This is a genomic window from Rhodococcus sp. B10 (genome assembly GCF_011770055.1).
GTDB lineage: Bacteria > Actinomycetota > Actinomycetes > Mycobacteriales > Mycobacteriaceae > Rhodococcoides > Rhodococcoides kyotonensis_B.
The window spans coordinates 57121-114791 of sequence record NZ_JAAFYV010000008.1 but is presented as its reverse complement, the minus strand read 5'-3'; the positions used below and the strand labels follow the sequence as shown (position 1 = coordinate 114791).

At 66.5% G+C, this 57671-nt stretch carries 50 protein-coding genes (2 of these 50 only partly in view); 33 read left to right on the top strand and 17 right to left on the bottom strand.

All coding sequences use genetic code 11. The annotated features are described in order from the left end of the window. The 5 genes from mtrB to secA all read left to right on the top strand — a co-directional run. On the top strand, positions 1–1388 hold the 3' portion of the coding sequence (gene mtrB / locus RhoFasB10_RS07695) for an MtrAB system histidine kinase MtrB (RefSeq protein ID WP_068421510.1). Its footprint begins 376 nt before the window's first position; the window shows 1388 of its 1764 coding nt (coding positions 377–1764); its start codon lies beyond the left edge, outside the window; its stop codon occupies positions 1386–1388. A gap of 23 nt (positions 1389–1411) precedes the next feature. Continuing rightward, entirely contained in the window at positions 1412–3160 is a 1749-nt protein-coding gene (lpqB, locus tag RhoFasB10_RS07690; RefSeq protein ID WP_068421638.1) for an MtrAB system accessory lipoprotein LpqB, read from the top strand. Positions 3161–3198: 38 nt separating this feature from the next. After that, positions 3199–3879: a ComF family protein gene (locus tag RhoFasB10_RS07685; RefSeq protein WP_068421507.1), complete on the top strand. Its 681-nt coding sequence runs from the start codon at positions 3199–3201 to the stop codon at positions 3877–3879. Between the two features lie 251 nt (positions 3880–4130). Continuing rightward, a complete protein-coding gene (gene raiA, locus RhoFasB10_RS07680; RefSeq protein WP_174551352.1) occupies positions 4131–4775 on the top strand; it encodes a ribosome-associated translation inhibitor RaiA in 645 nt (214 codons plus the stop codon). A gap of 222 nt (positions 4776–4997) precedes the next feature. Then, positions 4998–7940, top strand: coding sequence for a preprotein translocase subunit SecA (secA, locus tag RhoFasB10_RS07675; protein WP_068421501.1), 2943 nt, complete (start codon positions 4998–5000; stop codon positions 7938–7940). A 3-nt stretch (positions 7941–7943) separates the two neighbouring features. Here secA and RhoFasB10_RS07670 read toward each other — a convergent pair whose 3' ends face one another. Next, positions 7944–8510, bottom strand: a complete 567-nt coding sequence (locus RhoFasB10_RS07670; RefSeq protein WP_068421498.1) for an Rv3235 family protein — start codon at positions 8508–8510, stop codon at positions 7944–7946. A gap of 200 nt (positions 8511–8710) precedes the next feature. Here RhoFasB10_RS07670 and RhoFasB10_RS07665 point away from each other — a divergent pair, with 200 nt between their 5' ends. The 5 genes from RhoFasB10_RS07665 (at position 8711) to RhoFasB10_RS07645 (ending at position 14731) form a co-directional block, all read left to right on the top strand. Beyond that, positions 8711–10183, top strand: a complete 1473-nt coding sequence (locus tag RhoFasB10_RS07665) for a wax ester/triacylglycerol synthase family O-acyltransferase (RefSeq protein WP_068421495.1) — start codon at positions 8711–8713, stop codon at positions 10181–10183. A 41-nt stretch (positions 10184–10224) separates the two neighbouring features. Further along, complete coding sequence (locus RhoFasB10_RS07660; RefSeq protein WP_174551351.1) at positions 10225–10719, top strand: hypothetical protein; 495 nt, start codon at positions 10225–10227, stop codon at positions 10717–10719. Positions 10720–10840: 121 nt separating this feature from the next. Beyond that, on the top strand, positions 10841–11956 hold the full coding sequence (locus RhoFasB10_RS07655) for a ferredoxin reductase (protein ID WP_167675849.1): 1116 nt from the start codon (positions 10841–10843) through the stop codon (positions 11954–11956). A 107-nt stretch (positions 11957–12063) separates the two neighbouring features. Continuing rightward, positions 12064–13392 carry an acyl-CoA desaturase gene (locus RhoFasB10_RS07650; protein ID WP_167675847.1) on the top strand — a complete coding sequence of 443 codons (1329 nt, stop codon included), beginning with the start codon at positions 12064–12066 and terminating at the stop codon, positions 13390–13392. A gap of 85 nt (positions 13393–13477) precedes the next feature. Further along, positions 13478–14731, top strand: a complete 1254-nt coding sequence (locus tag RhoFasB10_RS07645; RefSeq protein WP_068421486.1) for a fatty acid desaturase — start codon at positions 13478–13480, stop codon at positions 14729–14731. A gap of 61 nt (positions 14732–14792) precedes the next feature. Here RhoFasB10_RS07645 and rsgA read toward each other — a convergent pair whose 3' ends face one another. From rsgA to ybaK, 3 genes are read right to left on the bottom strand one after another with little or no spacing between them, the layout of a single operon-like run. Further along, positions 14793–15782 (bottom strand): ribosome small subunit-dependent GTPase A, encoded by a 990-nt coding sequence (gene rsgA, locus RhoFasB10_RS07640; RefSeq protein ID WP_167675878.1) that lies wholly within the window; start codon positions 15780–15782, stop codon positions 14793–14795. Further along, positions 15779–17098, bottom strand: a complete 1320-nt coding sequence (gene aroA, locus RhoFasB10_RS07635) for a 3-phosphoshikimate 1-carboxyvinyltransferase (protein WP_167675845.1) — start codon at positions 17096–17098, stop codon at positions 15779–15781. Before aroA ends, rsgA begins: the two co-directional genes overlap by 4 nt. A 6-nt stretch (positions 17099–17104) precedes the next feature. Further along, the gene (gene ybaK / locus RhoFasB10_RS07630; RefSeq protein WP_167675843.1) at positions 17105–17599 is read right to left on the bottom strand and encodes a Cys-tRNA(Pro) deacylase; all 495 of its coding nucleotides are present in this window, start codon (positions 17597–17599) and stop codon (positions 17105–17107) included. A gap of 204 nt (positions 17600–17803) precedes the next feature. Between ybaK and RhoFasB10_RS07625 the strand changes: the two genes are divergently transcribed. From RhoFasB10_RS07625 to RhoFasB10_RS07610, 4 genes are all read left to right on the top strand, one after another. Then, positions 17804–18463: a sigma-70 family RNA polymerase sigma factor gene (locus RhoFasB10_RS07625; protein ID WP_068421633.1), complete on the top strand. Its 660-nt coding sequence runs from the start codon at positions 17804–17806 to the stop codon at positions 18461–18463. Beyond that, entirely contained in the window at positions 18460–18771 is a 312-nt protein-coding gene (rsrA, locus tag RhoFasB10_RS07620) for a mycothiol system anti-sigma-R factor (protein ID WP_114331574.1), read from the top strand. Before RhoFasB10_RS07625 ends, rsrA begins: the two co-directional genes overlap by 4 nt. Before the next feature lie 239 nt (positions 18772–19010). Beyond that, positions 19011–19226, top strand: coding sequence for a biotin/lipoyl-binding carrier protein (locus RhoFasB10_RS07615; RefSeq protein ID WP_167675841.1), 216 nt, complete (start codon positions 19011–19013; stop codon positions 19224–19226). Positions 19227–19245: 19 nt separating this feature from the next. Continuing rightward, positions 19246–20724: a PAS domain-containing sensor histidine kinase gene (locus RhoFasB10_RS07610; RefSeq protein WP_068421630.1), complete on the top strand. Its 1479-nt coding sequence runs from the start codon at positions 19246–19248 to the stop codon at positions 20722–20724. Between the two features lie 133 nt (positions 20725–20857). Here RhoFasB10_RS07610 and RhoFasB10_RS07605 read toward each other — a convergent pair whose 3' ends face one another. Then, positions 20858–21112 (bottom strand): WhiB family transcriptional regulator, encoded by a 255-nt coding sequence (locus RhoFasB10_RS07605; RefSeq protein ID WP_026347946.1) that lies wholly within the window; start codon positions 21110–21112, stop codon positions 20858–20860. Positions 21113–21399: 287 nt separating this feature from the next. Further along, entirely contained in the window at positions 21400–22356 is a 957-nt protein-coding gene (locus RhoFasB10_RS07600) for a diacylglycerol kinase family protein (RefSeq protein ID WP_114331617.1), read from the bottom strand. A gap of 183 nt (positions 22357–22539) precedes the next feature. Here RhoFasB10_RS07600 and RhoFasB10_RS07595 point away from each other — a divergent pair, with 183 nt between their 5' ends. Next, the gene (locus RhoFasB10_RS07595; RefSeq protein WP_068421469.1) at positions 22540–22962 is read left to right on the top strand and encodes a hypothetical protein; all 423 of its coding nucleotides are present in this window, start codon (positions 22540–22542) and stop codon (positions 22960–22962) included. Here the strand turns inward: RhoFasB10_RS07595 and RhoFasB10_RS07590 are convergent. Then, positions 22959–23585 (bottom strand): acid phosphatase, encoded by a 627-nt coding sequence (locus tag RhoFasB10_RS07590; protein ID WP_068421629.1) that lies wholly within the window; start codon positions 23583–23585, stop codon positions 22959–22961. The two genes, RhoFasB10_RS07595 and RhoFasB10_RS07590, sit on opposite strands and share 4 nt — an antisense overlap. 328 nt (positions 23586–23913) lie before the next feature. Here RhoFasB10_RS07590 and RhoFasB10_RS07585 point away from each other — a divergent pair, with 328 nt between their 5' ends. Beyond that, positions 23914–25395: a DHA2 family efflux MFS transporter permease subunit gene (locus tag RhoFasB10_RS07585; RefSeq protein ID WP_068421628.1), complete on the top strand. Its 1482-nt coding sequence runs from the start codon at positions 23914–23916 to the stop codon at positions 25393–25395. Between the two features lie 115 nt (positions 25396–25510). Then, the gene (locus tag RhoFasB10_RS07580; RefSeq protein ID WP_068421465.1) at positions 25511–26308 is read left to right on the top strand and encodes a ParA family protein; all 798 of its coding nucleotides are present in this window, start codon (positions 25511–25513) and stop codon (positions 26306–26308) included. Here the strand turns inward: RhoFasB10_RS07580 and RhoFasB10_RS07575 are convergent. After that, positions 26284–27552 (bottom strand): hypothetical protein, encoded by a 1269-nt coding sequence (locus tag RhoFasB10_RS07575; RefSeq protein WP_068421462.1) that lies wholly within the window; start codon positions 27550–27552, stop codon positions 26284–26286. The genes RhoFasB10_RS07580 and RhoFasB10_RS07575 overlap by 25 nt on opposite strands. Positions 27553–27563: 11 nt before the next feature. Continuing rightward, positions 27564–29195: a DEAD/DEAH box helicase gene (locus RhoFasB10_RS07570; RefSeq protein WP_346764364.1), complete on the bottom strand. Its 1632-nt coding sequence runs from the start codon at positions 29193–29195 to the stop codon at positions 27564–27566. A 345-nt stretch (positions 29196–29540) separates the two neighbouring features. Between RhoFasB10_RS07570 and RhoFasB10_RS07565 the strand changes: the two genes are divergently transcribed. Together RhoFasB10_RS07565 and RhoFasB10_RS07560 are read left to right on the top strand one after the other, a co-directional pair. Further along, positions 29541–30260, top strand: coding sequence for a ferritin-like fold-containing protein (locus RhoFasB10_RS07565; RefSeq protein WP_068421460.1), 720 nt, complete (start codon positions 29541–29543; stop codon positions 30258–30260). A 126-nt stretch (positions 30261–30386) separates the two neighbouring features. Continuing rightward, entirely contained in the window at positions 30387–30611 is a 225-nt protein-coding gene (locus RhoFasB10_RS07560; RefSeq protein WP_068421457.1) for a DUF3107 domain-containing protein, read from the top strand. Between the two features lie 79 nt (positions 30612–30690). Here the strand turns inward: RhoFasB10_RS07560 and RhoFasB10_RS07555 are convergent, their stop codons facing one another. Then, positions 30691–31344, bottom strand: a complete 654-nt coding sequence (locus tag RhoFasB10_RS07555) for a TetR/AcrR family transcriptional regulator (protein ID WP_068421454.1) — start codon at positions 31342–31344, stop codon at positions 30691–30693. A 277-nt stretch (positions 31345–31621) separates the two neighbouring features. Between RhoFasB10_RS07555 and RhoFasB10_RS07550 the strand changes: the two genes are divergently transcribed. The 3 genes from RhoFasB10_RS07550 (at position 31622) to RhoFasB10_RS07540 (ending at position 34941) form a co-directional block, all read left to right on the top strand. Next, complete coding sequence (locus tag RhoFasB10_RS07550; RefSeq protein ID WP_068421626.1) at positions 31622–32794, top strand: DUF3152 domain-containing protein; 1173 nt, start codon at positions 31622–31624, stop codon at positions 32792–32794. A 38-nt stretch (positions 32795–32832) separates the two neighbouring features. Beyond that, complete coding sequence (moeZ, locus tag RhoFasB10_RS07545) at positions 32833–34008, top strand: adenylyltransferase/sulfurtransferase MoeZ (RefSeq protein WP_068421448.1); 1176 nt, start codon at positions 32833–32835, stop codon at positions 34006–34008. A gap of 78 nt (positions 34009–34086) precedes the next feature. Continuing rightward, complete coding sequence (locus RhoFasB10_RS07540; protein WP_068421623.1) at positions 34087–34941, top strand: TIGR02569 family protein; 855 nt, start codon at positions 34087–34089, stop codon at positions 34939–34941. A gap of 16 nt (positions 34942–34957) precedes the next feature. On the opposite strand, the gene RhoFasB10_RS07535 is transcribed toward RhoFasB10_RS07540, so the two are convergent. Further along, positions 34958–35620 carry a FadR/GntR family transcriptional regulator gene (locus RhoFasB10_RS07535; protein ID WP_068421445.1) on the bottom strand — a complete coding sequence of 221 codons (663 nt, stop codon included), beginning with the start codon at positions 35618–35620 and terminating at the stop codon, positions 34958–34960. A gap of 99 nt (positions 35621–35719) precedes the next feature. Between RhoFasB10_RS07535 and RhoFasB10_RS07530 the strand changes: the two genes are divergently transcribed. The 6 genes from RhoFasB10_RS07530 (at position 35720) to RhoFasB10_RS07505 (ending at position 43541) form a co-directional block, all read left to right on the top strand. Then, the gene (locus RhoFasB10_RS07530; RefSeq protein WP_167675838.1) at positions 35720–36970 is read left to right on the top strand and encodes an MFS transporter; all 1251 of its coding nucleotides are present in this window, start codon (positions 35720–35722) and stop codon (positions 36968–36970) included. Positions 36971–37167: 197 nt separating this feature from the next. Beyond that, a complete protein-coding gene (locus tag RhoFasB10_RS07525; RefSeq protein ID WP_068421442.1) occupies positions 37168–38592 on the top strand; it encodes a nitrate/nitrite transporter in 1425 nt (474 codons plus the stop codon). Continuing rightward, positions 38589–41120: a nitrite reductase large subunit NirB gene (gene nirB / locus RhoFasB10_RS07520; protein ID WP_167675836.1), complete on the top strand. Its 2532-nt coding sequence runs from the start codon at positions 38589–38591 to the stop codon at positions 41118–41120. The genes RhoFasB10_RS07525 and nirB overlap by 4 nt, the downstream gene beginning before the upstream one ends. A 79-nt stretch (positions 41121–41199) precedes the next feature. Further along, positions 41200–41595: a nitrite reductase small subunit NirD gene (gene nirD / locus RhoFasB10_RS07515; protein ID WP_068421438.1), complete on the top strand. Its 396-nt coding sequence runs from the start codon at positions 41200–41202 to the stop codon at positions 41593–41595. Next, positions 41592–42800, top strand: a complete 1209-nt coding sequence (locus tag RhoFasB10_RS07510; RefSeq protein WP_068421437.1) for a uroporphyrinogen-III synthase — start codon at positions 41592–41594, stop codon at positions 42798–42800. Before nirD ends, RhoFasB10_RS07510 begins: the two co-directional genes overlap by 4 nt. Continuing rightward, complete coding sequence (locus RhoFasB10_RS07505; RefSeq protein WP_084423541.1) at positions 42801–43541, top strand: sirohydrochlorin chelatase; 741 nt, start codon at positions 42801–42803, stop codon at positions 43539–43541. It abuts the gene before it with no gap. On the opposite strand, the gene RhoFasB10_RS07500 is transcribed toward RhoFasB10_RS07505, so the two are convergent. From RhoFasB10_RS07500 to RhoFasB10_RS07485, 4 genes are read right to left on the bottom strand one after another with little or no spacing between them, the layout of a single operon-like run. Then, entirely contained in the window at positions 43498–45237 is a 1740-nt protein-coding gene (locus tag RhoFasB10_RS07500; protein WP_261768736.1) for an NTP transferase domain-containing protein, read from the bottom strand. The genes RhoFasB10_RS07505 and RhoFasB10_RS07500 overlap by 44 nt on opposite strands. A 56-nt stretch (positions 45238–45293) precedes the next feature. Continuing rightward, positions 45294–45728, bottom strand: a complete 435-nt coding sequence (locus tag RhoFasB10_RS07495; protein ID WP_068421436.1) for a PaaI family thioesterase — start codon at positions 45726–45728, stop codon at positions 45294–45296. An 11-nt stretch (positions 45729–45739) separates the two neighbouring features. Then, the gene (locus tag RhoFasB10_RS07490; protein WP_068421435.1) at positions 45740–46042 is read right to left on the bottom strand and encodes an MGMT family protein; all 303 of its coding nucleotides are present in this window, start codon (positions 46040–46042) and stop codon (positions 45740–45742) included. Then, positions 46043–46819, bottom strand: a complete 777-nt coding sequence (locus RhoFasB10_RS07485) for an alpha/beta hydrolase (protein ID WP_068421432.1) — start codon at positions 46817–46819, stop codon at positions 46043–46045. A gap of 95 nt (positions 46820–46914) precedes the next feature. Between RhoFasB10_RS07485 and RhoFasB10_RS07480 the strand changes: the two genes are divergently transcribed. Next, positions 46915–50289 (top strand): ATP-dependent DNA helicase, encoded by a 3375-nt coding sequence (locus tag RhoFasB10_RS07480; RefSeq protein ID WP_167675834.1) that lies wholly within the window; start codon positions 46915–46917, stop codon positions 50287–50289. Continuing rightward, positions 50286–53729: an ATP-dependent DNA helicase gene (locus RhoFasB10_RS07475; RefSeq protein WP_206030613.1), complete on the top strand. Its 3444-nt coding sequence runs from the start codon at positions 50286–50288 to the stop codon at positions 53727–53729. The genes RhoFasB10_RS07480 and RhoFasB10_RS07475 overlap by 4 nt, the downstream gene beginning before the upstream one ends. Before the next feature lie 4 nt (positions 53730–53733). Here RhoFasB10_RS07475 and RhoFasB10_RS07470 read toward each other — a convergent pair whose 3' ends face one another. Further along, on the bottom strand, positions 53734–54120 hold the full coding sequence (locus tag RhoFasB10_RS07470) for a hypothetical protein (protein ID WP_068421426.1): 387 nt from the start codon (positions 54118–54120) through the stop codon (positions 53734–53736). Positions 54121–54248: 128 nt separating this feature from the next. Between RhoFasB10_RS07470 and RhoFasB10_RS07465 the strand changes: the two genes are divergently transcribed. Next, entirely contained in the window at positions 54249–55316 is a 1068-nt protein-coding gene (locus tag RhoFasB10_RS07465) for a potassium channel family protein (RefSeq protein ID WP_068421423.1), read from the top strand. 47 nt (positions 55317–55363) lie between these two features. After that, entirely contained in the window at positions 55364–56266 is a 903-nt protein-coding gene (nudC, locus tag RhoFasB10_RS07460) for an NAD(+) diphosphatase (protein ID WP_068421612.1), read from the top strand. Positions 56267–56294: 28 nt separating this feature from the next. On the opposite strand, the gene RhoFasB10_RS07455 is transcribed toward nudC, so the two are convergent. Further along, a complete protein-coding gene (locus RhoFasB10_RS07455; RefSeq protein ID WP_167675872.1) occupies positions 56295–56519 on the bottom strand; it encodes a mycoredoxin in 225 nt (74 codons plus the stop codon). 124 nt (positions 56520–56643) lie between these two features. Here RhoFasB10_RS07455 and RhoFasB10_RS07450 point away from each other — a divergent pair, with 124 nt between their 5' ends. After that, positions 56644–57671, top strand: partial view of an ATP-dependent DNA helicase UvrD2 gene (locus RhoFasB10_RS07450; protein ID WP_068421420.1) — the beginning only. The gene runs 1099 nt beyond the window's last position; 1028 of the gene's 2127 nt are visible here — the first part of the coding sequence; it begins with the start codon at positions 56644–56646; the stop codon falls past the right edge of the window.

Below are 57671 nucleotides of genomic sequence, written 5' to 3'. Positions count from 1 at the left end.
GAACGTTCGACCCGGTCCTCGTCGTCGAAGGCGACAGCGTGCGCGCCGACGCGTCCGTCGGACCCGCGGATCAGATTCCGCAGAGCCTGCGCAACTTCGTCACGAGCGGCCAGATCAGCTATCAGTTCGCGACGGTCACCGACCCCGAGCAGGGTGGATATTCCGGCCCGGCGCTCATCCTCGGGACTCCCACGGCGTCCGACATCTCCACACTGGAGCTCTACCTCGTGTTTCCACTCGGCAGCGAGGAACGCACGTTGTCGCTCGTGCGTGGCACGCTGCTGATCGGCGCCGTCGTTCTGTTGGTTCTGCTCGCCGCGATCGCGATGCTCGTCGCGCGGCAGGTGGTCATTCCCATTCGGTCGGCGTCGCGCATCGCAGTGCGCTTCGCGGACGGCAGGCTGAAGGAACGAATGCCGGTGCGCGGCGAGGACGACATGGCGCGGCTCGCGATGTCGTTCAACGAGATGGCGGAGAGTCTGTCCAAGCAGATCACCCAACTCGAAGAGTTCGGTAATCTGCAGCGCCGCTTCACATCCGACGTCAGTCACGAGCTGCGCACACCGCTGACGACGGTGCGCATGGCCGCCGACCTCATCCACGACGGCAGCGCCGACATGGATCCGGCGCTGAGGAGGTCGTCGGAACTTCTCGTCAACGAACTCGATCGGTTCGAGACACTGCTCGGCGACTTGCTCGAGATCAGCCGTCACGACGCCGGTGTCGCCGAGCTCGCCGCCGAACAACTCGACCTCAGGATGTGTGCGAGGGCCGCGGTGTCGACCGTTCGCCATCTGGCGAAGGAGAGCGGAACCGAGTTGATCGTCGACATGCCGGACGAGGCCGTCATCGCCGAGGTCGACCCGAGGCGTGTGGAGCGCATTTTGCGCAATCTGCTGGCGAACGCAGTGGACCACGGCGAGGGAAAGCCGGTTCTGTTGCGGCTGCGAGCCAATTCGGACGCTGCCGCATTCGTCGTTCGTGATCAGGGCATCGGGCTCAGGCCGGGCGAGGAGAAGCTGGTCTTCAACCGGTTCTGGCGTTCGGACCCGTCGCGCGTGCGTCGTTCGGGAGGCACCGGTCTCGGTCTCGCCATCAGTGTCGAGGACGCCCGGTTGCACGATGGCAAGCTGGAGGCATGGGGCGCGCTCGGCGAAGGAGCATGCTTCCGGCTGACCTTGCCGCTCGTCCGAGGACACAAGGTCATCGGGAGCCCGCTCCCGCTCAAACCGAGCACGAAGCCGTACAGCCAGGGACAGCCGCTGCCGCAGGAACAGATCACCCGCGCAGTGGCAGTCCCCAAGGTGGACAGTGCGACGAAAGCGTTGACCGTGCCCCGCGCGTCGGACTCCTCGCCCGATGCGCACGGCAACGAAGGAGATGCGTGAATCGTCGTGGAATAGCACCGGTCATGGTGCTGTGCAGCGTCCTTGCCCTCGTCGTCGGATGCGCGAGTCTTCCCGAATCGTCCACTCCGCAGGCGATCGGGTCGCTCAGCGCGGCCGGTGCCGAGACGACGACGCCACCGCCTCCTGCCGCAGGCCGGGAACCGGACCGTCTCGTACGTGACTTCATCGCTGCGAGTGCAAGTTCCGCGAACCGACATCAGGCGGCGCGCCAATTCCTGACCTCGAATGCGTCGAACGGTTGGGACGACGGCGCGAAAACCGTTGTCGCGGACAAGATCGACCTCCTCTACGGTCCTCGTACCGACGACGAAGCCGAGTACACGCTTCGGTCGAACACGGTCGGTCTGTTGGCTCCAGGCGGTGATTATCAAGCCGGCGCGGGGACGGTCGACTCGACGATCAAGATGGTCAAGGTCGACGGCGAGTGGCGCATCGACGAGCTGCCACCCGGTGTGCTCATCGACAGGTCCCAGTTCTTCAGTGCGTACCAACGGAAGTCGCTGTACTTCGTCGATCCGCTCGGCTCGGAGCTGGTTCCCGACGTGCGATGGCTGACCGGGTCGTCCGATCAGACGGCCAATCAGCTCGTGCAGCTGTTGATCGACGGGCCCAAGTCGACGCTGGAGCCTGCCGTGTCCAACGAGCTGGCCGACGAGGTCGGCGTGCGCGGCCCGATCACCAAGGCCGACGGTCGAACCGGCCAGGTCGGCGTCGGATCCGGCGGTGTGCGTATCGATTTCGGCGGTCTTCAGGCGATGGACGCGAAGAACCGTGAACTGCTTGCCGCACAGGTCATCTGGACTCTCGCCTCGGCCGAGATCTCCGGTCCGTACGTGCTGCTGGCGGACGGTCAGCCGCTCGACAATTCCAAGCCCGACGGGTGGACGACCCTCGACGTCGCCGATTTCGATCCGCTCGGTGCGCCCGAGGACGAGGTCGGACTGCACGCCGTCGTCGGTGGGCGACTGGTGTCGGTGGAAGACACCGGAACGACGCCCGTGCCAGGCTATTTCGGATCGGTGGTGAATCTGCGGACGGTCGCCTTGTCCACCGACGGGACGTTGGTCGCGGGTGTCGCCGACACCGGGCGCCCGGCGCCGGAGCCTTCGTCGGCCTTGATGATCGGTGGGTACGACAGTGGCGCGTTCCCCGTGGCGGAGGGGCAGTCGATCACACGACCGACGTGGGGTGCCGACAACAACGCCGTGTGGGCTGTCATCGACGGGACGAATGTCATTCGCGCAGCTCGTGATCCGGCCACCGGGCAGGTATCTGTCGTTCCGGTGGACGCGGGAGCGGTCACCGCGCTCGGCTCCCGCATCACGGATCTGAGACTGTCGCGTGACGGCGTCCGCGCCGCGATGATCGTCGACGGGTTGGTGTACGTCGCGACCGTCGTCCGGCAGGAGAACGGTCTGTACTCCCTGACGTCACCGCGCGCCGTGGCCAACGGTCTCGGCAGCGACGCACTCGCTCTCGACTGGAGCACCGGCGACGCGATCGTCATCGTGCGCATCGCGACGGACGTCCCCGTCGTGCAGGTGACGACCGACGGATCCAGACTCGACGCCCTGCCGAGCCGCAACCTCACGGCACCGGTGCTGTCGGTCGACGCGTCGCCGTCGAACGAGTTCGTCGCGGACTCTCGTGCGGTGTTCGAGCTGGACAACAACGACCCGGCGGGAGATCGGTACTGGCGTGAAGTCTCCGGTCTCGCCGGCGTGAAGGCGACGCCGATCCTTCCTGGCTGACCCGATCCTGTCGGACCCGGCGGTCATACTCCGCGGCCATGCGAACTCTTCTGGATCTGGTGTTGCCGAACGAGTGCGGAGGCTGTGACGTCGCTGGTGAGGCGTGGTGCGCTCGGTGTGAAGGCGCGGTGACGCGTCCGCCTGTCTCGGTACGGCCGCGTGTCGACGTCGGAGTGCCGTGCTGGGCGCTCGGCCCGTATGCGGGCCCGTTTCGCGGTGCCGTTCTGGCGTTGAAGGAACGCAATCGGCACGACCTCGCACAGCCACTGGGGCGGGCGACGGCACGCGCGGTGTCCCATCTGCGGATGCTGGGTGAGTTGGACCCGCCCGAGTTCGCGGCGCTTGCACTCGTGCCCGCCCCGTCGCGGTCGCGGGCCGCGCGAATGCGCGGCGGCGATCACGTCGAGCGGTTCGCACGAGTTGCCGCGACGATGCTGGAACCCGAGCCGGTGTCGGTTCCGCGTACGTTGCGGATGGGCAGGGGAGTGCGCGATTCGGTGGGGCTCGGTGCTGCCGAGAGGCAGGCCAACGTGGCGGGCCGAATCTTGATGGTGCCTCCAGCGTCGACGCGCCGGACGTTCGAGGCCGCGTCGCGTGACGTCACGGTCCTCGTCGTCGACGATGTCCTGACAACTGGTTCGACGGCCGCCGAATCGGTCTGTGTCCTACACGATTTCGGTGTCCGAGTCGACGGTGTGCTGGTGGTGGCCGCGGTGTGACACGGCGCGATAACGCGCGGTTTCGCGACACGCACCGCTACCCAAATTCGGTGAACAGTGGCACACGAGCGGATGACCGACTAGCGTCGTGGACACGCCCTTCGAAGGCGGATGCGACTTCTCTCGTGTGGAGGTGATGCGGCAGAAAATGGTGCCGGTTGGTTCCCCAGTCGGCATGAGCACTTGCCGCGTCGCACCGGCGGCGCGACCGATATCGGGAGGTACGCGTGACGACCCCTTCACAAGCTTCTGTGTTCTTCGACGAGGAGCCTTCGGACGAGTCCAGCACCAACAATGCCGACGTCGTGGTCAAAGGCCGCAACGTCGAGATCCCGGATCACTTCCGGGTCTACGTCTCCGAGAAACTCGCCCGGCTCGAACGCTTCGACCCCTCTATCTACCTGTTCGACGTCGAACTCCAGCACGAACGTAACCGCCGCCAACGTAAGGCCTGTCAGCGCGTGGAAATCACCGCGAAGGGCAAGGGGCCGGTAGTCCGTGCAGAAGCCTGTGCCGACAGTTTCTATGCCGCACTGGAATCGGTGACGTCCAAACTCGAAAGTCGCCTGCGCCGGACCAAGGACCGTCGCAAAGTTCACTACGGTGAGAAGACTCCGGTCTCGGTTGCCGAGGCCACCGCAGAACTCGCCGAGGACGACTCACTGGCGATCGATCCGAACATTCCCCTCGATTCGTTCGAGGACGAGCCGAGCGGTCCCGGTCAGATCGTCAGGACCAAGGTGCACTCCGCCGCCCCCATGTCCGTCGACGACGCTCTCTACGAAATGGAATTGGTGGGTCACGACTTCTTCCTGTTCCACGACAGTGCCACCGACCGACCGTCGGTCGTGTACCGCAGGCATGCGTTCGATTACGGATTGATCAGGCTGACCTGAGGTTCGTAACCACTGCTCACAACGGGTCCGACCTGGGAGAAATCCCAGGTCGGACCCGTTTCGTCCCGGTGGGTCTTCTACGCTCACCGCGGCAGCGCCTACCATGGACGCGTCGGGTCGCGGTCGACTCGCGCTGTCGGCGTGAGTACGGTCGTGCTCCCGACGCCTGTGACGCCCTGACAACCGATATCCGTTAACCGAGGATCGAGGACGAGAAAGCCCGTGCCTTCGCTGTCGTTTTCCAAGCTGCTCCGTGTTGGTGAAGGTCGCATGGTCAAGCGACTCAAGAACATCGCTGATCACGTGTCCACCCTGTCCCCGGACGTCGAGGGCTTGTCCGACGACGAACTGCGCGCCAAGACCGACGAGTTCAAGAAGCGGTACGCGGGCGGCGAGTCGCTCGACGAGCTGCTCCCCGAGGCCTTCGCCGTCGCGCGTGAGGCGTCGTGGCGCGTGCTGTCGCAGCGGCACTTCGACGTACAGGTCATGGGCGGTGCAGCGCTGCACTTCGGCAACGTCGCGGAAATGAAGACCGGTGAGGGAAAGACACTCACCTGTGTCCTGCCGGCTTACCTCAACGCACTCGCCGGTGACGGCGTACACGTCGTCACGGTCAACGACTACCTCGCCAAGCGTGACTCCGAGTGGATGGGACGCGTCCACCGCTTCCTCGGCCTGCAGACCGACGTGATCCTGTCCGGAATGACCCCGGCCGAGCGTCGCACCGCCTACGCCGCGGACATCACGTACGGAACGAACAACGAGTTCGGCTTCGACTACCTGCGCGACAACATGACGCACTCGCTCGACGACCTGGTGCAGCGCGGTCACAACTTCGCCATCGTCGACGAGGTCGACTCGATCCTCATCGACGAGGCGCGCACGCCGCTCATCATCTCGGGCCCGGCCGACGCGTCGTCGAAGTGGTACAGCGAGTTCGCGCGTATCGCGCCGCTGCTGAAGAAGGACGTCCACTACGAGGTGGACATCAAGAAGCGCACGGTCGGTGTGCACGAGTCGGGCGTGGAGCTCGTCGAGGACCAGCTCGGCATCGACAACCTCTACGAGGCCGCCAATTCTCCGCTCGTCAGCTACCTGAACAACGCCATCAAGGCGAAGGAGCTGTACACGAAGGACAAGGACTACATCGTCCGCGACGGCGAGGTCATCATCGTCGACGAGTTCACCGGTCGTATTCTCGTCGGTCGCCGCTACAACGAGGGCATGCACCAGGCCATCGAGGCCAAGGAGAAGGTGGAGATCAAGGCCGAGAACCAGACTCTCGCCACGATCACACTGCAGAACTACTTCCGTCTGTACGACAAGCTCTCGGGAATGACCGGTACGGCACAGACCGAAGCCGCCGAGCTGCACCAGACCTACGGACTGGGCGTCATCCCGATTCCGACCAACCGGCCCATGGTTCGTGTCGACAACGGTGACCTCATCTACAAGACCGAGGAAGCGAAGTTCGACGCGGTCGTGTCCGACGTCGTCGAGCGTCACGAGAAGGGCCAGCCGGTCCTGATCGGTACGACGAGCGTCGAGCGTTCGGAGTATCTGTCGAAGCAGTTCACCAAGCGCGGCGTCGTGCACAGCGTTCTGAACGCGAAGTTCCACGAGCAGGAAGCGACCATCGTCGCCGAGGCCGGTCGTCTCGGGGCAGTGACCGTGGCCACCAACATGGCAGGCCGCGGTACGGACGTCGTGCTCGGTGGAAACCCCGACATCATCACCGACATCCAACTGCGTAAGCAGGGCCTCGACCCGGTGGAGAACCCGGAGGAGTACCAGGCCGCGTGGGATGCCGCGCTGGAGAACGTGAAGACGCAGGTCAAGGAAGACGCCGAAACCGTTCGCGAGGCAGGCGGCCTCTACGTGCTCGGCACCGAGCGGCACGACTCGCGCCGCATCGACAATCAGCTCCGCGGTCGTTCCGGTCGTCAGGGAGACCCGGGCGAGTCCCGCTTCTACCTGTCGCTCGGCGACGAGTTGATGCGACGGTTCAACGGTGCTGCGCTCGAGTCGATCATGACGCGACTCAACCTGCCCGACGACGTCCCGATCGAGGCCAAGATGGTCTCCAAGGCCATCAAGAGCGCGCAGACCCAGGTCGAGCAGCAGAACTTCGAGATCCGCAAGAACGTCCTCAAGTACGACGAGGTCATGAACCAGCAGCGCACCGTCATCTACGACGAGCGCCGCCGCATCCTCGAAGGTGCGGACATGGAGGGCCAGGTCGAAGGCATGATCACCGACGTGATCACGGCCTACGTGAACGGCGCCACCGCCGAGGGGTACGTCGAGGACTGGGATCTCGAACAGCTGTGGACGGCGTTGAAGACGCTGTACCCGGTCGGCGTCGACCACAAGGAACTGACGCACGAGAACGAATTCGGCGAGAAGAGCGACCTGACTCGCGAGGAGCTGCTCGACGCGTTGCTCACCGACGCCCGCGCTGCGTACACCAAGCGTGAGGCCGAGATCGAGGAGATCGCGGGCGAGAACGGGATGCGCGAGCTCGAGCGCCGCGTCCTGCTGTCGGTCCTGGACCGTAAGTGGCGCGAGCACCTCTACGAGATGGATTACCTCAAGGAGGGCATCGGACTCCGCGCGATGGCTCAGCGCGATCCGCTCGTCGAGTACCAGCGCGAGGGCTACGACATGTTCCAGGGCATGTTGGAGGGACTGAAGGAGGAGTCGGTCGGCTTCCTGTTCAACCTGCAGGTGGAAGCCACTCCTGCTCCGGCGGGACCGCCCGCGAGCGCTGGGCTCGCAGTGGCGCCCGGCCTGGCGTCGCCGATCGGGTCCGGCGCGCAGCAACAGCCCACCGCCCAGCAGCCTGCCGTCACCACCCGTAAGGCGGAGGCGCCGAAGCCGTTGCCGACGCAGGAGCGGGCTGCGCAGCCTGCGGGCGCGCCCGCGCCGACCGCGCTACGTGCGAAGGGGCTGGAGGATCGGCCCTCGGGAGGGTTGACCTACACCGGTCCGGACGAGGGCGGCGGCACAGAGGTGCGTCGGTCGAGCGCGACGGACGGTAACGGGAGTGCTGCACGCGGCGGCAAGGCCGACGAGACGGCGCAAGGTACGCGTCGTGAGCGCCGTGAGGCTGCGCGCGCGCAGGCCAAGACGTCCAAGCCTGCTCGGTCGAAGAAGAAACGCTGACACCTAGCAGACCCGCAACGACGTCACCGTCGGTGTGTCTCCTCGCGGCCCGGATCGAACGTCGATCCGGGCCGCGAGCGCGAATACGCGAGGCCCACGCGCGTACGTCGCGAAGATCTCCACGGAGTTCTCGGACGCCGGACGGGAATGAACGGTCCGGAGCGATGCGATACCGAGACCGTGCCCGGGAGGCCCGTTCCTGACGATCGTTCTTATCGATTCGATGACGGCCGGCGCGAACAGACTGCGCAACTGGTCGGCGGTTCTGCGTCGATCGAGTACCTCCAACAGCAGTCGCAATGCATGATCGACACCTCGGCGGATGTCGTCGGGGACGTCGCGAGCGGGGTTGGGGGCTACCGTCGTGGGTGCGGCCGCGGGATGTGCTCCGAGGCTGCGGGGGAACGGGTGACGTCGCTTCACGGCCGAGCTCGACCGAATGGTGTTGCGCCGCAATTCGACTCGACACGGCGCGGCCGGCGTTGCCGTGCTGCGCTCGACGGCGGGCGGTTCGTACGGCTGCGCCGGGCGCACCAATCTGCTCTGTCGCCTGGCTTCGGTCGCCTCCATACGCCACGTCCTTCGCTCCTACGGTCTTGCCCGTCGAAGATGTATGACGAAACCGATACACGCTCGGTTCCCCACGCCTCACGCGTCGCGCGCATGAATGGCTGTAGCGTTCTGCTTCATCTAAGTTCGAGGGGACGGATCGCAGGCTCGGATCGAGTCGCGTGACGGAGCGAGCAGGAACGGGGAGACCGGGGTACGCGATGGCGACAAGGCTGACCACGCAGGATGCGTCGTTCTATTTTCTCGAAGCGAGCAGTACCCCGATGCATCTCGGATCGCTGGCGGTGTTCCGAACGCCGCGTTCGGGGTTCAGTTACGAGAGCTTGCTGTCGCTCGTCGAGCAGCGGTTGATTCTGGTGCCGCGCTACCGACAGAAGGTGCGCGAAGTGGCATTCGGACTCGCGCGCCCGGTGTGGGTGGACGATCCGGATTTCGACATCACCTATCACATCCGCCGCTCTGCACTGCCCAAACCGGGATCCGACGAACAGCTTCACGACCTGGTCGCACGGCTGACGTCGCGCCCGTTGGATCGGACACGGCCGCTGTGGGAGATGTATCTGGTCGAAGGGTTGTCGAAGAATCGGTTCGCCATCTTCACGAAGTCGCATTCGGCTCTCGTCGACGGCGAGAAGGCGCTCGAGATCGGGCAGGTCATTCTCGACGCGAGCAAGAGTCCGCCCCCGATGGCCGAGGAGCTGTGGATGCCCGCGAGCGAGCCGAAGGAATCGGCGCTCGTGTTGGACGCGATCACCGAGATGATCGTGCGGCCCAGCGAAGGCATCGAGATGATCAAGGGTGTCGCGCGTGGGTTCGCAGGCGTCGCGAGCGAGGCTGTCCAGGCGACGGGCAAGGTCCTGTCGGCCGTGCGTACCGCGGCGCAGGTCGCACCGTCGAGTCCACTGAACGCGCCCATCTCGCGCAACCGTCGCTTCGCCGTCGCCAAGACGGAACTGTCGGACTACCGCAAGATCCACACGAGGTTCGACTGCTCCATCAACGACGTGGTGCTCGCCGTCGTGACCGGCGCATTGCGTAACTGGCTGCTCTCGCGCGGGGAACCGGTCACCGCGTCGTCGACGGTGCGTGCCATGGTCCCGATGTCGGTGTACGTGTCGGCTGCGCGGGCAGCGTACGACGAGTACACCGACGGACCGACCGGTGAACACGAGTCGGACGCCGTGCTGTCCGCTGTGGAATCGCAGCGCAGCGAGGTGTCGTCGTTCCTGGTGGATCTGCCGGTGGGGGAGCCCAACGCCGTCGTCCGGCTGTCGCACATCGCGCATGCGACGGAAGCTCACGAGAAGCAGTCGCCCGGCGTCACGGCTCACACCCTGATGCGCATTTCCGGCTTCGCTCCGGCCAGTCTGCACGCGATGGGTGCACGCGCGGGCAGCAGGTTGTCGCAGCGCTTGTTCAACCTGATCATCACCAATGCGCCGGGACCGCAGTTCCCGCTGTACGTCGGCGGCGCGCGGATGCTCGAAATGTTCCCGGTGTCACCGCTGTTCGAGAATCAGGCGCTGAGCATCGGGCTGACGTCCTACGACGGCAACGTCTTCTACGGGCTGAACGCCGACCGCGGGGCGATGCCCGACGTCGACGTCGTGACGGCTCTGATTCTGGAGTCGCTCGAAGAGTTGATCGATGCAAGCAACGAGTCGAGAGTGTGAGGAAAGAACGCGTGAGGGTGTATGTACCGGCGACGGTCTCGATGTTGAGGACGCTCGTCGCCGACGAGGAGTTCCATCCGGTGAGCCGAACGGCGTTCGCGGTGACTCCGACACTGCGCGAGGCGTATTCGTCGGGTGACGACGAGGAACTGGCCGAGGTCGCCATGAACGAGGCGGCACGGGCGTCGCTGCGCTTGATCGCCGCGTCGCGCGACGACGAGGCCGAGGATGGCGTCGTCGACGGGGGTGTCGTGCACCGCCGAGCCGTCATCGCTGCCGACGTGGACGATCCCACGCTGCGCCCCGATCTGGACGACGCCGTCGTGCGCTTGAAAGAGCCGCTGCGGCTGAACCAGGTCGCGTCGGTGCACATGGATCTCGAGGCCGCAGAGCCCGCCGTCGAGAAGGCAGTCGGAGTGATCGATGCTGCCGACATGGGTGATCCCGACGCGGAGTTCGTGCTCGGAGACGCCGAGGACCACAGCCTGGCGTGGTACGCGACCCAGGAGTTGCCGTTCCTGCTCGAACTGCTGTGACCTCGAACAGCTGTGACACAGTCGTCTACCTCCAGGTAACCTACGGTAGCGTAACCTGTACGACGGCAGGGCGGCGTGCGCGATCTGCCGCATCGTCGCGATCGAGGAGATGAACCCCCGGATGAACCTCAAGAAGTGGCTGGAAGCTCCGGCTGCGGACGTGTCCGCACCGAAGCGGCCGAAGCTGAACATGCTGCGTGGCGCGTTCACCAGGATCACCACCCCGTTGCTTCCCGACGACTACCTGCATTTGGCGAACCCGCTGTGGTCGGCCCGCGAGTTGCGCGGACGCGTCGTCGAGGTCAAGCAGGAAACCGCGACCGCGGTGACGCTCGTGATCCAGCCCGGATGGGGCTTCAACTTCGACTACCAGCCGGGGCAGTACATCGGCATCGGCCTGCATCTCGACGGACGGTGGCACTGGCGTTCGTATTCGCTGACGTCGCCTCCCAACTGGGAAGAGAAGCTGATCTCGATCACGGTCAAGGCGATGCCCGAGGGCTTTCTGTCGAGCCATCTCGTCGGCGGGGTACCGCAGGGGACGATCGTTCGATTGGCCGCTCCCAAGGGCAATTTCGCGCTCCCGACGCCGCCGCCCGAGAAGATCCTGTTTCTCACCGCAGGTAGCGGAATCACCCCGATCATGTCGATGCTGCGGTCGATGGACCGGCACGGCGACATGCCGGACACCGTCCACATCCATTCCGCGCCCACCGAGGACGAGGTCATGTTCGGGAGCGAACTCGCGAGCATCGCCGACGGTCACCCACAGTTCGTCTCGCACGTGCAGTTGACCCGGTCGGACGGCAAGTTCGCCCTGGCGTCGCTCGACGAGTTGTACCCGGATTGGCGTTCGCGCGAGACGTGGGCGTGTGGCCCGTCGGCGCTGCTGGAGGAGATCGAGCGCGTCTGGAAGCAGGAGGGGATCGAGGACAAGCTGCACCTGGAGCGGTTCGAGATCGCCCGCGCCGACACCTCGGGCAAGGGTGGAACCGTCACGTTCTCCAAGTCCGATCGTTCGGCCGAGGTCGACGGTGCCACCACCCTGCTGGAGGCAGGCGAGAAGCTCGGCGTCCAGATGCCGTTCGGCTGCCGCATGGGCATCTGCCAGACCTGTGTGGTTCCGCTGGTCGAGGGACACGTCATCGATCTACGGTCCGGCAAGGAACACGGTGAAGGCGACCGGATCCAGACGTGCATCTCGGCTGCGGCGGGGGACTGCACGCTCGAGCTCTAGCGTGTGACTTCACACACCGACTTCTCAGCATCGTCGGTTAGGCTTGCGGTCGGCGCTTGTCGCGAATCTGTACTTCGGGCACCGCCCATGACTTTCGGAGGACCACGATGGCCATCACGGACATCAAGGAATTCGCCCACCTGACAGAGGAAGATCTCGAAGCCTTCGGTCGCGAACTCGACGCGGTACGCCGTGACATCGAGGACAGCCGGGGTGAGCGGGACGCGTCGTACATTCGGCGGACCATCAAACTGCAGCGCTGCCTCGAGCTCGGCGGGCGAATCGTGTTGTTGGGCAGCAAGTATCGGCCGGCGTGGCTCGTCGGCACGGCGATGCTCAGCGTCGCGAAGATCGTCGAGAACATGGAACTCGGCCACAACGTGATGCACGGGCAGTGGGACTGGATGAACGACCCGGAGATTCATTCGGTGTCGTGGGAGTGGGATCAGACCGGTCCGTCCGAACAGTGGAAGCGTGCGCACAACTACTCGCACCACACGTACACCAACATCGTCGGAATGGACGACGACATCGGCTTCGGCATCCTGCGCATGACGCGCGACGAGGCCTGGCGGCCGATCAACCTTCTGCAGCCGTTCGCCAACATCGTGCTGGCAGCCACCTTCGAGTGGGGCATCGCCATCCACGACTGCAGCCAGCAGAAGGAGATGGACGGCGAAATGGCGCTGCCGTACTGGCAGTCGCCGTCGAACCGAGCGTTCTGGGCGAAGATCATTCGTCAGGTCGGCAAGGATTTCGTGCTGTTTCCCGCTCTGTCGGGGCCCGCGTGGAAGAGCACGCTGACGGCCAACACCACCGCCAACCTCGTGCGCAACCTGTGGGCGTACGCGGTCATCTTCTGCGGTCACTTTCCCGACGGCGCCGAGAAGTTCACGATGGGTCAGTTCGAGTCCGAGACACGCGCCGAGTTCTATTTGCGTCAGATGCTCGGCAGCGCCAACTTCGACGCGGGCAAGATCATGGCGTTCATGAGTGGCAACCTCTGCTACCAGATCGAGCACCACATGTTCCCCGACCTGCCGAGCAATCGCTACGCAGAGATCGCCGAGAAGGTGCACGCGCTGTGCGAGAAGTACGACCTTCCGTACACGACGGGGTCGCTGGGCAAGCAGTACCTGCTCGCGTTGCGCACCATCCACAAGCTGTCGTTGCCGGACTCCTGGCTGCGGGCGACGTCGGACAATGCGCCCGAGACGAGCTCGGAACGGCGCTTCCGCACCGGTGATACTCCTGTCGTCCACGCGCTGACGATCGATCCGCTGACAGGGAAGCGGCGTGGCCTGCGGTCGGCGATCGCCGAGGCGCGTGTGCAGCTGCGGCACGCGAAGAAGGAAGCGAAGCGACAGGCACGCGCTTTGCGTCGTGCGTCCAAGGGTGGGCGGCCGGTGAGCTCACTCACACCTACGCACTCGTAACCTACGGAGCCGTAAGTTACGGTACGGTAGTCGAAAGAAACGTGCACGACGTGCACCCCGACGACTGCCAGGAGGGCCGTAACCCGTGGCGATTTCGGATATCAAGGAATACGCCCATCTGACCGATGCCGACGTCGAAGCTCTCGGCGTCGAGCTCGACGCGATCCGGCGTGACATCGAGGCATCGCGCGGCGAGAAGGATGCGCGGTACATCCGCAACACCATTCGTCTGCAGCGGACGCTCGAAATCGGCGGTCGCGCTGTGCTTTTCGCCAGCCGTAAGCGTCCCGCCTGGTTGCTGGGCACGGGCATGCTCGGGGTCGCGAAGATCATCGAGAACATGGAACTCGGCCACAACGTGATGCACGGGCAGTGGGACTGGATGAACGATCCGGAGATCCACTCGACCTCGTGGGAGTGGGACAACACCGGTCCGTCCGCGCACTGGAAGCAGACGCACAACTACATCCACCACAAGTACACGAACGTTCTCGGCATGGACGACGACGTGGGCTACGGTCTGCTGCGCGTCACCCGTGACCAGCGGTGGAAGCCGTTCAACCTGGGCAACCCGGTGTACAACCTGCTGCTGCAGCTGTTCTTCGAGTACGGCGTCGCCGCTCAGCACCTCGAACTCGGGAAAGTCGCCAAGGGGCGCGTTCCCCGCGAGGAGTTCGAGCGGAAGCGTAGCGAGGTGCTGGCGAAGATCGGTCGCCAGATCGCCAAGGATTACGTCATCTACCCGGCAGTGACAGGCCCGGCCTGGAAGAGCACGCTGACGGCCAACATCGTCGCGAACATGATTCGCAACGTGTGGACCAACACCGTCATCTTCTGCGGGCATTTCCCCGACGGTGCCGAGAAGTTCACCAAGAAGGACATGGAGAACGAAACGCAGGGGCAGTGGTACCTGCGTCAGATGCTCGGCAGCGCCAACTTCGAAGCAGGGCCCGTCATGGAGTTCATGAGCGGAAACCTCTGCTACCAGATCGAGCACCACCTGTTCCCCGACCTGCCGAGCAACCGGCTGCGCGAGATCAAGTTCCGTGTTCTCGAACTGGCCGAGAAGTACGACTTGCCGTACACCACAGGGTCTCTCGGTAAGCAGTACCTGCTGTCGTGGCGCACCATCGCGAAGCTCTCGCTGCCGAACAAGTACCTCAAGGCGACGGCCGACGACGCACCGGAAACCGCGTCGGAGAAGAAGTTCGCGGGCGCGACCGGCGGTCTGCTGACCGTCGACCCCGAGACCGGCAAGCGTCGCGGACTGCGTACCGCGATCCAGGAATCGAAGAAGAACAAGGGGATTCGCGGTCTGATCGCGAAACTCTCGAAGTAGGCGCCTTCGGCGCACGTGCGCGCGAATGTACAGCCCGCTGCACATTCGCGCGCACGTGCGTCTACCAGGCGTCGTTGGTCCGGACGGCTTCGAGCAGCGATCGGACGGCGCGGACGCGTCGGGCAGCGTCGCCGGTCAACGTGTCGAGCGCGCACTCGGGATCCGCGGGCGGGCCGAGGTGAGTGCATCCGCGTGGGCAGTCGTCGATGGTGTCCGCGAGGTCGGAGAACGCCGCCACGACGTCCTCCGGCGCGATGTGAGCAAGGCCGAAGGACCGGATACCGGGCGTGTCGATGACCCAGCCGCCACCGGGTAGTGGCAACGCGACCGACTGCGTCGACGTGTGACGGCCCTTGCCGACGCCGGACACGACACCGGTGGCGCGATGCGCGTCGGGCACGAGCCTGTTGACCATCGTCGATTTGCCGACGCCGGAGTGCCCGATCAACGCCGTGACCGTGCCGGCGAGAACGCCGGTCAGTTCGCCGAGGTCTTCGCTCTGGCCGGCCAGTACCACCGGGACGTCGAGATCGGCGAATGCCGCCGCGAACTCGGTCGGATCGGCCAGATCGCTCTTGGTCAGGCAGAGGATCGGATTCAGTCCGCCGACGTAGGCGGCCACGAGCGCCCGTTCGACGAACCCGGTACGCGGGGGCGGGTCGGCCAACGCCGAGACGATGAGCAGTTGTTCGGCGTTCGCGACGACCACGCGCTCGTACGGGTCGGTGTCGTCGGCGGTGCGGCGCAACACCGTTCGCCGTTCGGACACCCGCACGATGCGTGCCAAGGTGTCGACCTTGCCGGACAGATCTCCGACGATGTCGACGTCGTCGCCGACGACGATAGGAGTGCGGCCCAGTTCACGCGCCCGCATCGTCACGACGGGCCTGTCCGGATCGCCGCCGAGTACGCAGCCCCATCGGCCACGGTCGACCGAGACCACCATCGCCGATTCCGCGTCGGCGTGCTCGGGTCGCGTCTTCGTCCTGGGCCGTGAACTCTTGCCAGGACGAATCCGCACATCCGACTCGTCGTACCGACGGCGACTCAGGACGACGACCCAACGCGTCCGGGCGTGCCCGCGAGCATCTCGTCCCACAGGAGTGCGAAGCCGGGGAGCGTCTTCGACGTCGTATCGATGTCGTCCACCTCGACACCGTCGACCACGAGGCCGAGAATGGCTCCCGCCGTTGCCATTCGGTGATCGGCGTAGGCGCGCCACACTCCCTGGTGCAGCGGCGCGGGCGTGATCTCCAGGCCGTCGTCGGTCTCGACTGCAGTGCCGCCGAGACGATTGATCTCCGTCACCAAGGCGGCGAGACGATCGGTCTCGTGGCCGCGCAGGTGCGCGATTCCGCGTAGGAAGGAGCGGCCGTCCGCCAGTGCGGCCAGCGCTGCGACGGTCGGGGTCAATTCGCCGACGTCGTGCAGATCGACGTCGATCCCGCGCAACGTCCGTGGCCCACGAACCACCAGGGTGCCGTCGTCCAGCGTGACCTCGGCGCCCATCGACGTGAGAATGTCGCGGATCGCATCACCCGGCTGGGTCGTCGACGACGGCCAATGCGGCACGCGCACTTCGCCTCCCGTCACGGCGGCTGCGGCGAGGAACGGGGTGGCGTTCGACAGATCGGGTTCGACAACCCAGTCGACCGCTCGAATCGGTCCAGGATGCACTCGCCAGGTGTCGGCGTCGCCGCTGTCGGCGGGAGTGTCCACCCGGACACCCGCGCGCTGCAGCATCTCGACGGTCATGTCGATGTGCGGCATCGACGGAACCGGCTTGCCGACGTGATTGATGGTGACGCCGTCGTCGAACGCGGCAGCGGACAGCATCAGGCCCGAGACGAACTGCGAGGAGCCCGACGCGTCGATCTCGACGGGACCGCCTGCGAGGCGTCCGTTGCCTGTCACGGTGAAGGGGAGCGCGTTGCCGTCCACCTGGGCGCCCAGTGTCTGCAGTGCGCCCAGGATCGTGTCCAGGGGCCTGGAACGGGCTTGCTCGTCACCGTCGAACGCGACGGTGCCCGTGGCGAGCGCGGCAAGCGGCGGAACGAAGCGCATGACCGTACCTGCGAGGCCGCAGTCGATGGTCGCGGCGTGCAGGGGAGCGGGCGTGACCGTCAGCGACGTCGGGTCGTCGGCATCGATGTCGATGCCGACCCCGAGGTCGCGCAACGCGGCGATCATCAGGTCGGTGTCGCGGCTGCGTAGCGTGCCCGTCACCGACGAGGAACCCTCGGCCAGAGCCGAGATGATCAAAGCGCGGTTGGTGATGGACTTGGATCCGGGCAGGGTGACGGTCGCGTGGACTGGGGTGGTCGCGGTCGGCGCTGTCCAATTGCTCACCTGCCCATCTTTGCGCATCGAGCTTCAGCCCGCCCCGATGGGCGCCGTCACGGCGCGGGTGAGTCGCACCAGGTCGTGCGGATCGAGCTCGATCTCGAGTCCACGACGCCCGCCGCTGCAGAGCACCCGGTCCCACCCGAGCGCGGACTCGTCGACGACGGTCGCCAGCGCTCGCTTCTGGCCGAGGGGCGAGATTCCACCGAACACGTAGCCGGTGGAACGCTCTGCTTCGGCGCGTTCGGCCATCGCGGCCTTGCGTGCGCCGAGAGCGGCGGCGGCGGCTTTCAGGGAAAGAGTCGTCGTTACGGGGAGGACGGCGACAGCCAGGGCTCCGTCGTACTTTCTGATCACCAGGGTCTTGAAGATCTGGGACTTGTCGACGCCCAGCCGGGCGCCGAGGACGTCGGCGGCCTCGGTTCCGTACGACTCCGATCGAGGGTCGTGATCGTAGGTGTGCACCTCGTGGTCGACCCTCTGCTTGCGAAGGACGGCGATCGCTGGTGTGGACGCTGCGGCCATGGCGTCACTGTATCGACGGGTCCTCGTTCGACGGAGCAGGGAACAGGTGGGGCTCTCGCGGTGTTCTTGTGGGTCGAGTACCGAACGAGCAGGAAGGGAGACGCTGTGGCTGTATCGACGACCGAGCGCCCCGTCCGCGCTGCCACCGACGGCAGCGCGATCTACGTGAAGGACCTGACATCGCCCGCGGTAGCCTGGAAGGACATGGCTACCGAAGGGATCAGCGTGGAGGAAGTCGAGCGCACAGCTCAGGCGGCGGCTGAATCGGAGACCGAACTGACGGAACGCTTCGAACGTGATGCGCTCCCGATGCTGGACCAGTTGTACGGTGCCGCACTGCGGATGACGAGAAATCCGGCCGACGCGGAGGACCTGGTCCAAGAGACCTACATCAAGGCCTATTCCGCTTTCCGGTCGTTCCGCGAGGGCACGAACCTCAAGGCCTGGCTGTACCGCATTCTGACCAACACCTACATCAACTCGTACCGGAAGAAGCAGCGGCAACCTGCGCAGTATCCGACGGACGAGATCACCGATTGGCAGTTGGCCGCGACCGCCGAGCATTCGTCGACCGGACTGCGTTCGGCCGAGGTCGAGGCGCTCGACTCGTTGCCCGACGACGACATCAAGGAAGCGCTGCAGTCGCTTCCCGAGGAGTTCCGGATGGCGGTGTACTACGCCGACGTCGAAGGATTCCCGTACAAGGAGATCGCCGAGATCATGGGCACGCCCATCGGAACGGTGATGTCGCGGTTGCACAGAGGCCGCAAGCAACTCAGAGGTCTGCTCGCAGGCGTGGCCCGTGAGCGTGGATTCAATCGAGGCGGAGCGGTGGACGTGCACGAGCAGGAGGTTTCGCGGTGACATCGGATGCGGACAGGACACCGGATGCCGACGCGGCGAACAGCGAGTTCGAGAAGCTGGACTGCTCCGCAGTCATCGCCGACGTGTGGCTCATGCTGGACAACGAGTGCGACGAAGGCACCAAGCACCGCCTGAAGCGTCATCTCGACGAGTGTGGGTCGTGCTTGGCCGCGTACGGAATCGAGGAGAAGGTCAAGAGCCTCATCGGGCGTAAGTGCGGCGGTGAGCAGGCGCCGTCCGGGCTCCGCGAACGCCTGAGCATCGAGATCCGTCGGACCGTGCTGATCAAGCAGTCCGAGAGCGAATAGACGACCGACGAACACGAGAAAGGCCGGGAAGCCATGTGCTTCCCGGCCTTTCGTGTCTCGGCGCTCGCGTCAGCTGTTGGGACGCTTGCCGTGGTTTGCTGCGTTGCCCTTGCGGCTGCGCTTCTTACGTCCACGCTTACCCATGTGTAGCTCCTCTCGTAGATTCACTACAGTCTTTCACGTGTGATCGGGTGTGCGTCCACGGGTGCCGTGGAGCGCGACGAACGAGAGGGAGAGTCATGGCCGAGGACGTGCGCGCGGAGATGGTGTCGACCGTCTTTCAGATCGTCGTAGCCGAGGGCGACACGGTCGCGGCCGGGGACACCCTCGTCGTCCTCGAATCGATGAAGATGGAGATTCCGGTGCTGGCCGAGACGTCGGGAACCGTCACGACGATCGGCGTCGAGGTCGGTGACGTCATCCAGCAGGGTGACCTCATCGCCGTCGTGGCCTGACACATCCGAAGCCGACACCGTGTCCACGCTGAGCGATCTGCTGGCCGAGCACACCGACCTGCCGGGTGAGGCCGTCGACCATCTGCAGCGGGTGGTCGGGGAGTGGCAACTGCTCGCCGACCTGTCCTTCGCCGACCTGTTGCTGTGGGTCGGCACCGACGACGTCGAGGGCGCGCCCGGCGCCAAGGTGCTGTGTGTGGCACAGTGCAGGCCGACCACCGCCCCGACGGCGTTCACCGAGGACATGGTCGGGGCCGTCGTATCCGAATCCCAGCATCCGACGGTCATCGACTCCCTCGTGAGCCGCGAGATCGTCCGCGGCGAGGTCGGGGGGTCGGACAGCGTGCCCGTTCGCTGCGGCGAACACGTGATCGCCGTGCTGACCCGCGATGTGAACCCCACGCAGCAGCGTCCACCCAGCGCGCTCGAGATCGCCTACCGCGACAGCGCGGACGATCTGTGCCGCATGATCGGCGACGGGACGTTTCCGACGCCGGTCGAGCGCACGGACGTCAATTCGTCGCCTCGTGCAGGTGACGGCTTCATCCGCCTCGACACCGAAGGACGCGTCGTCTACGCGAGCCCGAATGCGCTGTCCGCTTATCACCGAATGGGTTTGTCGACGGAACTGTCGGGCCGTGACCTGGCGTCGGTGACGCGTTCGCTGATCACCGACCCGTTCGACTCGCAGGAAGCCGCCGACCATATCCGGGCGACTCTGACGGCAAGCGTCGGCCACCGTATGGAGGTCGACGCGCGCGGTGCCACGGTGTTGATCAGAACGCTGTCGCTGCGACCTCACGACCGTTCGGTCGGAGCGATCGTCCTCGTGCGCGACGTCACCGAGGTGAAGCGTCGGGACCGGGCGCTGCTCAGCAAGGACGCGACCATCCGGGAGATCCATCACCGGGTGAAGAACAACCTGCAGACCGTTGCCGCGCTGCTGCGGCTGCAGTCGCGTCGGACCGAGAACGAGGAGGCTCGGGTCGCACTGAGCGAGTCGGTCCGACGCGTCACGTCGATCGCCGTCGTCCACGAGATGCTGTCCATGTCGGTGGACGAAGAGGTCGATCTCGACGAGATCGTCGACCGCCTCGTCCCGATCATGCTCGACGTGGGAACCGTCGATCCGCGAGTTCGGGTGAAGCGCACCGGCAAGCTGGGCGTCTTCTCTGCCGAGCGCGCGACGCCGTTGGTGATGGTGTTGACCGAACTCGTGCAGAACGCGATGGAGCACGGTTTCGAGGCAGGTACTGCAGGAACCGTGCTGATCACCGCCGACCGGTCGGCCCGGTGGCTCGACGTCGTCATCCACGACGACGGCCAGGGATTGCCCACCGGCTTCTCGCTCGAGCGGTCCGAAGGGCTCGGTCTTCAGATCGTCCGAACGTTGGTGTCCGTCGAACTGAACGGCTCTCTCGGCCTCCATCCCGCGCAGGGCGGGGGAACCGATGCGTCCCTTCGTGTTCCGCTCGGTCGCCGTCCCCGCACGCCCTGACGCGCCCGCCACGCGACGCGGGCACCCGGCCGGCCCGACGGGCACGACCCCCGAACGCAGAAGAACCCGGCTCCCCCTGAGCCGGGTTCTTTCTCCGAATCAGCTCGTCCGATGCGAGCGTCGGGATCCGTTGCTAGACGGAGCTGCGTGCACGCGTACGTGCATTACGCCGCTTCAGTGCGCGACGCTCGTCCTCGCTCATTCCACCCCACACGCCTGCGTCCTGGCCGGACTCGAGTGCCCACGAGAGGCACTCTGCGGTGACTGGGCAACGCGTGCAGACGACCTTGGCATCAGCGATCTGCGCGAGAGCCGGGCCGCTGTTTCCCACGGGGAAAAAGAGTTCCGGGTCTTCGTCGCGACAAATGGCCTTGTGGCGCCAGTCCATCCTCTGCTCCTTACCGGGCGCCGTAGCGCCATAGTTTCTCTGTAGTTCACGAGTGCGTATCGAATGTTTCCGCACTGTTGCTTGTGAATGCTTTCACGAACTTAGGGGAAGTCAAGAGATAGCCGTGTGTCCGTGGTCAAGCTCACTCTGTTAGGCTCGCTTAAGCCTCCTGCGCTCCTTTGTACCCCGATGGAGGTGATTCTGCTGAGATTTCCCCAGCAAAACCGGCCTCGGGCGTTGTGGCGAGCCCTGCCTTACGGGTACGTAACTACCCGATCGGGCAGGTGTCACCGGGGTCTCGGAGCCACCACTTCCAACGCCGACGGTGTGGAGAAGAATTCAGCTTCCGTGCGCTCGCCGAGATAGTCACCGTCCATCTGCAGTCCGATCGGTTCCGACGACGTGATGCGGACGCGAGGAACGTCGTCGTGTCGAAACAGCTTGCGGGACTTGGGTTCCGACGTGGCCGACAGCAGCTGTCGCGACACGTTCAAGCTGGGGAACACCTTGGTCGTCCGCATCGCGAACAGGCCGAGTCCGGTCTCGAACGAGGTGCCGGGATTGGTGTGCACGGGCCGTTCGCTCAGGTAAGTCCACGGGCTCGAGTTGGAAACGAAAGCGTAATGAACTCCTGTTACCGAATCGTGACCCGGGATGTCGACAGTCAGCGTCGGTTCGTGATTTTTCTTACGAAAGAACTCGCGCACCGACGCCCGGACGTACCGGCTCGGCGACACCGGTCTGCCGTTCTTGCGGCTCGCGTCGATGGCACGGCAGACGTCTGCGTCGAGGCCGAGTCCGGCGTTGAACGTGAACCAGCGGTTGTCGCAATGTCCGAGTCCGATGGTGCGCCTCGAGCGTTCCGACAGCAGGTCGATCAACTGGTTCGTGGCCGCCACCGGATCCGACGGAATGCCGAGCGAGCGGGCGAACACGTTCGCGCTGCCGCCTGGGACGACGGCGAGCGGCGGTATCGCACCGATGGTGACCGATTTCATCGACGCCGGGAGGGGAACTCCGAGCATGCCGTTGACCACTTCGTTGACGGTTCCGTCGCCGCCGTGGACGATCACCAGACCCATTCCGTCGTCACGGGCCTGGGATGCCAGTTCGGCTGCGTGGTCGCGATGCGTCGTATGGGCGACGGTGACGCGAACACGACTCGACAGGGCGTGTGCCAAGAGGTCGCGAGCCGCGGGGGTGGTCGAGGTCGCATTGGGATTGACGATCAGGAGCGCGCGCACGGGAACCGAGCCTATCGGCACCGGTTGGGGGGACAGGAGTGGAGCCTGCAGGAACGACCGGATGAGAGGCAGGAGTGGAGCCTGCAGGAACGACCGGAAAGGGGCCAGCAGTGGAGCCTGCAGGAACGACCGGAAAGGGGCCAGCAGTGGAGCCTGCAGGAACGAGCCGATTATCCTGGCCGAGTGTCGACGCCTTCGCTGCCTCAGGTGCCCCCCGTGACGTTTCGATCCGCGGGAGTGCTCGTCGCCGTGGAGGGAATCGTCGCGCTCGTCGCCGCGGTCGTGTACGTGGTTCGTGCCGTCGAGGGGTCGGACCGGACCACGGCGAACGGGTACGGAACTGCCGGGTGGTTCGCGGTCGTCGGCGCTGCGGTGCTCGCGGCCGGCGTCGCGCTGATCGCGGGCAAGCGGTGGGGGCGTGCCATCGCGCTCGTCGTTCAGTTGCTGCTGCTGCCCGTCGTGTGGGCGCTGTTGACGGATTCACACCAGCCGCTGTACGGGGCGCTGCTCGGTGCAGGTGTGCTGTCGATTCTCGTGCTGCTGTTCAGTCCGCCGTCGTCGAGATGGATGGCGGCCGAGTACGGCCAGGACGACGACGAGAGCTAGCTCGCACGCCTGCCGGTCCGGACGGACGGGTGAATGTTGTGGACGGCGATCTGCCGGTACGAGTGCTCGAATCCGAGAACCGAGTACGCGGCGGGGGACATGGCGAATCGTTTGCCCTCGGACACGGGTAGTTCGGTCCATCGGGTGAGCAGTGCTCGGGAGAAGTGACCGTGCCCGACGAGGACGACGTCACGTTCCGGCAGAGCCGACAGGGCCACCGACAGAACGAGGTCTGCGCGGGTGCCGATTTCGTCCATCGTCTCGCCGTTCGGGCACGGATGGGTCCAGACCGTCCAGTGCGGCACGTTCTGTCGGATCTCCGGCGTGGTCATGCCCTCGTAGTCGCCGTAGTCCCACTCGGCCAGTGCATCCCACGGTCGATCGATGTCGAGGCCTGCCAGCTGCGCGGTTCGCCGAGCACGCTCGCGTGGGCTGCTCAGCACGAGCGGATCGCGTAGGTCGAGTTCGCCGAGCAACGTGCCCGCCGCGACCGCCTGTTCCTCGCCGACGGCCGTGAGCGGGACGTCCGTCGTGCCGGTGTGACGCCCGGTCGTCGCCCATTCGGTCTCGCCGTGCCGGAGCAGAACGACACGTCCGTGGTCACCGCTGGCTGTTGCGCTCATGCTCATATAGTGCCGTGCGGCACTGTGGCTTTCGCGTCCGGCTCGACCGAATCGGACGAACGGGACGTCGTGTCCGGTCTCACAGCCGTCCGGCCCGATCCGGTCGCTAAATGAATTGAGTGGTCGGCTCGATAACGCGATACTGTCTCCCGTCGGCCGGAACGCGTGCACTCTCGCCCGTTCCACGCGGGTGAGGACGTCTCGAACCCCGTCAACGCAGCCGACGGTTCGACCGATCGTCTCGTCGCCCGATGCTCGATGTCGCGGCGCGCGAATCACAGTGGACGCGTGCACGGCGTGCTCGCGAAGAAAAGAAGGACGGATGCCCATGACGCAGCCAGGATCATCGCCACCGGGTGCAGCCGAGCCGGAGAAGCTCGACTCGGCCGTGTTGAAGGTCGCGGGCGTCGTCGTGCTCGGCGCGATCATGTCGATTCTCGACGTCACCGTCGTCAGTGTCGCGGTGCCGACGTTCATGGACGTGTTCGACGCGACGTACGCGACCGTCGCGTGGACCATGACGGGCTACACGCTCGCCCTCGCAACGGTCATTCCGTTGACCGGATGGGCTGCGGACAGGTTCGGAACGAAGCGTCTCTACATCACTGCGCTCGTGTTGTTCGTGCTCGGGTCCGTCCTGTGCAGTTTCGCGTGGGACATCACGTCGCTGATCGTGTTCCGCGTGCTCCAGGGTCTCGGTGGCGGCATGCTGATGCCGCTCGGTATGACGATCATGACGCGTGCAGCGGGCCCGGAGCGCATCGGCCGTGTCATGGCCGTCCTCGGCGTGCCGATGCTGCTCGGCCCGATCAGTGGTCCGATCCTGGGTGGTTGGCTTCTCGAGGCGGCCAGCTGGCATTGGATCTTCCTGATCAACGTGCCGATCGGCATCGTCGCGCTCATCGCCGCCGTCGTGATTCTGCCGCAGGACGCACCGACACCGTCGGAGTCGTTCGACTTCCTGGGCATGCTGATGCTGTCGCCGGGTCTCGCCCTGTTCCTGTTCGGTGTGTCGTCGATCCCCGAGACCGAGACGGTGTTCGCGACGCGAGTTCTCGTCCCGGCCATCGTCGGTGCAGTGCTCATCGTGCTGTTCGTCTTCCATGCTCTGCGCACCGAGCACCCGTTGATCGATCTGCGACTGTTCCGAAACCGTGCGCTCACCATCGCAGTCGTCACGACGCTGTTCTTCATCACCGCGTTCATGGGCGCCGGCCTGTTGTTCCCCAGCTACTTCCTGCAGATTCGCGGCGAGACCACGTTGGCAGCAGGTCTGCTCCTTGCGCCGCAGGGCCTCGGCGCGATGCTGACCATGCCGATCGCGGGCACGCTTGCGGACCGCATCGGCCCGGGAAAGATCGTGCTCGTCGGACTGGTCTTCGTGACCGCGGGTATGGCCGTGTTCACACAGGTCGGGCCGGACACGTCCTACGTCCTGCTGCTCGGCGGGCTGTTCGTGATGGGCATGGGCCTCGGCTCGACGATGATGCCGATCATGACAGCGGCGCTGCAGACGCTCACCGACCACAGCGTGGCTCGCGGATCGACGCTGATGAACATCGTCCAGCAGACGTGCGGTTCCATCGGTACGGCCGTCATGTCCGTCGTGTTGACCAACCAGCTCAAGGGCGTCGAGTCGGCGACATCGCCGGTCGAGGCGCTGAGCATCTCGGCGGACGGTTTCGCGACGACGTTCACCGTGGCACTCGTGCTGGTCGTTCTGACGTTCGTCCCCGCGTTCTTCCTGCCGCGTAAGAAGGTCACCCCGTCCGAGGGCAAAGACTCGGCAGCACCGGTGATCATGCACTGACACGTCGTGAATCTGCACTGTGGGCGCGTCGACCATCCGGACTCGAAGGGTGTGCGACGCGCCCACGGTCGTCTTGTCTGGCCACCAGCGCCGATGTAAGCGAGGATCTAACGCTGTGACGACTGTACTGGCGGTTGCGAATCAGAAGGGTGGCGTCGCGAAGACCACGACAGTGGCATCACTTGCGGCGGCACTGCACGCGCTCGATCAGCGGGTCTTGGTGATCGACCTCGATCCCCAAGGCTGTCTCACCTTCTCGTTGGGGCACAACCCGGACAAGCTCGAGACGTCGGTGCACGACGTCCTCACCGGTGACACGCCGCTGTCCGACGCGGTCGTCGAGACCGACGAGGGCATCGTCCTGCTGCCGGCCACCATCGACCTCGCGGGCGCAGAGGCGCTGTTGTTGATGCGAGCCGGGAGGGAGTACGCGCTGAAGCGGGCGTTGGCGTCGGTGCAGGACGATTTCGACGTCGTCGTGATCGACTGCCCGCCGTCGCTCGGGGTGCTCACTCTGAACGGCCTGACGGCCGCGCATTCGGTTCTGGTGCCGCTGCAATGCGAGACGCTCGCCCATCGCGGTGTCGGCCAGCTGTTGCGGACCGTGTCGGACGTCCAGCAGATCACCAATCCCGATCTCGCTCTGCTCGGCGCTCTACCCACTCTGTTCGACGCTCGCACCACGCACAGCCGCGACATTCTCGGTGACGTGTCCGATCGGTACTCGCTGCCTGTCCTGGCGCCGCCGATTCCGAGGACGGTCCGTTTCGCCGAAGCCACGGCTTCGGGCGCGACCGTTCTGTCGGGACGGAAGAGCAAGGGCGCGCAGGCGTATCGCGAACTCGCGGCGAATCTGCTGGCCTACTGGAACGGGTCGGAACTCGAGACCTATTCGCCGGCCGCGGGCGACTGAGGGGCGCTCAGCGCGACGACGGTCTCTCCGCGTTGTTCGACGACGACGTCGCCGACGACCGCGATACCGACCATTCCCGTGTAGCCGGCCCGATCCACCGGAATGGTGCTGCCCGGCGAACCGGTGCCGGGGTCCAGTACTGCGATGCCGTCGGGAACGGGCACGAGAAGCTTGCCTGCCATGACCGCTCCCGGGCCGAGCGCGGACGGCAGCGACCAGACGGGTGACAGGTCGCCGAGTCCCAGCGCGACCGTGGCGGTTCCGGTCCACCACGCGAACACCGATGCTGCCTTGACGACGGTGTCGTCGTTCGGAAACGGACCCGCGCCCGCGACGGCGTCGGGTAGGTCGAATTCCGACAGTTGTTGCGCGGTGCCGTCGAAGATCGCGACCCGCGCGGGCTCGCCTGGCGACGCCGGAATGGCAAGTGCAACACGGTCTCCCGACGCGACCAACACGGTGGCGCCGTCGATCTCGCCCTCGGGGCCGGTGAGCGCTGCGACGACGGACGAGCCGTATACCTCCGGCTGCTGCGCGTCCTTCGGCGCCGGGTTCAGCATCGTCAGACGTGCGGCGTCCTCGCCGGGGCACCGTTCGAGCACTGCGACGCGCGAGGAGTTCGACGCCGACGACAGCAATGTGCAACCGGTGCGCGGTTGGGAGTTCGGATTGACCGGAGCATCGACGCGGCCGTACTCGAGTGTGCGCACGAGATCCGACCGCCACAGTTCCATGCGGGTGTCACCTCGCGAGGTCAGATACGTGCCGTCGTCGGTGGTCCGAACTGCGGCGTCGGCATCGGAGGTGCGCTGTGCCTTCCGCATGCCGGTCGCACCGTCGAGCTCGGTGACCTGTGAGCAGCCGCGATCGTCGGAGTAGATCGCGACCGCCGTGTTCCAGGCGTCGGTCACGTCGCACAACGCTCGGTCCCGCTCGTAGGACCACGCGACGTCACCCGTGGTGGGGTCGTGTCCCTCCACGGTGCCACCGTCCCCGGTGACGACGGCGGCACCGGTGACGATCGGTGATCGGGTGACGGGACTCCGGGCGCGCCAGAGCTCGGTCAACGCCGTCGGCACCGCTGTCGCGGTGTCGGTCTGGGGGAGCGGCGACGTCGCGACGGTGTCCGTCGTTCCGTGTGCGTCGCTCCTGAGCCAGACGACGGCAAGTCCGAGCACCACGACGACGAGGATCACCGCCGCCGCGACGAGATCCGATCGCCGTCGACGTTCCGGTGCCAGCACGAAGAGAGAGACTACTCCGACGCGGTCTGCGCGGGTGCGGCCGACGCGGGGGAGCGGCGACGACGACGGCGTCGTCGCGGGGCAGCCTCGGTGCCGGCGTCGGCGGGAGCGCTCTCCGAGCCGTTGTCGGCGGTCTCGCCTGCGTCCGCGCGGCGAGCAGTGGGCTTGCCTGCCCTCGTGCGCGTCCGGTTGCGGGTACGACGCGGCTTCGATCGGGCCGCGTCGGCGTCGGCGTCGGCTGCGTCGTCGTTCTCGGCGGTGCCTGCGTCGGATGCCTCGACCTTCGGTTCCGGCGTCTTCTTGATCGAACCGGTGACGTCCGTGGGGATGTCGAGGTCGTCGAAGAGGTGAGGCGAGCTCGAGTACGTCTCGATCGGGTCGGGCGTGCCGAGGTCGAGCGCCTTGTCGATGGCCTGCCAGCGGGGGATGTCGTCCCAGTCGACGAGGGTCACCGCGATGCCGGTGCGTCCGGCGCGGCCGGTGCGACCGATGCGGTGGACGTAGGTCTTCTCGTCCTCGGGGCACTGGTAGTTGATGACGTGGGTGACGTCGTCGATGTCGATACCGCGCGCGGCGACGTCGGTGGCGACGAGCACGTCGATGCTGCCGCTCCGGAACTTCTTCAGTGCCTTCTCGCGCTGGATCTGGCCGAGGTCTCCGTGGACGGCGCCGACGGCGAAGCCACGCTCGAGCAACTCGTCGGCGACCTTCTGCGCGGTGCGCTTGGTGCGGACGAAGATCATCGTCGCGCCGCGGCCGTTCGCCTGCAGGACTTTGGACACCATCTCGACCTTGTCGAGAGCGTGGGCGCGGTAGATGTGCTGGGTGGTGCGGTCGTGCACGGCGGACGACTCGGCCTCTTCGGCGCGGATGTGCGTCGGCTGCGTCAGGAACGTGCGTGCCAGGGTGATGATCGGGCCGGGCATCGTGGCGGAGAACAGCATCGTCTGACGGCCCGCGTGGGTCGACCCCGCCGACGGTCCGTCGGGGACCATGCCGAGAATGCGTTCGATGTCGGGTAGGAAACCGAGGTCCAGCATCTCGTCGGCCTCGTCGAGTACGAGGACTCCGATCTTGCCGAGAATCAGGTGGCCCTGCTTCGCGAGGTCGAGGAGTCGTCCCGGCGTGCCGACGACGACGTCGACGCCCTTCTGCAGCGCGCTGATCTGCGTCTCGTACGGCTTGCCGCCGTAGATCGACAGGATCTTCACCGGCCCGTTCGACGACTTCAGGTGCTTCGACGCGTTGGCGAGGTCGGCGCTGACCTGGATGCACAGCTCGCGCGTCGGCACGATGACCAGAGCTCGGGGGGTGCCGTCCAGCGGCGTCGTACCGGAGTCGGTGGTCGCGACGCGATGCAGCAACGGCACGCCGAATCCGAACGTCTTGCCCATGCCGGTGCGTGCCTGGCCGATGAGGTCGTCGCCTGCGAGCGCGAGCGGGAGCGTCAACTCCTGGATCGCGAAGGTGCGCTCGATGCCGATCTCTTTCAAGGAGCGGACGATGTCGTCGCGAACTCCCAGTTCGGCGAATGTGGGCGGAACGTGTGTGTCGTCGAGTTGTGCGGACAACGTGGTGTCGCCGGTCTCGGTTTCCTGGTCGACGATGATCTTGCTCAGGGTTCTGGCCTTCCTCGTGGTCACACGTACGCACGAAGAAGGGCACAGGCCTATTGCCGGCCGAAGTCGATGCCCTCGTCCCGATGTGATGTCGCAGCGAGCCTCAGCCGTGTCGGAAATAGACACACGATCGGCGAAGCAGTCGGAGCGACCCGGGGCGGGTGCGCACACATTGTCGTGAATCTTCGCGGTGAAAATCGGTCCGTGTCTTCGGTCCGCGCGTCGATCCGAGGACCATGGTAACTTGCCGAGCCCGCGAAGCGGGTATCGAGGCGTCCGACCACCGCGTCGACGTGGCAGGACGGTGTGAGCTTTCGCATGCCCGAACGACACATGTGACGGGCGCGTCCGAGCCTTAAGATTGCCGTCATGGGAGCCCACTCGCCAGACGCCGTGACCACCGACCCGTCGACAACGGTCGGGAGCGATACCGACGAACCTCGGATCGCGTACGACCATCCCGGTGTCGCCGAGCTGCTGGCTGTGCTGGCGTACGGCGAGATCTCGGCGTTCTACCGTCTGGCAGAGGACGCACGCATGGCACCCACGATGCAGGGACGCGTCGCACTCGCGAGCATGGCCGCCGCCGAGATGAACCACTTCGAGACCCTCGTGCAGGCGCTGTCCGATCGCGGCATCGACGTCTACACCGCCATGGACCCGTACGTTCGCGCGCTCGACGAATATCACGCCTCGACGAACCCGTCGACCTGGATGGAAACGCTGGTCAAGGCGCACGTCGGCGACGGGTTGGCCGCCGACTTCTACCGCGAGATCGCGCACACCCTCGATCCGGCCGTCGCTACCACGGTCCGCGAGGTGCTCGCCGAGACCGGCCACTCGGAGTTCGTCGTCCACGAGGTCTCGACGCGAGTGAAAGCCAGCTCGCAGGACAAGGCGCGACTGATGCTGTGGGGCAGGCGGTTGCTGGGTGAAGCGATCACCCAGGCGCAGTACGTGCTGGCCCAGCGCGAGGAACTGACCGATCTCGTCATCACGGCGTCGGGAGATCTGAACGGCGTGGCTGCGCTGTTCGACCGCATGCAGGAGCAGCACGCCGAACGCATGAAGGTCCTCGGCCTCGTCTGAGTTCTCTCGTCGTGCGGCCGTGCGCGTGTTCGCTGACAGCACGTGCCAGTCGCGCGCGTGGGTCGGTCCGGCTGCACTAGCCTGGGCGAAGCAGCTGAAGTTTCTCTAGGAGTTCGGAGGTTGGCCGTGGAGGTCAAGATCGGTGTGTCGGAAAGCTCTCGCGAGCTCGTGGTGAACAGCGCTCAGTCGCCCGACGAGGTCGAAGCGCTCGTCGCCACGGCGCTCGAGGGCAAGGACGGCGTGCTGTCGCTCGTCGACGAGAAGGGCCGCAAGTTTTTGATCCACACCTCGAAGGTCGCCTACGTCGAGATCGGCCCCGCCGACGCTCGCAAGGTCGGATTCGCCACCTAGACGTCGTGGACGAACGCGAGGCCCCGTATCGAATCGATACGGGGCCTCGGTCGTCTGCGGGTACTCGGGCGGAGTCGAACTACGGAGACTGCAACGGCACGTGCGACAGACCACCCCACGCCAGCGAGACCGTGGTGTCCACTGCGTCTTCCTTCGAGATGGGCCGGTCCGCTTCGAGCCAGTAGCGCGCCGTGAACTGGCTTGCGCCGACGAGGCCGACCGCCAGTACGCGTGCTCGGTACGGATCGAGGCCGGAGTCGTGGGCGACGAGGTCGAAGACCGCGTCCACGCACGCCTCGGTTGCCTGTTCGACGCGTGCGCTGACCTGAGGTTCGCCCATGAGGTCCGACTCGAAGACGAGACGGAAGCCCTGGGAGTCCGTGTCCACGAAGTCGTAATAGGCGAGTACGGCCGCCCGGACGCGCTTGCGGTTGTCCGTCGTCGAGCGCAGCGCTTGACGGACCCCGGAGATCAGCGTGTCGACGTAGCTCTGCAGGACTGCGAGGTAGAGCTCGAGTTTGCCGGGGAAATGCTGGTAGAGGACGGGCTTGCTGACGCCCGCGCACTCGGCGATCTCGTCCATTCCCGACGCGTGATAGCCGCGGGTCACGAATATTTCGCTCGCTGCCGCCAGGAGTTGTGCGCGTCGCGCATCGCGGGGCAGCCGCGCGCTGCGACGGCCGGCCGTGGGGGCCGGACGGTCCGTGGACGTCCGATCCGCGATTTCAGTCATAGTGCTCGATCCCATCCGCATTCGTCTCTGCACCCGTTGTGGGGGACCCTGGGCCGAGATGGTGTCGTCTCGAATTCGGGTAGTGCAGATCGTGGCAACGATACCTCCCGGCAACGGTACGTCCGATACGACCGCCCGCGGGTCGTCCGCCGACGCCCGGATCTTCGGTTGCCGACGCCGCGACCTGCCGGTCGGTTTGGAGACCGGCCGGTTGTTCCGTGTCACTGATTTCGGCGCGGCGAACAGAGGATGTCGACGACTGTGAGATTCTGGCGTGGTGACTGACCGAGGTGGGCCGCGGCGCAGCGGAAGGAACAGATCGAGCGCCGACGACTCCCGTGACACCGAACGAGACCGGCAGTACTCGACTGTCGGTGGCCGAGCGCGCCGCGCCGAGCGCGACATGCGCCGTGAGTTCGACGACGGTGACCCGGACGATTTTCCGCGCGACGTGGGTTCGCGTGGTTCCCATCAGCCGTTGCGTGCGCAATGGGATCCCACGACGCGTACCGAGCCGCGCAAGCCCCGCACACGGTCGCCGCGCCCGGAACGTCAGGCGAAGAAGCAGAGCAAGCTCGGCAAGTTCGCGTCGGTGTACGGCTGGCGTGCGTACGCCATTCCGATTCTTCTGGTCGTGACGGCCTTGGTCGTGTTCGATGCCGTTCGTACCGGTGATCCGGCGACGACCACGGCGGGTGGTACGAATCAGTCCGCCGATCCCGGGTTCGGCGCGCTGAGCACCGACACGACCGGTTCGACCGACGTCATCGGTGTTCCGCCGGCCGCGGACGGCAACTTCGCGGACTCGATTCCGTCGGGAGATCTGCCCGACGGCGGCCCGTTCGCCGTGCAGGGCGCGGGCACGTGGCACACCGTTGCGGGAACGACGCCGCAGGTCGGTCAAGGTACCGAGCGCGTGTTCACCTACACGGTCGAGGTGGAGGACGGGGTCGACACCGTCGGTTTCGGAGGCGACGAGTCGTTCGGCCGTCTCGTCGATCAGACGCTCGCCAACCCGAAGAGCTGGACCAACGATCCGAGATTCGCCTTCCGTCGTGTGGATTCGGGTGAACCGGACTTCCGCATCTCGCTGACATCGCAGATGAGCATCCGGCAGGCGTGTGGGTACGACATCCAGCTCGAGGTCTCCTGCTACAACCCCGGGATCGGACGTGTCGTGCTGAACGAGCCGCGTTGGGTGCGCGGTGCCATCGCGTTCCAGGGCGACATCGGCTCGTATCGTCAGTATCAGATCAATCACGAGGTCGGCCACGCCATCGGCTATCAGCAGCACCAACCGTGCGAGACCGAGGGAGGCTTGGCGCCGGTGATGATGCAGCAGACCTTCGGGACCGCCAACGACGACATCGCCCGGCTCGATCCGGAAGGCGTCGTGCCGATGGACGGCAAGACCTGCCGGTTCAATCCCTGGCCCTACCCGCGTAGCTGACCTGGTCGACGCCCGCGCTGAAAGAGAGAACGAACGACATGGTCCAGCTGCCCCCGCTGGTGGAACCGTCGGCGCCGCTGTCCCACGAGGACGTCGCGCGCTACAGCAGGCACCTCATCATTCCCGACGTCGGCACTCTCGGTCAGCGTCGACTCCGTAACGCCCGTGTGCTGGTCATCGGTGCGGGTGGCCTCGGCTCGCCCGCACTCCTCTATCTGGCCGCGGCAGGCGTCGGCACGCTGGGCATCGTCGACGACGACGTCGTCGAGATGTCCAACCTTCAGCGTCAGGTCATCCACGGTCGGTCCGACGTGGGCCGATCGAAGGCGCAGAGCGCGGCCGAGTCGATACGCGAGATCAACGACGGCGTCGACGTCCGGCTGCACGAGTTCCGACTCGATCGAACCAACGCCGTGGCGTTGTTCGAACAGTACGACCTGATTCTGGACGGCACGGACAACTTCGCGACCCGGTACCTCGTCAACGACGCGGCCGTACTCGCGCACAAGCCGTACGTGTGGGGCTCGATCTACCGGTTCGAAGGTCAGGTGTCGGTGTTCTGGGAGGACGCACCCGGTGGCGTCGGCCTGAACTACCGGGATCTGTATCCCGAGGCGCCGCCGCCCGGCATGGTGCCGTCCTGCGCCGAGGGCGGTGTTCTCGGCGTGCTGTGCGCGTCGGTCGGCTCGGTCATGGTGACCGAAGCGATCAAACTCGTCACCGGCATCGGCGAGACGCTGCTCGGTCGGTTGATGATCTACGACGCCCTGTCGATGAACTACCGGACGTTGCGGGTGCAACGCGATCCGGACCGAACACCGATCACCGAACTGGTCGATTACGACGCGTTCTGCGGGGTCGTGTCCGACGAGGCCGCGGCTGCCGCGGACGGGTCGACGATCACCCCGGCGGAATTGGCCGCGCTGATGAAGGGCTCCGACGACGTCGCGCTCATCGACGTACGCGAGCCGGTCGAATGGGACATTGCGCATATCGACGGCGCAACACTCGTGCCCAAGGGCCGGATTCTGTCGGGTGAGGCACTGGCCGAGCTGCCGCAGAACCGTCGGATCGTGCTGCACTGCAAGACCGGTATCCGCTCGGCCGAGGCACTCGCGGTGCTGCACGAGGCGGGTTTCGGCGACGCCGTCCACCTCCAGGGTGGAATTGTCGCGTGGGCAGCACAGGTGGATCCGAGCCTGCCGCAGTACTGAGTGGGGTCGATTACTCGTGAGGTTCGTGCGTCGCGCGCCTGCGCCGGGGTGCGGGCGGTCGACGGTAGCGTGACAGACGTGAGCTCTGTGGAACCCCCTCAGCACGTGATCTCCACGTTCGGGCTGCGCGACGTGCCTCCCATCCCGCTCGGGGCCGATTGGGACGGTGGTTGGAGGCTCGGCGACGTCGTGCTGTCGCCCGTTGCCGACCACGCCCGTGCGGCGTGGTCGGCCAAGGTGCGCGAGAACTTGGTGGTCGACGGGGTTCGACTCGCTCGGCCGGTGCGATCCACCGACGGGCGTTACGTCGTCAGCAGTTGGCGCGCGGACACGTTCATCGAGGGTTCACCCGAGCCGCGGCACGACGAGGTCGTCTCGATGTCGGTTCGCCTGCACGCCGCGACGGCTCAGCTGGACAGGCCGCGGTTCCTGTCGCAGCTCCCGGTCGCGCCGTGGGCCGACGTCGACGTCTTCGCGGTCGCCGACCGTGCCGCGTGGGAGGCGGTTCCACTGCGTGCCGCGCGCGGCGCTGGTGCGCCCGAAGTGACCTCCGACGACGGCAAACAGAGTCTGGAGCTGATCAAGCAGCTCGCGAGCCTGCGCAAACCCGTCGAATCGCCGGATCAGCTGGTCCACGGCGACCTGTTCGGCACCGTTCTGTTCGAGGGCAGCGACGCCCCCGGCATCACCGACATCACTCCGTACTGGCGACCGGCGGCGTGGGCGGCGGCGGTATCCGTCGTCGACGCGATCTCGTGGGGCGGTGCGGACGATGCTCTGGTCGGTCGCTGGGAGGACTTGCCCGAGTGGCCGCAGATGCTGCTCCGTGCGTTGATCTTCCGCTTCGCGGTGCACGCACTGCACGCGCGGTCGACGCCCGAGGCGTTTCCCGGTCTGGCGCGCAGCGCCGATCTCGTTCGGCTGTTGCTCTAGGTTCGCCGGCGGGCGTTCAGGCCTCGCGGACCAGTTCGTCGAACAGCACCTGGGCGGCCTGACCTGCCCGATCGGCATCGCCGTCGACGATCGCGTCGACCAGGGCGATGTGTTCGGCGTCGTAATTCAGGTCGTGTGCGACGAGGTGATGCAGCATGGCCTGCTGGATGACCGGAAGCAGAGAGTCGTAGAACTCCAGATAGACGGCATTGTGGCTGGCCGCGACGATGGCACGGTGAAACAGCGCGTCGACGGCGATCGCCTCGACGGTGACGCCGCCGCTCATCGATTCGTTCCGGTTCGCGAGCGCTTCTGTCAACGCGCGGATGTCCTCGTCGTCGCGGCGTTCGGCGGCGAGCATCGCCGCGGTGACCTCGAGAGCGCGTCGGAGCTCGGTGACGTCGCGGTCGAGAGCGTCGGCGAAGTACTTTCCGAGAGTGCCGCCGAGGTCCGAGGTGGCCAGGACGAACGTCCCCGATCCCTGCCTACGCTCGACCATCCCTGCGTGCACGAGCGCCTGAACGGCTTCGCGGACCGTGTTGCGCCCCGTTCCGGTCATCTCGCACAGCTCGGGCTCGGTCGGTATCCGTGACCCGACAGGCCATCGCTTCGAGACGATCTCGTCACGGAGCTGCGCCGTCACCTGAGAGATCAGGCTGGAACGCTGTACCTGCTGCACGTTGGACTCCCCGTCGGTCTTCGCGCCCCGGGTTCTGCGCGATCGGCCGCTAGTTTAACGCTTTGCGGCCGATGATCCGGTCATCCTATGATTCAACGCGTGGGTACCAGCGCCGTCGTCACCGAGACCTCCGAACACTCCGAATCGACCCGACTCCTTCGTGGCCGAATTCTGGTGTTCGCGGCGATCATCGTCTCGGCGCTGACGCTGCGCGCGGCCGTCACGAGTATCAGCCCGTTGTTCGGTCGTATCGGTGACGATCTGCACTTCGGGTCCGGAGTCATCGGTCTCGTGGGAATGTTGCCGCCGGCGATGTTCGCCGTGTTCGGTCTGCTCACTCCCGTGATCGCGAAGCGCACCGGACTCGAGCGCGCTGCACTGATCGCGATGACGATGACGACGGTGGGCATGGCCGTGCGCGCGTTCGCGCCGGGGACCGTGTCGTTGTTGGTTCTGTCCGCTCTCGCGTTGGCGGGCATGGGAATCGGCAACGTCGTCATCCCGCCGCTCGTCAAGCGCTACTTCTCCGACCGGCTCGCCGTCGTCAGCACGATGTACATCTGCGCGATGCAGATCAGCACGCTGGCTCCTCCGTTGCTCGCCGTTCCGGTCGCGAATGCGCACGGCTGGCGCATCTCGATCGGAGTCTGGGCCGTCGTCGGGCTCGCGGCGGCCGTGCCGTGGCTGGGAGTCGTTCTCGCGCGTCGGGGCAGGGACGTGGCGGACGTGTCGGGGGAAGAAGGGTCGGCTGCGGTCCACGAGGAGTCGACGGGACGCATCTGGCGTTCGTCGCTCGCCTGGGGAATGGTCGGCATGTTCGCGATGACCTCGTTCATCACCTACGCAATGCTCACCTGGCTCCCGACGCTGCTGACCGACGCCGGAATCGGCGAGGCTGCGGCAGGCGCATCCGTCGCCGCGTTCGGTGCCATGGGTCTCGTCACGTCGCTCGGTGCGCCGTCGCTGTGCGCGCGTCTGCGCAACCCGTACGGACTCGTCGTCGTGGCTGCCGTGTTCTACCTCGTCGGATTCGCCGGTCTGCACTGGTCGCCGGCGTCGGGCACCGTCGTCTGGGTCTGTCTGCTCGGTCTCGGCACCTTGACGTTCCCGATGTCGTTGACGCTGATGAACCTGCGCACTCGCACCCCGGCAGGCTCGTCGGGTCTGTCCGGCTTCACACAGGGCCTCGGTTACGTCGTCTCGTCGATGGGCCCGCTGTCGTTCGGTCTGCTGCATTCGGTGTCCGGGGGATGGGGCGTGCCCGTCCTCGTGCTGACCGTCTGTGTCGCCGTGCTGCTCGTGGCCGGCTACTTCTGCTGCCGGCCTCGGATGCTCGAGGACACCTGGTGACGGGAAGTCGCCGTCTATCTCACGTTCGGCTTCTGCCGAACGTGAGACCAAGTTAATCGCGAGGTCATCGCGGGCAGCGCCCGCGCAACATGGCTTTCCTAGATTCGGTGCACACACCCGATCAGGAGGCCTACGTGACAAGCACCCCCGAGGCATTGCCAGCCGGTACTGTCCCCGCCGACGCTGTTTCGTCTGCAGTGCCGAAACCGGGCACGGTTCCGGTGTCGAAGAACCATCGCATCAGCTACTGGAACTCCGAGGACATCGAGGCGTGGGAGGCCGGCGGCAAGGACATCGCGAAGCGGAATCTGATCTGGTCGGTCGTCGCCGAGCACGTCGGCTTCTCGATCTGGTCCATCTGGTCGGTCATGGTGCTGTTCATGCCGGTGTCGGTGTACGGCATCGACGCGGCGGGCAAGTTCTTCCTGGTCGCAGTCCCGACTCTCGTCGGCGGCATTCTGCGCATTCCCTACACGTTCGCGACGGCCAAGTTCGGCGGACGTAACTGGACGATCTTCAGCGCTCTCGTGCTCCTCGTCCCGACGGTGCTGACGATGTACTTCATGCTGAATCCGGCGTCGTACACCACGTACATGATCGTCGCCGCGTTCGCGGGACTCGGTGGCGGCAACTTCGCGTCCTCGATGACCAACATCAACGCGTTCTACCCGCAGCGTGAGAAGGGATGGGCGCTCGGCCTCAACGCGGGCGGTGGCAACATCGGCGTGCCCGTCATCCAGTTGATCGGTCTGCTCGTCATCGCAACCGTGGGCAACACCGCGCCCGAGATCGTCTGTGCCGTGTATCTCGTGTTCATCGCGATCGCCGCGGTCGGCGCAGCTTTGTTCATGGACAACCTGGAGAACCAGAAGACCAACGGGCGCTCCATGATCGACGTGCTGCGGTTCTCCGACTCGTGGTGGATCGCGTTCCTCTACATCGGCACGTTCGGATCGTTCATCGGCTTCAGCTTCGCGTTCGGTCAGGTTCTGCAGATCAACTTCCTGGCTGGGCTGACCGACGGCGCACCCGCGACGGCCGCGCAGCAGGCACAGGCGTCGCTGCACGCAGCCCAGATCGCGTTTCTCGGGCCGCTTCTCGGATCGATCTCGCGTCCGTTCGGTGGCAAACTCGCCGACAAGATCGGCGGCGGGAAGATCACGCTGTACACGTTCGTCGCCATGGTCTTCTCGACCGGCATCCTCGTCGCCGCGAGTACGTGGGACGACAACACCGCGGGCGCCGCGAGCGGAACGATGATGGCGTTGTTCGTCGTCGGATTCATCCTGCTGTTCCTGCTGTCCGGCCTCGGAAACGGCTCGGTCTACAAGATGATCCCTGCCATCTTCGCCGCCAAGTCGGTCGAACTGCAGGGAACGACGATCGAAGAGCAGCAGCACTGGTCCCGCAGGATGTCCGGTGCGCTCATCGGAATCGCCGGCGCCATCGGCGCTCTGGGCGGTGTCGGCATCAATCTCGTTCTCCGCGCGTCGTACTCGGGTGAGGCGAAATCCGCGACGACCGCCTTCTGGGTCTTCCTGGCCTTCTATGTCCTCTGCTGCGGCGTCACCTGGGCGGTCTACCTGCGCAAGCGCCCCGCGAATTCGGCTGCAGCGGTATGACTCTCGAACTCGACACATCGAAAGGACCTCTCGTGAAGAACGCGGTGGTTGTTGGACACGGAATGGTCGGTCACCGGTTCGTCGAAGCGCTGCGTGCGCGTGACGAGGCCGCCGACTGGAAGATCACCGTTCTGTGCGAGGAGGCGTTGCCGGCCTACGACCGTGTCGGTCTGTCGTCCTACGTCGGTAGCTGGGATCACAAGGAGCTCGCACTCGCGGGCAACGACTATCTCGGTGACACGGCCGTAGAGATGCGGCTCGGAGTGCGCGCCGACAGTATCGACCGTGCGGCGAAGACCGTGACGACGTCGCTCGGCGACACCGTCGACTACGACGCCCTGGTCCTCGCGACGGGGTCCTACCCGTTCGTACCGCCGATCTCCGGCCACGACCTTGACGGGTGCTTCGTCTACCGCACGCTCGACGACCTCGACCGCATTCGCGCTCGCGCCGACGCTGCCGGGCCGGGAGCCGTCGGCATCGTCGTGGGCGGTGGCCTCCTGGGGCTCGAAGCCGCGAATGCACTGAAGAAGATGGGCATGACGCCGCACGTCGTCGAATTCGCACCACGGCTCATGCCGTTGCAGGTCGACGAGGGTGGCGGCGCACTGCTGGCGCGTCTCGTCACCGATCTCGGACTGTACGTTCACACGGGAGTCGGTACGTCGTCCATCGCCGAGAACGACAGCGCCGGACTGTCGGTGGAGTTGTCCGACGGCACGGTCATCGACGCCGCCCTCGTGGTGTTCTCGGCAGGTGTGCGGCCTCAGGATCAGCTGGCACGCGATTGTGGTCTCGAGGTCGGCGCACGTGGCGGCATCATGGTCGACACCGGTTGCCGCACAGCGGATCCCGACGTCTACGCGATCGGTGAGTGCGCTGCCGTCGAGGGTCGATGCTACGGTCTCGTCGCACCCGGATACTCGACGGCCGAGGTCGTCGCCGACCGGTTGCTCGGGGGCGCAGCCGAATTCCCGGGTGCCGACATGTCCACCAAGCTCAAGCTCATGGGCGTCGACGTCGCCAGCTTCGGTGACGCGATGGCCGCGACGCCCGGTGCGCTCGAAGTCGTGTTCAGCGACGCACCGAAGGGTACGTACGCGAAACTCGTCGTGTCCGACGACGCCAAGACGCTGCTCGGCGGCATCCTCGTCGGCGATGCGACGGCATATTCACTTCTGAGACCGCTTGTCGGACGCGAACTCCCGGGCGATCCCGGGTCGCTGATCTCGCCCGCGGCCGAGTCCGTTGGCATCGGTGCACTGCCCGACGACGCCGAGATCTGCTCGTGCAACGGGGTGACGAAGGGTGCGATCTGCGGTGCTATCGAGGGCGGCGCCTGCGACCTCGCCTCGGTCAAGAGTTGCACGACGGCAGGCACGACGTGCGGCGGCTGCCTCCCGTCGATCAAGCAGCTGCTCGCGGCGTCGGGCGTCGTGTTGTCGAAGTCGATGTGCGAGCACTTCTCTCAGTCGCGCGCCGAGCTGTTCGAGATCGTCCGTGCCACGAACACGCGAACCTTCTCCTCTCTCGTCGCGAAGTACGGGACGGGAACCGGCTGCGACATCTGCAAGCCCGTCGTCGCATCGATTCTCGCGTCGACGTCGTCGGACCACATTCTCGACGGGGAGCAGGCGTCGCTGCAGGACACCAACGACCACTTCCTCGCCAACATTCAGAAGAACGGGACCTACTCGGTGGTGCCGCGCATGCCCGGTGGCGAGTGCACGCCCGAACAGCTCATCGTCATCGGCGAGGTCGCCCGCGATTTCGGTCTGTACACGAAGGTCACCGGTGGTCAGCGGATCGACCTGTTCGGCGCACGCGTCGAACAGCTTCCGGCGATCTGGAAACGACTCGTCGACGCGGGGATGGAATCCGGCCAGGCGTACGGCAAGTCGCTGCGGACGGTGAAGAGTTGCGTCGGGTCGAGCTGGTGCCGCTACGGCGTGCAGGACTCGGTCGGCATGGCCGTCGAACTGGAAAATCGTTACCGCGGACTGCGTTCCCCGCACAAGATCAAGTTCGGTGTGTCCGGCTGCGCACGCGAATGTGCCGAGGCGCGGGGCAAGGACGTCGGCGTCATCGCGACCGAGGGCGGCTGGAACCTGTACGTCGGTGGCAACGGTGGACAGTCGCCCAAGCACGCGCAGCTGTTGGCGTCGAACCTCGACGACGCGACGCTCGTCAGCTACATCGATCGGTACCTCATGTTCTACGTGCGCACCGCGGACCGACTGCAGCGCACCGCCCCGTGGCTCGAATCCCTCGACGGTGGCCTCGACCATCTGAAGGCGGTCGTCGTCGAGGACAGCCTCGGAATCGGCGCCGAGTTGGAGGCCGACATGGAACGCCACGTCGCGGGATACAAGGACGAGTGGGCGGGTGTCCTCGAGGACGAGGAGAAGCTGAGCCGGTTCGTCTCGTTCGTCAACGCACCCGACGAGGCGGACCAGACCATTTCGTTCGACGACAGTGGTCAGCGCAAGGTTCCCGTGTTGATGGGAATGCCCCGAGTCGGCGCGTGACGCATGTGCACACCGCAGTAATGGCTGCTTAACGACGAAGAAACATCGGCAACGTGCAATAGCACCAGGAGGTACTCGAATGACTGTCATCGATACTCGAACCAGCACGGACCGGGCCGTCTCGGCCGGCACGCACGCCGCTCGCGAATGGACGGCAGCGGCCGCGATCGACACCCTGGTTCCCGGCCGAGGCGTGGCGGTGCTGCTGCGAGGAGGCGTGCAGGCTGCACTGTTCGTTCTCCCCGGAGGTGACGTGTACGCCGTCGGGAACATCGATCCGTTCGGCCGCGCCGCGGTCATGTCCCGTGGCCTGGTCGGTGACCGCGCAGGGGAGCCGACCGTGGCGTCGCCGCTGCTCAAGCAGGTGTTCTCGCTCGTCGACGGCCGTTGCCTCGACGACGAGTCGGTCGGCCTCGGCTCGTTCGAGACAAAGGTGGTCGACGGTGTGATCTTCGTGCGGGGCGCGACGACATGAGCCAAGCCGCCGAGGCTGCTACGCCTCTGGCAGGGTTTGCCGTCGGGGTCACCGCGTCGCGTCGTGCCGAGGAGTTCGCGACGTTGCTGGAGCGCCGAGGCGCATCGGTGATGCACGCTCCGGCGATCCGCATCATCCCGCTCGCCGACGACGCAGAACTCGAACGCGTCACCGACAGCATCATCGCCGAGCCACCGGACATCACCGTCGCCACGACCGGAATCGGATTTCGTGGATGGGTCGAGGCCGCCGACGGATGGGGTAGGGCAGAAAGCCTGGGGCGGGCACTCGCGTCGTCGAGACTGTTGGCTCGCGGACCGAAGGCCAAGGGTGCCATCCGTGCGGCCGACCTCCGCGAGGAATGGTCGCCCGCATCGGAGTCGTCGGCGGAGGTGCTCGAACACCTTCTCGACGAAGGAGTCGCGGGTAAACGTGTCGCCGTTCAATTGCACGGTGCGACAACCGAATGGGAACCGGTGCCGGACTTCTGCGAGGCGCTGCGCGACGCAGGCGCGGACGTCGTGCCCGTGCCGGTGTATCGGTGGACCGCCCCCGACGACGGCACGCCGATGGACCGGATGATCGAGGCGGTGCTCGTCGGCGATCTCGACGCCGTCAGCTTCACGAGTGCACCTGCCGTGGCGTCGCTGCTGATGCGCGCGGACGTCAGCGGTGTGCTCGAACCACTGCTGCACTCGCTGCGCACCCGGGTTCTGCCCGTGTGCGTGGGTCCGGTGACGGCGGCGCCGCTCGAACATCTGAAGGTGGCGACGACGCAGCCGGCGCGCGCTCGCCTGGGTGCACTGGCCAGACATATCGCCGAGGAACTCCCGCGGCGTGCGCGGCCGATGCAGGCGGGCGGTCATTCGATCAGCATCCGGGGTCGATGCGTCGTCGTCGACGGCGTCGTGCGTTCGATCTCACCCGCCGGGATGGCCCTGGTGAAGACACTGGCCCGTAGGCCGGGGCAGGTCGTGTCCCGCGACGAACTGCTGGCGTCGCTGCCCGGCGGTGGCGACGACACCCACGCCGTCGAGACCGCGATGACACGGCTCCGGTCGTCACTGGGCGCACCGAAGACCATTCAAACCGTGGTCAAGAGGGGATATCGCCTCGCGATCGATCCCGCCGACGTCGCCGTCGACGACCGGTCGCACATCCCCTCCGCACCACCGATTCGAGTTCCCGAGGGGAGCAAGTACTAGATGAACGTGAAGAACCCGACGCTCGTGCTGGTCGCGCACGGAACCCGCAATCCCCGCGGCGTCGAGATGGTCGCCGAACTGGCCGACGCGGTCGGCCGCGAGGTCGGCGAGACGCGCGTCGCGTTCGTCGACGTGCTCGGTCCGTCTCCGTCCGAAGTGCTGAGAGGTCTCACGGCTCCCGCTGTCGTGGTACCTGCGTTCCTGGCCTCCGGCTATCACGTGCATACCGACGTTCCCCGCGAGGTTGCCGACAGCGAGCACTCGCGGGTGACGGTCACGCGTGCACTCGGTCCCGATCCGGTGTTCGCGCAGGTCATGCTCGAGCGGCTGCGCGCAGTGGGCTGGAACGACGGCGACGCCATCGTGTTCGCCGCGGCGGGATCGTCCGACCAGCGAGCACTACGGGACCACCGTCGTGCGGCGGCGATGCTGGCCGACCTCGCGCAGGTGCCGGTGCGTATCGGGTACGTCGCAACCGCACAGCCCGCGGTGCCCGACGTAGTCGCCGAGCTCCGTCGAGACGGCCACAGGAGAGTCTTCGTGGCGTCGTACCTGCTGGCACGCGGGCTGTTCCACTCCAGGCTCGTCGACGCGGGCAGCGACGGCGTCGCCGATCCGCTCGGCGTCCACGCTGGGATCGTCGATCTCGTCGTCGACCGATTCCGTGCCGGTGCAGCGGTTCTCCACGATTCGATTCCTACCGAAACAGCGGAAGTAGCTCCACGGGGTCGTCGGGGCTGACATGCGGCGGGACGACCGCCAACGCGTCGTGACCCACGAGGTGAAGCAGGTGTGCGGTGCGCACGGCGGTGTCCGCGCGCCATCCCACCCCATCGCGCGAGACGGGAACGATGCGCGCACTGTCGGACGCGACGTCGGCAGCGTTGGTGAGGAAGCCGAGCCACGGCGTGGTGGGTATCCTGCCGGTCAACGCGTCGACGATCGCGGGTGCCGTCATCATCAGGGTGCTGACGGCCGCCAATGGATTGCCGGGCAGCCCGAGCACGACGACCCCGTTCGGCAGGACCGCCGTGATCTGAGATCCGCCGGGGCGGATGGGGACCCGGCTCACGATGGTCTCCGCTGACGCCCGGTTCAACGCAGACCTGAGTTGATCCGCCGCGCCGCCGCCTGTCGCGCCGACGACGACCAGCAGGTCCACGTCCGACGCGTCGGCGAGTAGTTCGTCGAACGCGGCAGGTGTGTCGTGGAGGTGCACGGAGTCCGCCGTGTCGACGCAGCACGAACGAAGGTAGCGCGGAAGGACCGGGCCGATGCTGTCACGGGTCTGACCGGGGTCGAGTGGACCCTCGGCGCGGATCTCGTTCCCGCTGAACACGGTTCGGGCACGAACCGGCCCGCGAACCGGCAGGTTGCCCACCTCGGCGCTGAGAGCGACCGATACCACGGCGGCCGAGACGGTCGTTCCCGCAGAGACCAGTTCGGTCCCCGGTCGCCAGTCCTCACCGCGTCGGCGTGCGTCGTTCCGCACCGGTGCGTCGGGACGTCGACGCAGGAGCCCGTCGTCGCCGACGACGACGTGCTCGTCCCGCACGACGGCGGTGGCGCCGTCGGGAACCCGCGCTCCGGTTGCGATGCGAACGGCGTCGCCGTCGTGCATGTCTTCGAGATCCGACGTTCCCGCGAAGGCAACCTCGCCTCGCACCGTCCACGGCTCGTCGCCTGCCACCGCGTAGCCGTCCATCGCGGACGTGTCGACGTGGGGGAGCGCACCGGCAGCGACGAGGGCGTCGGCGAGGACACCTCCCTCGGCCTCCACCGGAGGTACGTGGCGTACCGCAATGGGCGACAACCGTTCTCGAATCCTCGCCCGTGATGCCTCGATGCCCGACGCGTGGAGGGCGGTGCGTTCCCGTGCTCGGCGCACGTCGTCCGGTGTATCGCAGTCGTCGGTACCGGGGACGGCGACGGTGCGGTAATCGTCCGGGAGGAGGGAGCGAACAGGCTGTCCTGCAACGTCTTCGAGTGCGTTTATCTTGTGGTTCAGTGTCGAACGTGCCCACGCGCCGAAGAGATACTGTGTCCTTCCGGCGTCGTCCGTCGCGAACACGACGGGTGAATCACCCACGGCTGCAACAAGAGTGGTGATGGCGCGGGTGTCGACGAACGGAAGGTCGGCCGCGATGACCACGACGATGTCGGCCGTGGACCGCGACAGTGCTTGCAGCCCCGCGGCGATGGCTGCGACGGGTCCGGAGCGGACAGGCTCCTCGCGTGTCTGGAGGACGTCGTCGGCGAGATCGTCGCGGTGAGGACCCACGACGACGATCCGTCGTGCGTCTCCGACGGCCTCGACGGCCCTGTGCACGAGGGGCATCCCGCCGACACCGAGACCGGGTTTGTCGATGCCTCCCATGCGCCGAGCCGACCCGCCGGCGAGTACGACGGCGTCGAAATCGGGGAGTGGAGCCTGCAGGAACGAGCCGGTATCCGGGAGTTGCGCCTGCCGGGACGACCCGACCGGGTGTGAGGTCACGTCGGAAGCGGCACGTTCTGCAGTCGAACCTGACCGCGCGCGATGGTCTTGCCGCTGTCCGAAGCCGTGACGGTCACCAGCCACAACTGTTGAACGCGGCCCTGCTGCAACGGTTCCGCGACGACGTCGACGCGTCCGCCCTTGCTGGCGCGCAGGAAATCGGTTCCGTTGTGCACGCCGACGGCGAACTCGCCTCGTTCCTTCACGGCCTCGCTCGCACCGATGCTGGCGGCGCTCTCGACGGCCGTCGTGTAGACGCCGCCGTGCACGACGCCCCAGGGGGTGAAGTGCTCCTCGGACAGCTCGATGTGGCCGACGACGCGTGTACCCGACACCTCGTCGACGACCAGACCGGCAGCGGCGACGAACGGACTTGCCTTCTTCAGGGCGTACTTCGCGGTCGACCGCGGGTCGAACTGTCCGAGATCCATACCTGACGAGGTTAGTCGGTGAACGGGAAGCGGATTGCTTTCAGGTCCACTCGACCGTCCCGAGCCAGGATGCCCTCGGCGCGCAATTGTTCGAGCTGCCGCGTGGCCAGGTGCGCGGCCGGCTTTCCGCTGGCCGACAGCACTCGATGCCACGGAAGGTCCGCAGAGTCCGTTCGCATGATCCAGCCCACGATGCGCGGGCTGGACAGCCCGGCGGCCGCGCAGATGTCCCCGTACGTCGCGACGTGGCCCGGGGGAATGGATGCGACCAGCGATCGCACGGTCTCGACCTGCTCGTCCGTGATGCGCGCCATCTACAACAGCTCACGCACCAGATCGGCGACGTCGGCGGGCTTGGCCTGAGGAACCATGTGATCGCAGTCGAGTTCGACGATCGTCAGGTCGTCACCCAGCTGTGCATCGAGCGCCTTCTTGAACTGGTCGGTCACGTACGGTGGCTGTACGCGCATCGCCTGCACGACGACGGTCCTCGTACCCGCCGGGGGCACGACGAGCGGCCGCGCGAGCTCACCCCACGACGCGACGATCGCCGCCGTCGACATGCGCCACTTGACGCGGCCGTTGTCGGCCCGTTCGAGATGCTCCTCGATCTCGCGATCCAGAAGTTCGACGGGAACGTCCGCCCACGCGCCGTTGATCTTCTCCGACTTCGCCTCGTCGGCATCGGTGTAGTCGGGATACTTGGCGGTGAGCTCGGCGACCTCGAGCAGGTCGTTCGGGTCGATCTCGATCGCCGGGTCGAGAAGAACGAGCCCTCGCACGAGCTCGGGATGCGTCGCCGCCAGATGCACGGCCAGCGCGCCGCCGTACGAATGGCCGACGACCAGGACCGGTCCACGCGCGTGGTTCTCGACGAGCGTTCGCAGTGCACCGATCTGCGCGGCGATGTCCCACGGCGGAGTCGACGGCGATCGGCCGTGGCCGATCAGGTCCGGGGCGAGGAATCGGGCCTCGGGCAGATGATTCTCGGCGAGGTCACGCCAGCGGGCGCCGTGTCCGGTCATGCCGTGCACGGCAAGGATCTCGGGCCCGTCGACCGGCCCGTACGTGTGAAGGTTCAGCTGGGGCACCGGTTCAGTCTGCCGCATCGATGCGATCGCAGGGCGCCGGGTCGGACGGTCACGGGATGCGAGTGTGTCGGTGGGGCGTGATCCAATCTTCTTCCATGGACGGACGCGGCGGTGACAGGCAGGGCGGTGACAGGCAGGGCGGGGCGACGCTCGTGCGGGCGCCTCGCGTCGCGCAGGCTCGTCGCACGTGGTCGGGCGACGCCCAGCGGTTGTTGACCAGTTTCTCGGATGCCGCCGAAGCCGCAGCCGACGGAGGTGCGGCGTGGCGTCCGTGGCAGGTGCTCGGCGGTCCCGGCACCGGCAAGACCTCGTTGATGGCCGATTACGCGGTGTCCCGCATCGCGGACGGCGACCCGGAATCGGTGCTCGTGCTGACGCAGTCGAAACGGGCTTCGGTCCGGATGCGCGAGCAGATCACCGCGGGACTGTTCGCCGGCGAACTTCCGGTGCGAGCGACGCGTGAACCGTTGGTGCGCACCGTCCACTCGTACGCGTTCGCCGTCCTGCGTCTGCAGGCGGCCATCTACGGCAACCCACCTCCTCGGCTTCTCACCGGCGCCGAGCAGGACGCCGTGGTCCGCGAGATGCTGCGAGGAGACATCGAGGACGGCGCTGCCGACTGGCCGGAGAGGCTGCGCCCTGCACTCGGCATGTCGGGTTTCGCCACGGCGGTCCGCGATCTGATGCTGCGCTCGGCCGAACGGGGTATCGGCCCGGAGGACCTCGTCAAACTCGGCCGAAAGCACGGACGCGAGGAATGGGTCGCCGTCGGCAAGTTCGCGGCGCGCTACGAGCAGGCCATGTTGCTGCGCGGTGCCGTCGGAATGGAGGCAGCAGGGGCGTCGGCGCCCGGGCTCGACGCCGCGGAGCTCATCGGCAGCGCGCTGATGGCCTTCGCGACCGACCCGGAGCTGTTGCAATCCGAGCGCGCCCGCATCAGGCACCTCGTCGTCGACGACGCGCAGCATCTCGATCCACAAGCGGCGCACTTGATTCGGGCCATCGGCAGCAACACCGACTCCACCGTCGTCGCGGGCGACCCCGACCAATCGGTCTTCACGTTCCGCGGTGCCGACCCGTCGTTCGTCGCGGATCTGGCCGAGCCGGGGGATGCTCGCCGAGTGGTGCTGACGCACAACTTTCGTAGCGATCCCGTCGTTGCGAAGATCGCTCACTCCATCGCGGGCCGACTTCCGGGTCTCGCGCGTCATCGAGGTGCGGAGGCAGTCGGCGCACCGCGTTTCGGCGAGGCCAAGGCGCTCGTTCGGGTGCACGCGTCGGCGGCCAAGGAGGCCACTGCCATCGCCGACGTCATGCGGCGCGCCCATCTGGTCGACGGCATGCCGTGGTCGGAGATGGCCGTCGTCGTGCGGTCGGTTCCCAGGGTCGTCGCACCGCTGCGACGAGCACTGCAGGCGGCGGGTGTTCCCGTCGTGACCCCGGCGTCGGAACTGCCGCTGCATCGGCAGCACGGTGCCGTGGGTCTGCTGTTGGTGCTGCGGTCCATGGTCGACGACTCGTTCGACGGTGAGGACGCGCTCGCGTTGCTGTCCGGTCCGATCGGCGGCGCCGATCCTGTTGCGCTGCGTCGGCTGCGCCGTGGCGTCCGGCGAATCGAGTTGGCCGCGGGCGGCGAACGCGACTCGTCGGAACTCCTGCGGGCGGTCATCGTCGACGCCGGGTCCCGGCGCTCGGAAGGCGATGCGCCACAGTCGGATTCGGCGTGGGTGTCCGAGCTCTCGGACGTCGAGTCGGCGCCGCTGCGTCGAGTCCTGTCGGTGGTACGGAAGGCCGCTGCCGTCGCTCGACGTGGGCGCGGCGTCGAGGACGTGCTGTGGGCGGCATGGCAGGGCACCGGTCTGGAACGGCGGTGGGCATCGGTGTCGGCGTGGGGCGGCTCTGCGGGTGCGCAGGCGGATCGGGATCTCGACGCCGTCGTCGCACTGTTCGACGCCGCTGCGTCCTACGTCGACCGGTTGCCCCAGGCGCGGCTCGCCGGATTCGTCGACTACATCACCCAACAGCAGATCCCGGGCACCCGTATCTCGGCGGCGGCCGCAACCGACGCCGTCACCGTCCTCAGTGCGCACTCGGCCGCGGGACGGGAATGGGAACTCGTCGCGGTCCCCGGAGTGCAGGAGGGGCTGTGGCCCGGGCTGCGGGCCCGAGGCAGTCTCCTCGGTACCGAGTCGCTCGTCGACCTCACGTCGGGAATCGCCGACGCCGCCTCGTTGATCGACGGCAGACTGTCTCGTACGGCACCGTTGCTCGCGGAGGAACGCAAGCTGTTCATGGTGGCGTGCAGCCGCGCTCGATCCATCCTGATCGTCTCGGCGGTCGATTCGAGCACCGGCGACGCGGATCTCGTCCGATCCCGGTTCGTCGACGAGCTCGTGGCGGGCGACGCCGACGAGCAGGGCTCCCAGGACGCCGACGACTGGTCGACGCACGCACAGGACAAGGAGTCGAACGAGCGGGTGCTCGCGCTGCCCATGTTGGTGGCCGAACTGCGCAGCGTCCTGTGTGATTCCGTTGTCGCAGAACAGGATTCCGCGAAATGGAATCGCGCCGCGGCGCAACTGGCGCGCCTCGCCGACGCGGGGGTCAAGGGAGCTCACCCCGACGAGTGGTTCGGGCTTGCGGATGTCAGCACCGATGCGCCGCTGTGGACCGTCGACGACGGACCGGTTCCGCTGTCGCCGTCGACGGTCGAGCAGCTGACGACGTGCCCGCTGCGGTGGATGCTCGATCGTCACGGAGGCAACGACGGTGCCAACGCCCATGCCGTGACGGGAACGCTCGTGCACACGCTCGTGCAGGCGGTCGCCGGCAACATGCCACCAGATCAGGTCCGACGTGCCCTCGAAACAGCTTGGGATGCCGTGGATCTCGGGTCGCAGTGGTTCTCGCGGCGGGAGCTCGATCGAACCGCCACGATGCTCGAGACGTTCGAAGCATGGCTGCGCGGCACCAGGGGAGAATTGACCGAAGCCGGCGTCGAAGTGACGGTGCAGGGAGTGCTGCCTGCACGGACGGACGACGAACCGGCGGTGGCGTTACGTGGCCGTATCGACCGTCTCGAGCACGACGCCGACGGCAGGCCGGTGATCATCGACGTCAAGACGGCCAAGAGTGCTCTGTCGAAAGAAGATGCGCGGAGCCACAATCAGCTCGCGACCTACCAGGTCGCGGCTGCGGCCGGAGCTATCGAGGGGGAGCCCGCAGCACAACCGGGAGGCGCACGCCTCGTCTACGTGGCCAAGCCGCACAACAAGGACGGCGCGACACAGCGGATGCAGGAACCGCCGAGTCCCGAGACGCTGGAGGAATGGCGCGACATCGTGCACGCCGCGGCCGCCGCGACGAAGGGCCCCACGTTCAGGGCCTTCGTCAACGACGGGTGCAGGCACTGCCCGGTCAAGTCGAGCTGTCCCGCGCACGAGACCGGAAGGCAGGTGACCGACAGTTGACCACCCGATCCGCGCCGAAGAAGCGGCAGGAACGACCGGAACCCCGCATCGATCCGATCGAGTTGGCCCGTGCACTCGGTCAGAAACATCCCCCGACCGCCGAGCAAGCCGCGGTCATCTCCGCGCCCTCGGGTCCGACCCTCGTCGTCGCCGGAGCCGGCGCCGGCAAGACCGAGACGATGGCTGCACGCGTCGTGTGGATGGTGGCCAACGAATTCGTCGACCCCGACAGCGTGCTCGGCCTGACGTTCACCCGAAAGGCCGCACAGCAGTTGACCACCCGTATTCGTGCGCGGCTGAACCGCCTTGCCGGATCGGATGTCGTCCGTGCCCTCGACCCGAGTCTGCATCTGCGCGAGCGCATTCTGACCGGTGAGCCGGAGGTCAGCACCTACCACTCGTACGCGGGCCGACTTTTGACCGAACACGGCCTGCTGCTGCCGATCGAACCGTCGGCCACACTGCTGTCCGAGACCGAGCTGTGGCAACTGGCCCATCGTGTCGTCAGCACGTGGGACGGTGACCTCGACACCGATCGCAACCCGACGTCGATCACCGAAGCCGTACTGGCTCTGTCCGGTCAGCTCGCCGAACACCTCGTCGATCCCGACGATCTTCGCGAGGCGCATACCGACCTGGACAAACTCGTGCACGGTCTGCCCGCGGGCCCCAAGCAGCGCGGTGGCCCGTCGAAGGCGCTGCTCGACATCCTTGCCGCGCAACACGATCGGATCGCGTTGCTCCCACTGGTCGAGCGGCTCGCGCAGACACTCAGGCGCGAGGGCGCGCTGGACTTCGGCAGCCAGATGTCGCTCGCCGCGCGTGTGGCCGCCGACCACGCCCCGGTCGGCCGCGCCGAACGCGAACGGTTCCGACTCGTTCTGCTCGACGAATACCAGGACACCGGGCACGCTCAACGCGTGCTGCTGTCGTCGCTGTTCGGCGGCGGATCGGATCCGACGCTCGCGTTGACGGCCGTCGGCGATCCCATGCAGTCGATCTACGGATGGCGTGGTGCGTCGGCAGCCAATCTGCCGCGTTTCGCGACCGACTTCCCACTCGCCGACGGAACGCCGGCGCCGCGGCTCGAGCTGCTCACGAGCTGGCGTAACCCGCCCGAGGCGCTCGAACTGGCCAATCACATCACCGAACCGCTGAGGCGCACGGGAGTTCCGGTTCCGACGCTGCGAGCGCGTCCGGGCGCTACACCGGGTGACGTCCGCCTCGCGGTCACCGACACCGTGCTGACCGAACGTGAATGGGTCGCCGATCGGATCGCCGACGAGTACCGACGTGCGCGTGACGAGGACCGACCTCCGCCCACTGCGGCCGTCCTCGTTCGACGCAACGCCGACGCCGAGCCGATCGCGGAGGTGCTGCGGTCCCGTGGCCTCCCCGTCGAGGTCGTCGGACTCGGTGGGCTACTGCACATACCCGAGATCGCCGACGTCACCGCGATGCTTCGACTGGTCGCCGATCCGATGGCGGGCAGCGCAGCGATGCGTGTCCTCACCGGGTCTCGCTGGCGGATCGGTGCGGCCGACCTACGCCAATTGGCGCGGCGGGCGAAGCGACTGTCCATCGCAGGTGGTTTCGGCGCGTCGGGACGCGTCGACGATCGGGCCGCACTCGACGCCGCGCTCGAAAGTTCGCTTCCCGGTGAACAATCCGAGGAAGCCGGTCTCGCCGACGCGATCGCGGACCCCGGGCCGGCAGAGCATTATTCGGAGGTCGGGTACCGCAGGATCACAGCGCTGGCCGCCGAGGTGCATTCGCTGCGCGAACGTATCGGCCAGCCGCTCACCGAACTGGTGGCCGACATCGAGCGAGCCATGGGCATCGGTGTCGAAGCGCAGGCGCGTACCGCGGCGGGCGTGGTCGGCGGGGTCGGGCGCGAACACCTCGACGAGTTCGCCGGTGTCGTGGCCGACTACGCCGACAATCCGACGGCTACCGTCACCGGGTTCCTGTCCTTCCTCGGTGCTGCCGAGACGGTCGAGGACGGGTTGGCGCCCGGCGAGGTCGAGGTGGCGCCGCATCGTGTCCAGGTGCTGACGGTGCACTCGGCCAAGGGCCTCGAGTGGGAGGTGGTGGCCGTTCCGCACGTCGCAACCGGAGTGTTCCCGTCGACGACGGCGTCGGCGACCTGGCTCGGCGCGCTCGCCGAACTTCCCCCGTCGCTACGCGGTGACAGGTCCGTCGCCCAGGAGGACGGCCGAATGTCCGAAGGTGTCCCCGTCCTGGAGCTGGAGGACCTGCACAACCGCAAGGACCTGCAGGACGCCGTCGACCGCCACAAGGAGGCGCTCGCGCGACGCCGGCTCGCCGAGGACAGACGTCTGTTCTACGTCGCGCTCACGCGCACCGAGCGTGCACTGTTCGTGTCGGCGCATCACTGGGACGAGAGCGCCACCAAACCGCGCGGACCGTCGCCCTTCCTGATCGAGCTGAAAGAGTTGATCGACGAGCGAGCGCACACCGAGTCGGCTCCGGTGGCGGTCGTCGACCGGTGGGCCGACGCGCCCGACGACGGAGTGAACAATCCGCTTGCCGCCGAACCGCATTCGGCGTCATGGCCGCGCGATCCACTCGGAGCGCGACGGGCAGCGGTGGAGAACGGCGCCCGGGCCGTACTCGCGGCGTTGCGCGGTCGTGCCGACGGGACGAGCGAGCAGCAGGACGACGACCAGCAGGACGACGAGCCGCAGAATGACAACGACGCCGATCCCGAGCAGTGGGCGGCGGACGTGGACGCCCTGCTGGCCGAACGAGCGGAACGAGCCGGATCCACTGTGACCGTTGCGCTGCCGGAGAACCTGTCGGTCAGTCAGTTGGTCGATCTCGCGGCCGATCCCGATGCCTTGGCGTCGCGCTTGCGTCGTCCGTTGCCGTTCCCGCCGAATCCGTTGGCGCGCAGAGGTACGGCGTTCCACGCGTGGATCGAGCGGAGATTCGGCGCGACGCGGCTCCTCGACCTGGACGAACTGCCCGGATCAGCGGACACGGGTGCTGCGACGGACGTCGATCTCGAGACGCTGCAGCAGGCCTTCCTCGACTCGGACTGGTCTCTGCGCAGTCCCGTCGAAGTCGAGGTGCCCTTCGAGACCTCGGTCGCCGGAACGGTTCTGCGGGGCCGGATCGACGCCGTGTTCGCCGATTCCGACGGCGGTTGGACCGTCGTCGACTGGAAGACGGGCGCCGAGCCGACTCCGAAGGAGGAGAAGTCGGTGGTGATGCAGCTCGCGGCGTACCGCATCGCCTGGGCCGAACTGATGTCTGCGGTGTCCGCCGAACCGGTTCCGCTCGAGAAAGTGCGCGCCGCGTTCCACTACGTGCGCAGCGGCCGCACCGTGGCGCCGGCAGAGCTGCCCGACGCCGACGCGTTGGCGGCGCTCATCGAGGGACGGACCGATGTCCGGTTCGATTCGGACGCCCCATGATTCGCTACGAAGCGCGACGCCTCACCTTAAACGCCTCGGTCACCAACGGAATCTGCAGAGGAAGCCGCGCGAGCAGTGCAGCTTTGACAGCGGGGGACGTGGTACGGCTGAGCACGTGGCGGCGGGCGAGGTCGAGATTGGCCGGGAACACGGCGACGAACAGTGCGGCCGCGAGCGTGCCGCCGACACGACGCGTACGCGGGACCGCCAGTGCCGCAGCGACACCGAGTTCCGCGACGCCGGACACGTAGGTGTACGTGCGAGCCTCACCGGGCAGGAAGGACGGTACCTGCATGTCGAAGAACGACGGCGTCGCGAAATGAAGTACCCCGGCTCCGCCCAGCAGCACCGCGAGACGCACGGCAGGTGCCCTGCTCTTGTCCTGTGTCATGGGGTACACCGTGCCACATCGTCATGGTCCACGAAGTCCGCGACGGTGTTTCGTCGCGCCTGGCGTCGCGGTACGGCAGAAGAGGGCTACGCTGCCAGCCGTGGACAGTCTCGTACTAGGTAGGCGACGTGGCAGGTAGATTGCGTGCTCGCTTGAGCGCCGGTGACACCTTGACGGAGCGGCCGGATTTCGCGCTCGTCGGTGTTCTTCGGGTTCCCGAACTGCAGAGCAGCCCGTGGCGCGCCATCTATCGCCGCATCCTGATCGCGCTCGCCGCGCTGCTCGTCGCCGCGCTGATCGTGTATCTCGACCGTGACGGATACCGTGACGCGCAGGACAACGAGCTGTCGTTCCTCGACGCGCTGTACTACGCGACGGTGTCGTTGTCGACCACCGGCTACGGCGACATCACCCCGATCGCGCCGTCGGCGCGTCTGGTGAACATCCTGGTCATCACCCCGCTTCGAATCTTCTTCCTCATCTTGTTGGTCGGCACGACGCTCGCAGTTCTGACCGAGCGGTCTCGACAGGCATTCAAAATTCAGCGATGGAGGCGCACCGTGCGCAATCACACCGTGGTCATCGGTTTCGGAACCAAGGGCCGCACCGCCGTCGACGCGATGCTCGGCGACGGCGTCGCCGCGTCGGACATCGTCGTCGTCGACACCGATCAGGCGGTCCTGGACTCCGCGTCGAACATGGGTCTTGTGACCGTGCACGGTTCCGCGACCAAATCGGATGTGTTGCGGCTCACCGGCGCACAACATGCGGCGGCCATCATCGTGGCCACCAACCGCGACGACACCGCGGTGCTCGTGACGTTGACCGCGCGTGAGATCGCGCCGAAAGCGAAGATCGTCGTCGCGATTCGTGAAGCCGAGAACACGCACCTGCTGCGGCAGTCCGGCGCCGACTCGGTCGTCATCTCGTCGGAGACAGCAGGTCGACTGCTGGGTATCGCAACGTCGACGCCGAGCGTCGTCGAGATGATCGAGGATCTGCTGACGCCCGAGGCAGGCTTCGCCATCGCCGAGCGCGAGGTCGAGCGCGACGAGGTCGGGGGCTCACCTCGACATCTCACCGACATCGTGCTGGGAGTGGTCCGCGGCGGCAAACTGTTCCGCGTCGGATCACCGGAAGTCGACGCGGTCGAAGCCACGGACCGGTTGCTGTACATCCGACGTGTGGGGGAGTGACGACGCACGAATCCGGCACGTCGCCCGTCCGCGATAGTGTCTTCACCGTGCCACGTTTCGAGCTTTCCCAGCCTCCGCTGCTGTCGCGTTCTCCGTTGCACAGAGCGGAAGAACTACGTAGAGACACCGCGGCGCTGCGTGCAGGCTGGCCGACCGCGCGCGTCATCGAACTCGATCACCGAGGTCAGCTGCGCGTCGACGAGTCCGGCATCGTCTACACGCCGGCCACCGATATCTCGGCGGAACCTGCACTCGACGCGGTGTTCCTCGGCATTCACGAGGATCGCCATCTGTGGGCCAAGCGCGTCGGCGTTCTCACCGGCAAGCTGGCAGACTTGCGTAGCTTCGCGGAGTACCTCGACGCGACCGAACTGTCGATTCTGACGAGCGCGCTCGCGATCCTGAATTGGCACGCGGGGGCGAGTTTCAGCGCTCTCGACGGCGCCGCCACGACGCCGTCGGCCGCGGGATGGTCACGCACGAGCACGTCGAACGGACACGAGGAGTTTCCTCGCACCGACCCGGCGGTCATCTGTCTGGTGCACGACGGCGCGGACCGGGTCCTGCTCGCCCGCGCGCCCGCATGGCCCGAGCGTCGTTTCTCGGTGTTGGCGGGTTTCGTCGAGGCGGGCGAGTCTCTGGAAACCTGCGTTGCGCGCGAGATCAAGGAAGAGGTCGGAATCACGGTGTCCGACATCACGTACCTCGGCAGTCAGCCCTGGCCGTTCCCACGATCGATCATGGTGGGTTTCTCCGCGATCGGCGATCCCGACGAGCCTCTCGAGTTCGTCGACGGCGAGATCGCCGAGGCGTTCTGGTTCGACCGTGCAGAGGTCCAGGCCGCACTGAAACTCGGAGACTGGGCCGCCGACGCGGACTCCCGACTGCTGCTGCCCGGCTCGATCTCGATCGCCCGAGGAATGCTCGAAGCCTGGGCCGCCGCCGCGTAGGCGGGCGACGACGGCGTTCACGCAGTAATCAGAGAGACAGCGCCTGCTTGACGGCGGCCAACGACGGGTTGGTGGCCGTCGAACCGTCGGCGAACCTGACGGTCGGGACGACATGGTTCCCGCCGTTGACGCTGCCGACGAACTCCGCGGCCGCGGGGTCCTGCTCGATGTCGATCTCGTCGTAGGCAATTCCTGCTTCGTCGAGTTGCGTCTTCAATCTGCGGCAGTATCCGCACCACGTGGTGGAGTACATGGTCAGTGCTGCGGCGTTCTCGGTAGTAGTCACGCCACCAGTCAACACGTCGACCGTGGTGGTTGTTCCGTCGCGGTCGACGCCGCTCGACCGGTCGCGGGTGTTGTCGGCACCCCCTGACATGATGGTCGGCATGCCAGTGGACTCGATGCTCGCCGGGTTGGATCCCGAACAGTCCGCTGCGGTCTCGGCACCGCGTGGGCCCGTGTGCGTACTTGCAGGCGCCGGAACAGGCAAGACGCGCACCATCACGAGGCGCATCGCGCATCTGGTGTCCGCGGGCCACGTTTCCGCAGGCCAGGTACTGGCGGTGACGTTCACTGCCCGTGCTGCAGGAGAGATGCGTGGGCGTCTGCGTGAGCTCGGTGTCGGCGGAGAAGGACCGCCGGTTCAGGCCCGCACGTTCCACGCGGCAGCGCTTCGGCAACTGAAATACTTCTGGCCTCAGGTCGTCGGAGACACGGGATGGCAGCTGCTCGATCGGAAATTCGCGCTGGTCTCCCAGGCCGCGCACCGCGCGGGCGTGTCGACGTCGACGGACGCGGTGCGTGACCTGGCGGGCGAAATCGAGTGGGCCAAAGGCTCGCTCGTCGCGCCGGAGGACTACGCGGCCATCGCGGCCCGCGTACGACGTGAAGTTCCCATGGACGCGGGCAAGGTCGCGTCGGTGTATGCGGGGTACGAGGACCTGAAGACGCGCGGTGACGACGGCTTCCTGCTCGACTTCGACGACCTACTGCTCCACACCGCTGCCGCACTGGAAGAGCACTCCGCGGTCGCCGACGAGTTCCGCGAGCGCTACCGGTGCTTCGTGGTCGACGAATACCAGGACGTGACGCCGTTGCAGCAGCGTGTCCTCGACGCGTGGTTGGGGGAGCGTGACGACCTGACCGTCGTCGGAGACGCCAATCAGACCATCTACTCGTTCACGGGTGCGACGCCGCGCTACCTCCTCGACTTCTCGCGTCGCTTCCCGGATGCGACGGTCGTACGCCTCGAACGTGACTATCGTTCGACGCCGGAAGTCGTATCGCTGGCCAACCGGGTCATCGGTGCCGCGCGGGGACGTATCGCCGGAACGCGACTGCAATTGATCGGTCAGCGGCCCCCGGGTCCGGAGCCGGAGTTCACCGAGTACGACGACGAACCCGC

Coding starts and splice junctions, on each gene's coding strand:
- lpqB (WP_068421638.1), top strand. CDS start 1,412: ATGGTGCTGTGCAGCGTCCTTGCCCTCGTCGTCGGATGCGCGAGTCTT.
- RhoFasB10_RS07685 (WP_068421507.1), top strand. CDS start 3,199: ATGCGAACTCTTCTGGATCTGGTGTTGCCGAACGAGTGCGGAGGCTGT.
- RhoFasB10_RS07670 (WP_068421498.1), bottom strand. CDS start 8,510: ATGGAGGCGACCGAAGCCAGGCGACAGAGCAGATTGGTGCGCCCGGCG.
- RhoFasB10_RS07665 (WP_068421495.1), top strand. CDS start 8,711: ATGGCGACAAGGCTGACCACGCAGGATGCGTCGTTCTATTTTCTCGAA.
- RhoFasB10_RS07660 (WP_174551351.1), top strand. CDS start 10,225: ATGTTGAGGACGCTCGTCGCCGACGAGGAGTTCCATCCGGTGAGCCGA.
- RhoFasB10_RS07655 (WP_167675849.1), top strand. CDS start 10,841: ATGAACCTCAAGAAGTGGCTGGAAGCTCCGGCTGCGGACGTGTCCGCA.
- RhoFasB10_RS07650 (WP_167675847.1), top strand. CDS start 12,064: ATGGCCATCACGGACATCAAGGAATTCGCCCACCTGACAGAGGAAGAT.
- aroA (WP_167675845.1), bottom strand. CDS start 17,098: ATGCGCAAAGATGGGCAGGTGAGCAATTGGACAGCGCCGACCGCGACC.
- ybaK (WP_167675843.1), bottom strand. CDS start 17,599: ATGGCCGCAGCGTCCACACCAGCGATCGCCGTCCTTCGCAAGCAGAGG.
- RhoFasB10_RS07625 (WP_068421633.1), top strand. CDS start 17,804: ATGGCTACCGAAGGGATCAGCGTGGAGGAAGTCGAGCGCACAGCTCAG.
- RhoFasB10_RS07615 (WP_167675841.1), top strand. CDS start 19,011: ATGGCCGAGGACGTGCGCGCGGAGATGGTGTCGACCGTCTTTCAGATC.
- RhoFasB10_RS07605 (WP_026347946.1), bottom strand. CDS start 21,112: ATGGACTGGCGCCACAAGGCCATTTGTCGCGACGAAGACCCGGAACTC.
- RhoFasB10_RS07590 (WP_068421629.1), bottom strand. CDS start 23,585: ATGAGCGCAACAGCCAGCGGTGACCACGGACGTGTCGTTCTGCTCCGG.
- RhoFasB10_RS07585 (WP_068421628.1), top strand. CDS start 23,914: ATGACGCAGCCAGGATCATCGCCACCGGGTGCAGCCGAGCCGGAGAAG.
- RhoFasB10_RS07565 (WP_068421460.1), top strand. CDS start 29,541: ATGGGAGCCCACTCGCCAGACGCCGTGACCACCGACCCGTCGACAACG.
- RhoFasB10_RS07555 (WP_068421454.1), bottom strand. CDS start 31,344: ATGACTGAAATCGCGGATCGGACGTCCACGGACCGTCCGGCCCCCACG.
- moeZ (WP_068421448.1), top strand. CDS start 32,833: ATGGTCCAGCTGCCCCCGCTGGTGGAACCGTCGGCGCCGCTGTCCCAC.
- nirB (WP_167675836.1), top strand. CDS start 38,589: ATGACTCTCGAACTCGACACATCGAAAGGACCTCTCGTGAAGAACGCG.
- nirD (WP_068421438.1), top strand. CDS start 41,200: ATGACTGTCATCGATACTCGAACCAGCACGGACCGGGCCGTCTCGGCC.
- RhoFasB10_RS07510 (WP_068421437.1), top strand. CDS start 41,592: ATGAGCCAAGCCGCCGAGGCTGCTACGCCTCTGGCAGGGTTTGCCGTC.
- RhoFasB10_RS07505 (WP_084423541.1), top strand. CDS start 42,801: ATGAACGTGAAGAACCCGACGCTCGTGCTGGTCGCGCACGGAACCCGC.
- RhoFasB10_RS07495 (WP_068421436.1), bottom strand. CDS start 45,728: ATGGATCTCGGACAGTTCGACCCGCGGTCGACCGCGAAGTACGCCCTG.
- RhoFasB10_RS07490 (WP_068421435.1), bottom strand. CDS start 46,042: ATGGCGCGCATCACGGACGAGCAGGTCGAGACCGTGCGATCGCTGGTC.
- RhoFasB10_RS07480 (WP_167675834.1), top strand. CDS start 46,915: ATGGACGGACGCGGCGGTGACAGGCAGGGCGGTGACAGGCAGGGCGGG.
- RhoFasB10_RS07470 (WP_068421426.1), bottom strand. CDS start 54,120: ATGACACAGGACAAGAGCAGGGCACCTGCCGTGCGTCTCGCGGTGCTG.
- RhoFasB10_RS07455 (WP_167675872.1), bottom strand. CDS start 56,519: ATGTACTCCACCACGTGGTGCGGATACTGCCGCAGATTGAAGACGCAA.